The sequence below is a fragment of the Pseudomonas sp. MF09150 genome, from assembly GCF_059862355.1.
Window position 1 is genome coordinate 564,375 of sequence record NZ_JCBCUS010000003.1, and the last position, 56,354, is coordinate 620,728.

Genomic DNA, 56,354 nt, shown 5'->3' on the forward strand with positions numbered 1-56,354 from the left:
CGTACCTGGGTTATTGCTGATTGAATGGCAGCGCTTTTACAGCAGCCTCGACACTCGCCGCGATGGTTTGCTGGGCGCGGGCTGGAGTCTGCCGTACGAGGTCAGTGTCGACATTAACCTGGACCAGGAACTGCTTTACACCGACGAACAGGGCCGACAGCTGCATATCGGTTATGTCCCGCTGGCGGGTGGGGCCTTCAGCCCCGGCGAAGGATTGGCAGTACGCCGCAGCGCCGAAGGCGCCGTGCTGATCGAAAGTGCCGACGGAGTCTACCGCCTGTTTGCACCCCACCCTTTGAATGCCTCGCGACTGCGCCTGGTACAACTGGGCAACCGCAACGATGGACGCATCTACCTCGACTATGACGACCTTGGGCGCCTAGCACGCTTGCGCGATACCCATGACCTGATGCATCTGGAACTGGCCTACGACACCATCCATCCGAACCGAGTTGCCAGCGTCGAGCGCCGCTACCTGAACCCGCGACATTTTGCCGGGCGCTGCGATGTGCTAGTCAGCTACAGCTACGACACTAACGGTGACTTGAGTAGCGTCACCGATACCCAAGGCCAGACTCAACGGCGCTTCTGCTATGACGAAGGCCGGCGAATGATCGAACACCAGTTACCCTCGGGACTGCGCTGCTTTTACCAATGGTCAGCCCTGCAAGGGCCCGATGGCGAAGAGTGGCGAGTCACCCGGCACTGGACAGATACGGGAGAGCAATACGCTTTCGAGTACGACCTAGCGGCCGGGGTCACCCAGATCACTGATGGTCTGCACCGGGTCAGCCGCCGTGAGTGGAACGCTCAGTACCAGATCACGCGCTACACCAACAATCTGGGGCAGAGCTGGCAATTCGAATGGAACGATCAGCGCCAATTGCTCGGCGCCACCGATCCGCTCGGTGGACTGTGGCGCCTCAGCTACGACGAGTCCGGCAATCTAAGCAAGACCGTCGACCCCCTGGGTCATATGAGCAGCACTCTGTGGTTGGAGCATTGGTCACTACCAATCATGGAAACCGATCCGAACGGCAATAGCTGGCATTATCGCTACGATAGCCGGGGCAATCGCATAGAAAGCATCGACCCCCTAGGTCATCGCACACGCTACAGCTATAGCGATTTCGGACAGCCCGTCAAAATAGTCGATCCATTGGATAAGAGCCGCACTCTGAGGTGGAACGAATGGAATCTGCTGACCGAAGAGGTGGACTGTTCCGGCTACTCGACGCGTTACGAATACGACGCCTTTGGCAACCTGCAAAAAATGATCAACGCCGAAGGCGAGCCACTGATCTATCTACACGACCCTCAAGGTCGGCTGTTGCAGTACCAGCTACCGGATGGAAGGACTGAACAACTGCAGCGCAACGCCTCGGGACAGGTCACGGCCTTTACCGACAGTTCGGGCAACACCGTCAATTACATACGCGACCTGCGTGGCCTGGTTCGCCAGCGTAGCGATGCCTACAACCGTAGCGTGAACTTTACCTATGACACCTATGGACGTATTCACCAACTGACCAACGAGAACGGCGAAAGCTACAGCTTCAGCTGGGATGCGGGCGATCGACTGATAGTCCAGCAGAGCCTTGACCAGAGCGCGACACGCTACAGCTACGATGCCATGGACAACATCATCGCCATCGAGGACTTACCCAGTGCGCAAGGTGCACCCGTAAAGCCCATCAAACTCCTGATGGATAACGATGCCTTGGGTCGAATGCTGCGCAAGACCACCGAGGACGGCGAGACCCAATATTGCTATGACGCCAACGGCCAGCTCACGGCAATCAGTTTCTTCGGCGTTGATGGTGAACAACAGCACCTGAAATTCGACTATGACGCCTTCGGTCGTGTGCAGGAGGAGCAAAGCGCAGCAGGCTCTCTGCGCCATCATTACGATGAGTTGGGCAACCTTTTGCAGAGCCGGTTGCCCGATGGTCGCTGGCTGAACCAGTTGTACTACGGCAGCGGGCACCTGCATCAAATCAATCTTGATGGCCAGGTGATCAGCGATTTCGAGCGTGATCGACTGCACCGGGAGTTGCAGCGGACTCAGGGCCGTTTGGCAACCCGTACCGACTACGACCGCTGCGGGCATATTCGCTCACGGCAACGCCGCATGCTTGAACAGAGCTGGCAGCTACCGGCCTTGGCGGAGAAACAGTACTGGTTCGACGCCACCGACAATCTCACCCAGCGCCGGCGTATCAACGAGCAACAAGACCAACTGCAACAGCTGGGTTATGACGCCAGTGGCAGACTCATGACCTGCCAGGACACCCAGCACAGCGAAACCTATGCTTACGACGCCGCCGCCAACCTGCTCGACTCCACCCAGAGAGGCGGGCTGGTGCGCCATAACCGTCTGCTGACGTATCAAGACAAGCGATATCGCTACGACGGATTCGGCCGCATGGTGGAAAAACGCAGCGGTAGCCGGCGGGTTCAATACTTCAGCTATGACGCCGAGCATCGGCTGGTGGCGGTCCGTAACGACGACGGTATCAGCCAGACCCAGGTACGCATGTCCTACGACCCGATAGGGCGTCGTATTGCCAAGACCGAATATGACAGCCACGGGCAGGTACTGGGCCAGACTCGCTTCACCTGGGACGGGCTCCGCCTACTTCAGGAGCAACGGCACAGTCAGTGCAGCCTCTACATTTATGTCGAGGATGGCTATGAGCTCCTGGCACGTGTCGATGGCCGGGACGAACAGCAGGTCGTGCGCTACTACCATAACGACCTGAACGGGTTGCCCGAACAACTTACCGAAGCCGACGGCTCCTTAGCCTGGCAGGCGCAGTACCTCGCGTGGGGCCAGAGCCGAAAGGAGTTGCGCGAGCCCTACTTCATCGAGGAACAGAACTTAAGGTTCCAGGGCCAGTATCTGGATCGCGAAACCGGCCTGCACTACAACACCTTTCGCTTCTACGACCCTGATATCGGGCGTTATACCACCCCCGACCCAATCGGCCTGGCGGGAGGGCTGAACCTTTACAGCTATGGGCCGAACCCTGTCGGCTGGCTCGACCCACTTGGCTGGGCAACCCGCCCGAACAACGGGAAATACAAGATATTTTTCGACCACAGCATCAGCCCAGACAATCGCTACGCCAGTGACGCGGTCCAGTTCAGGCAAGCCAACAAGGAGTTCATCAAGCAACTCAACTCCGACCCATCCTTTAAAAAAACCATGCACGCGCGGTATCCAGGTTTGGGCGATTGGATTAAAAACGGAGATATGGGGAGCAGCCCATCAAAAATGCTGACCTGGCACCACCATGAAAAAGTCAATCGCCTGGTGTTGGTGGACTACAGAGACCACCGAAAAAATCACGGTCTTTATCATCCGACTGGCAAAGGTGGTCGAGATATATGGGGCGGTGGCCCTGCGGGTAGACACGGACAACTCAACGGCAAGACAGGAGCAAAAAGATGCTGATCAATAACCTGAACACCGAACAGAGCATGACAGTCGAACAACTGGTCGAAAGTCTGCTGAACAAGATCAAGGCCGAACACGGCAGCGATCAATGCGACGAACGTTTTTGCGTTTACGCGCGCAAGTTCGTATCGCAGTTGAGCCCCGAGCTGGAAGTATTCATTGATCGCTACCCTTCTGAAGGCAGCAAAGGTGAAGATCTCTATCCCGATTTTGTGCTGAACAATAAATTACAACTGATCTACTACGGCGAACACTTTGTGAGCGTTCTGGAACTGGCGGTGGAACAGCGCCCGCAAATAGACACGAAAGATGCGATCAAAGGCTTGAACTATTACAACGAGAACGATGACTTCCTCGATTTCTGAGAGAAAGGTAGAGAGCAAAGCACTGTCTGTCGCTCAAGCAACGAGGCCGCTTGGGATCAATGCCATGCCTGCTCGGCCGCCTAGCTCTGAATGCACGCCGCGTAGCGGGTGGCCCATTGCTTGTCGAACGTGAGGGCCTCGGGCTCTTCGGGATCGATGGTGATGTTCCACAGCTTCTGCTGTTCCACCTCGTATTTGACCCAGCCGATGATGCCGCTGCCGGACGTGTCGTAAAACAACTGGAGCGACAGTTCGTCGCCCTTGTCGGTGTCGATCAGCAGCTTGAGTTTGTCCGGGGTGGTGAAGTCGCGGTAGGGGTAGTTGCTGCTCCTGACCATCTCGGTGAGGTAGCCGTAGCAGCTGGCGACGCCTGTTGCCTCATCGGCCAGGGCCGGCATCGCCCCCAGGCTGCCCAGCAGGGCGAGGATGGCCAGATTCAGGTTCCGCATGATTGCCCCTTGAGCTTGAGAGTTTCGACTTGTCCGGCGATTTCGATGCGGGCCTCGACCTGGCGGTCGTGGGATTCCTGGTATTCGCTGAAGTTGTTGCGCTTGAGGATGTTCAGGGTCACGCGCATGTCTGCCGAAGCGTTCTGGTACTCGACCCGGTTGTTGCTCTGGGCGCCACTGGTCAATTCCACCAGTTGGCCGCCGGTCTTGAGGTAGAGGAAGTGTTCGTCGATCTCTACCAGCAGCCGTGGGGCCTTGGGCGCAACGCTGTAGTCGGGGCGTGCCAGCGAGTAACCGCACAGCCAGATCCCCGGGCTGTCGTACTTCTGGCTGTTGAACCACTTCAGGGCTTCGCGATAGCCCACTTGCGTCAGCGCCGACCCTGGCTCGGCCACGGCGAAGGCCGAGTTCATGCTCAACCCGAGAACGCACCCGCACACCATCCGCCAGGCACGGCCCATGGCCGCTGAGGGTACTTGTGTGGGGATCGGGAGCGGGAAAGGTGTCGAGCGGGTCATCCTTGGCCTTTGTTCGCAAGTAAAGCAGTGCGCATGCTAGCCATGCCCAAAGCCATGCGCAAGACGCTTTCAGTGACGCCATCGGCAAATACGCAGGCATAAAAAAATGAGCACCCGAACGGTTCGGCGTGCTCATTTTTTGTACTGCTCTCCCCGCTTCGGGGCGTGCAGTGCTTAAGGGTTGACGCTGTCCTTGAGGGACTTGCCTGGCTTGAAGGCAACGGTGTTGCTGGCCTTGATTTTTACCGGCTCGCCGGTTTGCGGGTTCTTGCCGGTACGGGCGCCACGGTGGCGCTGCAGGAAGGTGCCAAAACCAACCAGGGTCACGCTGTCTTTGCGATGCAGGGCACCGGTGATTTCTTCGAGAACGGCGTTGAGTACGCGGTTGGCCTGCTCTTTGGTCAGATCCGCTTTTTCAGCGATGGCGGCGGCGAGTTCTGGTTTACGCATAGTGAAGCCTCTTTGACGGTTTTTTGTTGTTATGTCCGTGCTGTTCTTCCGGAACAGCGCCCAAGGCGCCGCAGGCTCTACTCTGCGGCAGACGGGTGTGAGGATGGCACGCACTTGAGAGTGGCGCCAGTCTCCCCACGACCTTTGTAGGGGCAAAATCGGGGTTATTCCGACAGAACGACCGCTATTTATGCCAGCAACGGCGGAAGCTCTTTGTTCAGGGCCAGTTTCTCCATCACCGCGGTGCCGGTCAGGGCGTAGCCCAGCAGCTGGCCGCTGGCATCGCGGCACAGCACCTTGATGTCGGCGCCCTGCCCTTCAGCGCTCCACACCCCTTCGCGGCCGCGAGGTGGCGGCGACACCACCAGCGGGCAGACCGGGGTTTTCACGGTGATCGGCATCGGCCCGTAGCCGACGGTCGTCGGGTTGCCGGCCAGGGTCTGGGCCAGGGCGCGGGCGCAGCTCATCAGCGGCATCACGTACAGCAGGTTGAGGCCATCGACCTCAGCGCAGTCGCCCAGGGCGTAGATATTGGCGTGGGAGGTTTGTAGCTGCCGATCGACGGCAATGCCGCGGCCGACCACCAACCCGGCAGCCGCAGCCAGATCGGTGCGCGGACGCAGGCCGATGGCCGAGACCACCAGGTCGCAGGCGATCACCTGGCCGTCGGAGAGGTGCGCTTGCAGGCCGTCCTCGCTGCGCTGCAGGCGGTTGAGCACCGGCCCCAGGTGGAAGCGCGCGCCCAGGCTTTCAAGCCCGGCCTGCACCGCTGCAGCGGCGGCCGGGTGCAACAGGGTCGGCATCACTTGCTCGCACGGCGCCACCAACTCGACTTCATAGCCGCCGAGGATCAGGTCATTGGCGAATTCACAGCCGATCAGCCCGGCCCCCAGCAACAGCACCCGGCGCTTGCCGGCGGCGGCAGCCCGGAAGCGTGCGTAGTCTTCCAGGTCGTTGATCGGGAAGATCAGCTCGGACGCGTCGCCTTCCACCGGCACACGCACGGTTTGTGCGCCGCAGGCCAGGATCAGGTCGCGATACGCCACCGCTTCCTCACCGATCCACAGGCGCTTGTGGCCCGGGTCGATGCCGCTGATGCGGGTATGGGTGCGCACCTCGGCCTTAAGCTGCTCGGCCATGGCGCCCGGCTCGGCCATGCTCAGGCCGTCGGCGTCCTTGTTTTTGCCGAAGCCGGTGGACAGCATCGGCTTGGAGTAGGAGCGACCGTCATCCGCCGTAATCAGCAACAGCGGTGTTTCGCCGTCGAGTTTGCGAAACTCCCGGGCCAGGTTGTAACCCGCAAGCCCGGTGCCAACGATCACGACAGGTGCGCTCATCCCTTTCTCCTTGTTATGCAATTGATCAAAAAATCGCCATTAACCGATTTCGATCATCTCGAAATCCATTTTGCCCACGCCACAGTCCGGGCACAGCCAGTCCTGCGGCACATCTTCCCAGCGGGTACCGGGCAAGATACCGTCGTCCGGCCAGCCATCGGCTTCGTTATAGATCAGGCCGCAGACCACACATTGCCACTTTTTCATGTACGCATTTCCTCAGGTTCTCAGGCGTTGCCGGCGCGGCGGTCGATGGATCGACTCTGATTGCCGTCCGGCTCAGGGCGTTTTGTACTGATCGCTCAGCGCAGATGCAAGCATGTTCGCAGCGCCAAGCCACCCCGATCAATCAAAGTTCGCGGACGACATGTTAAGCTCGGCGCCTCATTTGCTGCCAATAATGACTCACTGTGCCGCACTCTAATCCCCCCGTTCCGACCCCGGCCTGGCTGCCACACAGCCAGTTGTCGCCCCTCCCCGATGCGCAGATTGTCGATTGGCTGTTCGATCAAGGGTCGCTGACCCGGCGCCTGACCCGGCTGTCGGACAACGGCTTCAGCGTGACCCCGCTGGTGGAAGGCTGGCAGCCCCTGCGCGCCGACGAGTGTGCAGCCCTGGACCTGCCCGCAGACAGCCAGGGCTGGGTGCGCGAGGTGTACCTGCGCGGCCATGGCGAGGCCTGGGTATTCGCCCGCAGCGTTGCCGCACGCACGGCCCTGGAGAATGGCGGGCTGAATATCGACGAACTGGGCAGCCGTTCCCTGGGTGAATTGCTGTTCTGCGACCAGGCATTCCAGCGCCGCGCCATTGAGGTCTGCCATTACCCGCGCCAATGGCTGCCCGCCGAGGTCCAGGCCGACGCGCTCTGGGGCCGCCGCTCGCGCTTCGACCGCGGCACGCTGAGTGTGCTGGTAGCGGAAATCTTTTTGCCGACCCTGTGGGACGCGGTACGCGCCCACCCGGAGAACTGCTGATGTACCAGAGCCTGCTCAAAACCCTGAATCGCCTCAACCCGCGGGCCTGGGACTTTATTCAACTGACCCGCATGGACAAGCCGATCGGCATCTACCTGCTGCTCTGGCCCACCCTCTGGGCCCTGTGGATTGCCGGCAAGGGCGCGCCATCCCTGGCCAATATCGTGATTTTCGTACTCGGTGTGACCCTGACCCGGGCGGGTGGCTGCGTGATCAATGACTGGGCCGACCGCAAGGTCGACGGCCACGTCAAACGCACCGAGCAACGGCCGCTGGTCAGCGGCAAGATCAGCTCAAAAGAGGCCCTGGTGTTCTTCGCGGTGCTGATGTTTATCAGCTTCCTGCTGGTGCTGTGCACCAACGCCACCACCATCTGGCTGTCCCTGGGCGGATTAGCGCTGGCGGCCAGCTACCCGTTCATGAAGCGTTACACCTACTACCCGCAGGTGGTGCTGGGCGCGGCGTTTTCCTGGGGCATTCCCATGGCCTTCACCGCCGAGACTGGCGAGCTGCCGGCCAGCGCCTGGCTGCTGTATATCGCCAACCTGTTGTGGACCGTGGGCTACGACACTTATTACGCCATGACCGACCGCGACGACGACCTGCGGATCGGGGTGAAATCCACCGCCATCCTGTTTGGCGAAGCGGACCGGGTGATCATCCTCAGCCTGCAGGGCCTGGCCCTGGGCTGCCTACTGCTGGCGGGCGCGCGGTTCGATCTGGGGGGCTGGTTCCACCTCGGGCTGCTGGTGGCGGCCGGGTGCTTTGTCTGGGAATTCTGGTACACCCGCGACAAGGACCGGATGAAATGCTTCCGGGCCTTCCTGCATAACCATTGGGCGGGGTTGGCGATTTTCCTGGGGATCGTTGCCGATTACGGCTTGCGCTGACACGAGGCGGGAGTACACCTGGAAGAATGCGGTGCCGCTGATGGCCGGCGCAGCGTGCCGCAGCGGCTACACCTGTAGCCGCTGCCGAGCCAGCGAGGCTGCGCTGGCCGGCATGGGCACAGAGGGGGTTAAGGTTTGGCCACCTTCCAGGCGCCGTCCATTTTGCCTTCGCCGGTCATGTCGCCGGCCTTTTTGTCCATGACGAAGGTGTACAGCGGCTTGCCATCGTAGGCCCACTGCATGGTGCCGTCATCGCGCTTGACCGTGGTCCACTTGCCCATGGCCTTGTCGCTGCCTTCGGCCATCAACGGCGGCCAATTGCCGGCGCATTTGTCGTTGCACATGGACTTGCCACCCGCGTCCTTGGCAAAGGTGTAGAGGGTCATGCCTTTGTGGTCGACCATCATCCCGTCTTTGCTCATGGCGGGGTCGGCGGCGAAAGCCAGTGTCGGCAGCGCCAGGGCAGCAGCGACCAGCAGGGCCTTCCAGGATTGCGTCAGTTGAGTCATGGAAACCTTCTCTTGTGGTTGTCAGGATTCGGACTCAAAGCTTAGTTCATGAATGCGCGGGCCGCCGTCGGCCTGAAATACTGTCACACGACTGCAATAATTCCGTTATCTAATGCGGCGCAAGACAGTTAAATGACAAGAGGTTCAAGCATGGTTGGCAGAAGCATTCTGATCGTTGACGACGAAGCGCCTATTCGCGAAATGATCGCCGTTGCGTTGGAAATGGCCGGCTATGACTGCCTGGAGGCTGAAAACTCCCAGCAGGCCCACGCCATTATCGTCGACCGCAAGCCCGACCTGATCCTGCTCGACTGGATGCTGCCCGGCACTTCGGGCATCGAACTGGCGCGGCGCCTCAAGCGCGACGAGCTGACCGGGGATATCCCGATCATCATGCTCACCGCCAAGGGCGAAGAGGACAACAAGATCCAGGGCCTGGAAGTCGGCGCCGACGACTACATCACCAAGCCGTTTTCACCTCGCGAGCTGGTGGCGCGCCTCAAGGCCGTGCTGCGCCGCGCGGGCCCGACCGATGGTGAAGCGCCGATTGAAGTCGGCGGCCTGCGGCTCGACCCGATCAGCCACCGCGTGACCATCGACGGCACCCCCGCCGAAATGGGCCCGACCGAATACCGCCTGCTGCAATTTTTCATGACCCACCAGGAACGCGCCTACACCCGTGGCCAGCTGCTGGACCAGGTCTGGGGTGGCAATGTCTATGTTGAAGAGCGCACCGTCGACGTGCACATTCGACGCCTGCGCAAAGCGCTGGGTGAAGCCTACGAGAACCTGGTACAAACCGTGCGCGGCACCGGCTATCGCTTTTCAACCAAGGCATGACATCAGCGCCAAGCTATGAGCTGCAAGCGGCAAGTTGACCGCTTCTGAACTTGTAGCTTGCAACTTGGAGCTGTCCCCTACGTGAACCAAAACTGGCATGGCACCCTGATTCGCCACATGCTGCTTCTGATCACCGGCTGCCTGCTGGTCGGCCTGATCAGCGGTTATTACGGCTGGAGCATGGCCATCGGCCTGGCGATCTACCTGGCCTGGACCCTCAAGCAACTGCTGCGCCTGCACGAATGGCTGCGCCTGCACCAGCCTGACCAGGCACCGCCCGATGGCTACGGCCTGTGGGGTGAAGTGTTCGACAGCATCTACCACCTGCAACGCCGCGACCAACGGGTGCGCGGGCGCCTGCAAGCGGTGATCGACCGGGTCCAGGAGTCCACCGCCGCCCTGAAGGACGCGGTGATCATGCTCGACAGCGACGGCAACCTGGAATGGTGGAACCGCGCCGCGGAAACCCTGCTGGGCCTCAAGACCCCGCAAGACAGCGGCCAGCCGGTGACCAACCTGGTGCGCCACCCGCGCTTCAAGGAGTACTTCGAGCAGGACAACTACGCCGAGCCGCTGGAAATCCCCTCGCCGATCAACGACCGCCTGCGTATCCAGCTCTACATCACCCGCTACGGCAACAACGAACACCTGATGCTGGTGCGCGATGTCACCCGCATTCATCAGCTGGAGCAGATGCGCAAAGACTTCATCGCCAACGTCTCCCATGAGCTGCGCACGCCGTTGACGGTGATCTGCGGCTACCTGGAAACCCTGCTCGACAACGTCGAAGAAGTGAACCCGCGCTGGAGCCGTGCCCTGCAGCAGATGCAGCAGCAAGGCGGGCGTATGCAGACCCTGCTCAACGACCTGCTGTTGCTGGCCAAGCTGGAAGCCACCGACTACCCCTCGGACAACCAGCCGGTGGCGATCGATACCTTGCTGCATTCGATCAAGAGCGACGCCCAGGCCCTGTCCGGCGAGCGCAACCAGGGCATCAGCCTGGAAGCGGATGCCAGGATCCAGCTCAAGGGCAGCGAGGCGGAACTGCGCAGCGCGTTCTCCAACCTGGTGTTCAACGCGGTGAAATACACCCCGGCCGAAGGCAATATCCGCATTCGCTGGTGGGGTGATGAGCAAGGCGCGCACCTGAGCGTGCAGGATTCGGGCATCGGCATCGACAGCAAACACCTGCCGCGCCTGACCGAGCGCTTCTACCGCGTGGACTCCAGCCGCAACTCCAATACCGGCGGCACCGGCCTGGGCCTGGCCATCGTCAAGCACGTGCTGCTGCGCCACCGTGCGCGCCTGGAGATCAGCAGCGTGCTGGGTCACGGCAGCACGTTCACCTGCCATTTCGCCCCCACCCAGGTCAAGAAAACCGCCCCCACGCCCTGACCGGCCAGCGCTGACAGCGACTCGCCACTAGGCAATCGTCCTGTCAGCCGCTACATTGGCGCACTTGTGCCTGCCTTTCAGGCACCGCATTTCCTTCTTTTTTCGCCTACACGGAACCCGCAAAACTCCATCATGGACCCATCCCCTGGTTTTACCCTCGCGACACTCTTCGCCGACTTCGGCATGATTCTTTTTGCTCTGATCCTGGTTCTGCTCAACGGCTTCTTCGTTGCCGCCGAGTTCGCCATGGTCAAATTGCGCTCCACCCGGGTCGAGGCCATCGCCCACAAGAACGGTTGGCGCGGACAGATCCTGCGCACCGTACACAGCCAGCTCGACGCCTATCTGTCGGCCTGCCAACTGGGTATCACCCTGGCCTCCCTGGGCCTGGGCTGGGTCGGTGAACCGGCCTTCGCACACATTCTGGAACCACTGCTGGGCGCCATCGGCGTCGAGTCGCCGGAGATCATCAAGGGCGTGTCGTTCTTTGCCGCCTTCTTCGTGATTTCCTACCTGCACATCGTGGTCGGCGAGCTGGCGCCCAAATCCTGGGCCATTCGCAAACCCGAGCTGCTGTCGCTGTGGACGGCGGTGCCGCTGTACCTGTTCTACTGGGCCATGTACCCGGCCATCTACCTGCTCAACGCCAGCGCCAACACCATCTTGCGCATCGCCGGCCAGGGCGAGCCCGGCCCGCACCATGAACACCACTACAGCCGCGAAGAACTGAAACTGATCCTGCACTCCAGCCGTGGCCAGGACCCCAGCGACCAAGGCATGCGCGTACTGGCCTCGGCCGTGGAAATGGGCGAACTGGAAGTGGTGGACTGGGCCAACTCCCGGGAAGACCTGATCAGCGTCGAATTCAACGCGCCACTCAAGGAAATCCTCGCCCTGTTCCGCCGCCACAAGTTCAGCCGCTACCCGGTGTACGACAGCGACCGCAACGAGTTCGTCGGCCTGCTGCACATCAAGGATCTGCTGTTGGAATTGGCGGCCCTGGACCACATTCCCGAGTCGTTCAACCTCGCCGAACTGACCCGCCCGCTGGAGCGCGTATCGCGGCACATGCCGCTGTCGCACCTGCTGGAACAGTTCCGCAAAGGCGGCTCGCACTTCGCCCTGGTGGAAGAGGCCGACGGCAAGATCATCGGCTACCTGACCATGGAAGACGTGCTCGAAGTGCTGGTCGGCGACATCCAGGACGAACACCGCAAGGCCGAACGCGGCATCCTCGCCTACCAGCCGGGCAAGTTGCTGGTGCGCGGCGATACGCCGTTGTTCAAAGTCGAACGCCTGCTGGGCATCGACCTTGACCACATCGAGGCTGAAACCTTGGCCGGCCTGGTCTACGAAACCCTGAAACGGGTTCCGGAAGAAGAGGAAGTCATGGAAGTCGAAGGGCTGCGCATCATCATCAAAAAGATGAAAGGCCCGAAAATCATTCTGGCCAAGGTCTTGATGCTCGACTGATAGCCCCCTTGGCCCCCGCCCCTCTCCAATGGCTGCAAAACCTTCCCTGCCGATAGATTGCGGGCATAGGGTTTGCGGCCGCTGCGCGGCCGAGCGGGAGCAAGCTCCCTCGCCACGGGGGGCTTATGCCGGGCGATGAACCTCGATGCGCTGCGTGCGCTTTTGTGGCGAGCGAGCTTGCTCGCGCTGGGGCGGCCGGGGCTCCGGGGTGCAGCTGCCCCGATGGCAGCAACCTAATTCCTCCTGATAAATCGCGGGCTCAGGGTTTGCGGCCGCTGCGCGGCCGAGCGGGAGCAAGCTCCCTCGCCACAGGGGGCTTATGCCGGGCGATGAACCTCGATGCGCTGCGTGCGCTTTTGTGGCGAGCGAGCTTGCTCGCGCTGGGGCGGCCGGGGCGGACGCTCTGATGGCAGCAACCTCATTTCTACAGGTAAGTTGCGGGCTCAGGGTTTGCCGAGGGCGAAGTTGGGCAGGCTGCTGACAGGCTGGTTGAACTGGTAGGGAATCGACACCAGCCCCAAGCCGGTGTTGCGCTGCACCACGAAGTGCAGGTGCGGGCCCGTGCTATTGCCGGTATTGCCCGACAGCCCGAGGGGGCTGCCCACGGCCACCCGCTGCCCTTCACGCACCCTCAGTGAGCCACGCTGCAAGTGCAGGTACACGCCCATGGTGCCGTCATCGTGCAGCACCCGGACAAAGTTGCCGGCCGGGTTGTTGCCGCGCCCGGTCTGGCTGTTCTCGGTCTTCACCACTACCCCGCCACGGGCGGCAATGATCGGCGTGCCCTCGGGCATGGCGATGTCCATGGCGTAGCGGCTTTTCGGACCGAAGTGGCTGTACTGCCCATCCGCACCCTGGGTCAGGCGAAACGGTCCTCCACGCCATGGCAGCGGATAGCGATAGGTCTGAGCCGCGCCTGAAGGGTCGCCCAGGGAATAACGGAACCTTGGGGTATACACCAGCGGCTGATCAAGCCGGCTCGCCGTGAGCAGCGCCAGGCGCGTCCTGCTGCGCGCCGGCAGCACTCGCCGAATCGGTGCTTTCGGTGCCGCGCTGACATTGCTCAAGCCGCCAAAGCTCAACTCGACCTCGACCGGCGCATACAGCTCGTTGCGCACAAACACACTGTCGACGCCCTTTTGCCGCTGAATATCCAGGTGCACCTGCCGCTCCAGGTGTTCGACCATGCGATCCCGGAACACGAATACCTGGGCACCCGGCGTCGCTCGATCGCTGTACGAAACCACTCCGTTGGCGTCGGTGGACTTGTAGATGGTCATGGCGACTGCCGAGGAGGCAGACAGCCACAGGCCACAAAAAAACAGCAGGCGCACGAGCATGGGCAACTATCTTGAAAAATCCAGCCGCGAGACTAACAGCAGCACATGGAGCTTGTGTGAATCAGACCGGAATCAGCGGCCCGGTGGGAGCGGCGCCGACACTGATATCGACCTCCAATTGCGCGGCGTCGGACAGGTTCACCAGCGCGTCGAGGGAGAATTTGTTGATCTTGCCGCTGAGCACGTCGTTGAGCCGTGGCTGAGTGATGTTGAGCCGCTGGGCCGCTGCCTTTTGCGAAAGTCCCCAGGTCTTGATGGTCTTGCTCAGTTCCAGCATCACCTTGGAGCGCAGGCGCATATTGGCCGCCTCCTGGGGCGAATCCTCCAGGGCATCCCAGACACTGTCGAAGCGTTGAATATGTTGATGTTCGTTCATGGTGTGAACCTATCTCCTGCAATCTGGCACGAGCCAGCTCGATATCCCGCGTTTCGGTACGGCGCGTGGTCTTGCGCATGGCATGCAGCACATAAATCGCCGACAGCCGGACCACCACATAAAACACCCGAAACGCGCCTGATTCCTCGTTGATCCTGATCTCGAATACCCCAGGCCCCACGGTCTTCATCGATCGGCAGTCATAGGGCTGCTCGCCCTGCTGCAACAGATCCAGCTGATAACCCGCGGCCCGCCGCGCCTCCAATGGAAACGCCTTGAGATCCCTGAGCGCGCTCCCGACAAACACCACATCCTTGTGCCTTGGCATCGAACCTCTCCCGTGACTGAGTGCCGAGAGATTAAACAACCCGCCCGCTAGAGCGCGCGCCTGGGTTGTTTCAAGGCATGGCCAAGAGCGAGAAAGACAAAAACACACCCCACAACCTATATCTAAACAGATATAAATCAACCTGAAAAACAGAAACCAGACGCACGGCATCGAACCACCGTCGCCGAGTTCCAAGCCTTGCACTGCAAGGCCTGCAACCCAGCGCAGAACTCTTCAGGCACTACCCACGACCGTTGAGGCAGACGCCTCAGGTCAGGGTCATTCGGATGAAACGCCGGGGACAGGAAAGTGGTTGCAGCAGGTTTCCGGCCGCATTCAGGCGCGGCGGTCGAGATCGATCAACGACCAGGCGGGGAAATTCAGGAGAGGGGAAATCAAATCTTTATGCGCAACAGCAGCGGCTGACTGCAACCGCTGCTTCCAGACTGCGCTGGGCCAATGGAACGACGGCGTGCATCGCAAGTAGCACGGCGCCTGGCAGGGCCAGCGTCTGAACGCGGCCCGAGCCCACGGCAGTGACTACCGGATGCCAGCCAGATCCTCGCTCAGGCCGGCAGCCTCAAGCCCCCGGCACAAAGTGCTTCTGCGCCGTCCCGCGGGCAATCAGCCGCGAAATGTAATCCAGCTTCTGCGCATCCTGATCCACAAAGCGGAAGGTCAGTTGCAGCCATTCGCTGTCCGGCTTCGGCTCGTAGGCCACCACCGCATGCAGGTACCCGTTGAGGCGCGCCACTTCCGCGTTGTCGCCCTGCTCCAGGTCCAGCACCGCGCTGTCCAGCACCTGAGGCAGTGTCTCGGTACGCTTCACCACCAACAGCGCTTCCTTGATGCTCAAGGCCTTGATCACGCATTGCTGGGTGCCGCTGGGCAGGCGCAACTGACCCTGGCCACGGCCGCCGGAGGCCGCTGCCGCCGGGGTGGGTGCCTTGACCGGCGGGCTGTTGAGCAGGCCACGGGACGGCGCCGCTGCGGCTGCGGCAGGCGCAACCACGGCCGGTTTGGCGAAGGGATTGACTGGGGCCGATGCCGCACCGCCACCCAGGACTTCAGCCTTGCCGCCGGTCAGGGCGCTCAGGGAGTCGTTGCCGAACGCCGAGTTCATCTTGGTCGGCGCGCTGTTCATCAAGGTGTCGAGCTTGCCGACCTTGTTCAGCGCCTGCTTGACCTTGGTCAGCAGCTGTTCGTTGGTAAAGGGTTTGCTGACGTAGCCGGAAACCCCGGCCTGGATCGCCTGGACCACGTTTTCCTTGTCGCCACGGCTGGTCACCATGACGAACGGCATGCTTTTCAGGGCCTCTTGCCCACGGCACCAGGTCAGCAGTTCGAGGCCGGACATTTCCGGCATCTCCCAGTCGCACAGGACCAGGTCGAACGCTTCGCGGGCCAGGATGGCCTGGGCCTTCTTGCCGTTGACCGCGTCTTCGATCTTGATGCCCGGGAAGTAGTTGCGCAGGCACTTCTTCACCAGGTCACGAATGAACGAAGCGTCGTCCACCACCAACACACTTACCTTACTCATCGACCGCCCCTTTAAAAATCCCGGCAAGCATAACGCTTGGCTGATGGCACTTTGCCAAAAACTTTCAGTCACGCCGGGACTTTTCGTTCGCGGGTGCTGCTGTCAGATTCAAAAAACCCAAACAAAAACGCCCGGCCAAAAGACCGGGCGCTTTTCTCGGGCAATCTTACTTATCGTCAGCTTCGTCCGGAACATTAGCGGTTTCGGCACTGGTGCCTTCAACTTCCTGCTTCATGCGCTTGAGGCCCAAATGGCGCACGTCGGTCCCGCGCACCAGGTAAATCACCAGCTCGGAAATATTGCGCGCGTGGTCGCCGATACGCTCCAGGGAGCGCAGGACCCAGATGATGCTCAAGACCCGCGAGATAGAGCGCGGGTCTTCCATCATGTAGGTGGCCAGCTCACGCAGCGCGGTCTTGTATTCGCGGTCGATGATCTTGTCGTACTGGGCCACCGACAACGCCAGGTCGGCGTCGAAACGGGCAAAGGCGTCCAGCGCATCGCGAACCATGTTGCGCACCTGGTCGCCAATGTGGCGGACCTCGACGTAGCCACGCGGCGCCTCGCCTTCTTCGCACAACTGGATGGCACGTCGCGCGATCTTGGTCGCTTCGTCGCCGATCCGCTCGAGGTCGATCACCGACTTGGAGATGCTGATGATCAGCCGCAGGTCCGACGCGGCCGGCTGTCGACGGGCCAGGATGCGCAGGCATTCTTCGTCGATGTTGCGTTCCATCTGGTTGATCTGGTCATCGATCTCGCGCACCTGTTGGGCCAGGCCCGAATCGGCCTCGATCAGCGCAGTCACCGCGTCGTTGACTTGCTTCTCCACCAGCCCGCCCATCGCCAGGAGGTGGCTGCGCACCTCCTCAAGCTCGGCGTTGAACTGCGCGGAGATGTGGTGGGTAAGGCCTTCCTTCGAAATCATGGTTTTGCTCCGCAAAAGCTGTAAGCCACAAGCTACAAGCTGCAAGTTGATAGGTGTCGTTGCCTTGAACTGCTTTTACTTGCCGCTTGATGCTTGCGGCTTGCAGCTCATCACTAGCCGTAGCGCCCTGTAATGTAGTCTTCGGTCTGCTTTTTCGCCGGGTTGGTGAACAGGGTGTCGGTGTCGCCGAACTCCACCAGTTTGCCCATGTACATGAAGGCGGTGTAGTCGGAAACCCGCGCGGCCTGCTGCATGTTGTGGGTCACGATCACAATGGTGAACTTGGATTTCAGTTCGTAGATCAGCTCTTCGACTTTCAGGGTCGAGATCGGATCGAGGGCCGAGCACGGTTCGTCGAGCAGCAGCACTTCCGGCTCCACGGCGATGGTCCGGGCAATCACCAGACGCTGTTGCTGGCCGCCGGACAGGCCCAGGGCGGACTCGTGCAGGCGGTCCTTGACCTCATCCCACAGGGCCGCGCCCTTGAGCGCCCACTCCACGGCTTCGTCGAGGACGCGCTTTTTGTTGATGCCCTGGATGCGCAAGCCGTAGACCACGTTTTCGTAGATGGTCTTGGGGAACGGGTTGGGCTTCTGGAACACCATGCCGACCCGGCGGCGCAGCTCGGCCACGTCCTCGCCCTTGCGGTAGATGTTGTTGCCATAGAGGTTGATGGCGCCTTCCACACGGCACCCGTCCACCAGGTCGTTCATGCGGTTGAAGGTGCGCAGCAGGGTCGACTTGCCGCAGCCGGACGGGCCGATAAAGGCGGTCACGCGCTGCTTGGGGATGTTCATGCTGACGTCGAACAACGCTTGTTTGTCGCCGTAGAACAGGCTCAGGCCGGGGACTTCGATGGCCACGGTTTCCTGGGCCAGGCTCAGGCTCTGCTTGTCGCGACCCAGGGCCGACATATTGATGCCGTGGGAATGGGTTTCGTGTTGCATGGTCGCACTCCGTTCGTAGCTGCAAGCTTTTAGCTGCAAGCCGCAATTTAGGGCAAAGCGGCAATCTGCATGGAGCTTGCCGCTTGTGGCTTAAAGCTTTGGTTAACTGTCCAGCGCCTTGTACTTCTCGCGCAGGTGGTTACGGATCCACACCGCCGACAGGTTGAGCGTGGCGATCACCAGCACCAGCAGCAGCGCCGTGGCGTACACCAGCGGCCGCGCGGCTTCGACGTTGGGGCTCTGGAAGCCGACGTCATAAATATGGAAGCCCAGGTGCATGATCTTCTGGTCCAGGTGCAGGTACGGGTAGTTGCCATCCAGCGGCAACGACGGTGCCAGCTTGACCACACCCACCAGCATCAGCGGCGCCACTTCACCCGCAGCGCGGGCCACGGCGAGGATCATGCCGGTCATCATCGCCGGGCTGGCCATGGGCAGCACGATCTTCCACAAGGTTTCAGCCTTGGTTGCACCCAGGGCCAACGAGCCCTCGCGTACGGTGCGGGGGATCCGCGCCAGGCCTTCTTCAGTGGCCACGATCACCACTGGCACCGCCAGCAGGGCCAGGGTCAGGGAGGCCCAGAGCAGGCCCGGGGTGCCGAAGGTCGGCGCCGGCAGGGCTTCGGGGAAGAACAGGCGGTCAACCGAACCACCAAGCACATAGACAAAGAAGCCGAGGCCGAACACGCCGTAGACGATGGCCGGGACACCGGCGAGGTTGTTCACGGCAATGCGGATGACCCGGGTCAGGGTGTTCTGCTTGGCGTATTCACGCAGGTAGACCGCGGCCAGCACACCAAACGGGGTAACGATCATGGCCATGATCAGGGTCATCATCACGGTGCCGAAAATCGCCGGGAAGATCCCGCCTTCGGTGTTGGCTTCCCGCGGGTCGTCGCTGAGGAATTCCCAGACCTTGCTGAAGTAGAAGCCGATCTTGGTCAGGGTGCCCATGGCGTTCGGCTGATAGGCGTGCACCACCTTGCCCAGGCTGATTTCCAGCTCTTTGCCGTTGGCATCGCGGGCGGTCAGGCTGTCGCGGTTGAACTGTGCGTGCAGGTCACCCAGGCGCGCCTCGATGTCCTGATAACGGGCGTTGAGTTCGGCGCGCTCGGCGTCCATGTCGGCCTGGGCGGCGGCGTCCATCTTGCCGTCCAGCTCCAGTTTGCGACCGTGCAGGCGGATGCGTTCGAGGCCGGCGTTGATCGCGCCAATGTCGGTTTTTTCCAGGCTCTTGAGCTGGGCTGCCAGCTTGTTCACCCGCTCGATCCGCGCTTGCAGCTCGGGCCAGGCCGCTTCGCCCTCGGCGATCACCTTGCCGTCCTGTTTGACGTTGACCAGGTAGCCGTAGAAATTGCCCCACTCGCGGCGCTCGATGGCCATCAGCTCTGGCGGCGTGGTCTGGTTGGTCAGCCAATCGCCGACGATCCACGTGAAGTCGTTACCGTTCAAGTCACGGTTGCCGACCTTGATCAGCTCGCGGGTCATGAACTCCGGGCCCTGATCGGGCACCGGCAGGCCGGCGCTTTTCAGGCGCGCACGGGGCACTTCTTCTTTCTGCACCACTTCACCGATGACCAGGTGGTTAGCCTGGCCCGGCACATCGTAATTGGCATGGATCAGGTCCGCCGGCCAGAAATGGCCCAGCCCGCGCACCGCGATCACCGCCAGCAAACCGATGGTCATGATGACCGCGATGGACACCGCACCACCGCTGATCCAGACGCCTGGGGCGCCGCTCTTGAACCAGCCTTTTAGGGAGTTCTGTTTCACAGACTTCTACCTTTCTTAAAGCGACGAGTATTTCTTGCGCAGACGCTGACGGATCAGCTCGGCGAGGGTGTTCATGACGAAGGTGAACAACAGCAGCACCAGCGCCGAGAGGAAGAGCACGCGGTAGTGGCTGCCGCCGACTTCCGACTCGGGCATTTCCACCGCGACGTTGGCTGCGAGCGTTCGCAGGCCTTCGAACAGGTTCATTTCCATGACCGGGGTGTTGCCGGTGGCCATCAGCACGATCATGGTTTCACCGACCGCACGGCCCATGCCGATCATCAACGCCGAGAAAATGCCCGGGCTGGCGGTCAGGATCACCACGCGGGTCATGGTCTGCCACGGCGTGGCGCCCAGGGCCAGGGAGCCCAGGGTCAGGCCGCGCGGCACGCTGAACACGGCGTCTTCGGCGATGGAGTAGATGTTCGGGATCACCGCGAACCCCATGGCCAGACCGACCACCAGGGCGTTGCGCTGGTCGTAGGTGATGCCCAGGTCGTGGGAGATCCACATGCGCATGTCACCGCCGAAGAACCAGTTCTCCATGAACGGGCTCATGTACAGCGAGAGCCAGCCCACAAACAGGATCACCGGAATCAGAATCGCGCTTTCCCAGCCATCCGGCACTTTCAGGCGGATCGATTCAGGCAGGCGGTTGAAGACAAAACCGGCCACCAGGATGCCAATCGGCAGCAGCATCAGCAGGCTGAAGATGCCCGGCAGGTGGCCTTCGACGTAGGGCGCGAGGAACAGGCCAGCGAAGAATCCGAGAATCACCGTCGGCATCGCCTCCATCAGCTCGATCACCGGCTTGACCTTGCGGCGCAGGCTCGGGGCCATGAAGTAAGCGGTGTAGATGGCGGCGGCAACCGCCAGCGGCGCGGCCAGGAGCATGGCGTAGAACGCGGCCTTCAAGGTACCGAAGGTCAGGGGCGCAAGGCTCATCTTGGGTTCGAAATCGGTGTTGGCCGCAGTCGATTGCCAGACGTATTTAGGCTCGTCGTAGTTTTCGTACCAGACCTTGCTCCACAGCGCGCTCCAGGACACTTCCGGGTGCGGGTTATCAAGCAGCAGCGGTTGCAGCTTGCCGCCGGCTTCGACGATGACCCGGTTGGCCCGTGGCGACAGGCCGAAAATGCCCTGGCCATCGACCACCTGGTCCACCAGCAGGGTGCGGTGCGCGGTGCTGTGGAACACGCCGAGCTTGCCCGAGGCATCCAGGGCCACGAAGCCTTTGCGGCGTTCTTCAGCGGTGATTTCAACGATCGGCGCAGTGCCCATCTCGAAGGTGCGGATCTGCTTCAGGCGCAGCTCGCCATCGGGGTCGCGGGCCATGAACCACTGGGCCAGGCCGCCTTTGGAGGTCCCGATAATCAGCGAGATGCCGCCCACCAGCTGGGTGCTGGCAGTCACTTCGGCGGTGCCGTCTTCCAGCAGTTTGTAGCGGCCGTTGAGGCTCTTGTCGCGCAGGCTGAAGACATCGGCCTGGGCGCGACCATTGATCACATACAGCCACTGCTGACGCGGGTCGATGTACATCGCCTTGACCGCCTCGGTCATCTGCGGCAGCTCGATGCGCTTCTGCTCGCTGGTGACTTCCCCGGTCATCATGTTTTCTTCGCGGGTCAGTTGCAGCACGTGCAGCTGCGAACCGCTGGAGCCGGCAACGACCAACGCCGAATCAGTGGCATTGAGGTTGACGTGATCCAGCGCCCCACCCTGCTCGTTGAGCACGATCGGGGTTTCACCGTAAGGGAACTCGACAGCCGGCGAGATGGTTTTCTTGCCGTCCGGGTAGGTGACCTTATAGGTATGGCGGAACACCAGCGCCTGGCCATTGGACAGGCCGACCACCACCAGCGGGCTGCCGGGTTGGTCCTTGCCGATGGAGCTCACGTTGACGCCGGCCGGGATCGGCAGATCGACTCGGCGCAGTTCGGCACCGCTGTCGATGTCGAAGAACAGCGCCTGGCCCTTGTCGGAAACCCGCATGCCGACCTGGTTCTGCTCTTCCAGGGCGAACAGCAGCGGCTTGCCGGCATCCTGCATCCAGGCTGGAGCCAGGGGCTCCTTGGCGGTCAGGTCGGCGCCCTGGAACAGCGGCATCACCACGTAAGCCAGGAAGAAGAAGATCAGGGTAATCGCCCCCAGCACAGCCAGGCCGCCAATAAGGACGTACCAGCGGGTCAGGCGGTCTTTGAGCGCGCGGATGCGGCGCTTGCGTTGCAACTCAGGCGTATTGAAGTCAATGCGCTTGGGGGGAGAAGTCGTAGTCATGGGGGAATTGGCCAGATCATTCATGCGCACACCCTAGCGATCCTGTATGACAGAAAGATGACAATGCAGTGACGCAACAAATCCGCCGCCGAGCAGGGCTGGCAGCAGACAAAAAATTGGGGGGTGCAGGAGCCGCTTTCCGGGAGGGCCAGACGCCCTCCTTCGGCTCCTGCACAAGGCCTGGGCCTTGGGTGTTACTTCTTGGCGACCGAGCCGCCTTCCTGCAGACCCAGGTCAGCCAGGGCCTTGGCGGCTACTTTGGCTGGCAGTGGGATGTAACCGTCTTTCACGACCACTTCCTGACCCTGTTTGGACAGGACCAGTTTCACGAACTCGGCTTCCAGCGGGGCCAGAGGCTTGTTCGGGGCCTTGTTGACGTAGACGTAGAGGAAGCGCGACAGCGGGTACTTGCCGTTCAGGGCGTTTTCTTCGGTGTCTTCGATGAAGTCGGTGCTGCCTTTCTTGGCCAGGGCCACGGTCTTCACGCTGGCGGTCTTGTAGCCGATGCCCGAGTAACCGATGCCGTTCAGCGAAGAGCTGATGGACTGCACGACCGAAGCCGAGCCTGGTTGTTCGTTGACGTTAGGCTTGTAGTCGCCTTTGCACAGGGCTTCTTCCTTGAAGTAGCCGTAGGTGCCGGAAACCGAGTTGCGGCCGAACAGTTGCACTGGCTTGTTGGCCAGGTCGCCCTTCACGCCCAGGTCACCCCAGGTCTTGACGTCTTCCTTGGCACCGCACAGGCGAGTCGAGGAGAAAATCGCGTCAACCTGTTCCATGGTCAGGTGCTGGATCGGGTTGTCCTTGTGCACGAACACGGCCAGGGCATCCACGGCAACCGGGATGGCGGTTGGCTTGTAGCCGTACTTCTGCTCGAAGGCAGCCAGTTCGGTGTCCTTCATCTTGCGGCTCATCGGGCCCAGGTTGGAGGTGCCTTCAGTCAGCGCAGGAGGCGCAGTGGCGGAGCCGGCGGCTTGAATCTGGATGTTGACGTTCGGGTATTCTTTTTTGTAGTTCTCGGCCCACAGGGTCATCAGGTTCGCCAAAGTATCGGAACCGACGCTGGACAGGTTGCCCGACACACCAGTGGTCTTGGTGTAGCTCGGGATAGCAGGGTCAACAGCGGCAACCGCGTGGGCAGTGGCAACGCCAGCAGCGACAAAAGTCATTGCCGCCATCAAACGCTTCAGTTTCATGCCTTACTCCTAGCAGATAGGGGGTGTTAAGTCGGGGCCAAGTATCTGTAGGCCGTGTGAACACTCTATGACTGGAATATGACAATTAGATGAAAGGCCAGCATTCCGGAGAGGAAGGCTGGCCTTTGTTTGTGCGAGGTGAAAACGTGAAATGGCTCACGGCATGCCGGCCGTGAGCGACACGGCCGGCGCCAGGCGGGGCGCAAGGAACCCCGCCGGGAAGACACCATCAGCGGCCTTTTTTCCACAGGTACAGGCCCACCACCATCCCCAGGCTGCAAAGAATTGCAACATAGTAGGCCGGGCCCATCGGGCTGCTCTTGAGCAACCAGGTCACCGCCATCGGCGTCAGGCCACCGAAGATCGCGTAGGCCAGGTTGTAGGAAAACGACAAGCCGCTGAAACGCACCACGGCCGGGAACGCCTTGACCATCACATACGGCACCGCGCCGATGGTGCCGACAAACAGGCCGGTCAACGCGTACAGCGGGAACAGCCATTGCGGGTGGTCCATCAGGCTGTGATAGAAGGTCCAGGAGCTGACCAACAACAGGCCGCTGCCCACCACAAATACCCGCCCGGCACCGAAACGATCGGCCAGGGCGCCCGAGGCGATGCAGCCCAGGCTCAGGAACACGATGGCCAGGCTGTTGGCCTGAAGCGCAGTGGTCGGCGAGAAGTGATAGATGGTCTGCAGGAAGGTCGGGGTCATCAGGATCACCACGATGATCCCGGCCGAGAGCAGCCAGGTCAGCAGCATGGAGATCAGGATCGCCCCACGGTGATCACGCAATACCGCGCGCAGCGGCACTTCCGCCGCCAGCGCCTTGCGCTCCTGCAGCTCGGCGAACACCGGCGTCTCGTGCAACCAACGGCGCAGGTACACCGAGAACAAACCGAAAACCCCACCCAGCAGGAACGGAATCCGCCAGGCGTAATCGGCCACTTCGACCGGGGTGTAGATACTGTTGATTGCGGTGGCGACCAGCGAGCCCAGCAGGATACCGGCCGTCAGGCCCGAGGTCAGGGTGCCGCAGGCATAACCCATGTGCCGCTGGGGCACATGCTCGGAAACGAACACCCAGGCGCCCGGCACTTCACCGCCGATAGCCGCGCCCTGGATCACGCGCATCACCAGCAACAGGATCGGTGCCCACATGCCGATCTGCGCGTAGGTCGGCAGCAGGCCCATGATCAGGGTCGGCACGGCCATCATGAAAATGCTCAGGGTGAACATCTTCTTGCGCCCCAGCAGGTCGCCGAAGTGCGCCATCACGATCCCGCCCAGGGGCCGCGCCAGGTAACCGGCGGCAAAAATGCCGAAGGTCTGCATCAGGCGCAGCCATTCAGGCATGTCGGGCGGGAAGAACAACTTGCCCACCACCGTGGCGAAGAACACGAAAATGATGAAATCGTAGAACTCCAGCGCGCCGCCCAAAGCGGACAGCGACAGGGTCTTGTAGTCGTTGCGGGTCAACGGGCGGGCGGGTTGCGCTGGCTGCGCAATGCTCGAGGGCACAGTGGTCATGGCAAGGGCTTCTCTTATAGGCGGTTCTGAAGCCTCAACAGCGCTGGTTGGGGCCTGGCAGGTGGGGCACGATAGCAAATTGTTCGAAAATGCACATTCTGAACGCCACATCCGGCGCTTGAGGGTGCCCTGCGGACAACGCGTCGCGCCTGGCCAGAATTCCTCATGATGTTATTAGGGGCTTTTGACGTTGGTGACAGGCCGCGACAGTGGCCCTTCGGGTTGCGTGCCAAACGACGCGGCTCGTCACCAAACGTCAATAGACCCCAGTATCGGGAACCACAGGAAAGCCACGAAATACTGGGGTTGCCGGGTGAACAGGCACAATGGCCAAAACCCTCAATCTGGATGACTGGTTTGACCAAGATTCAGGCTCTTGAGCCTGCCTGCCAGGGCGTGATCAAAAAACTTTCAGGAAGATGCCGCCATTGGGCGGCAAAATGAGAACCTGACGGTCGTCGCGGAGTCTATCGACCGATATACTCGCGGACCTCGGAGCCAAAACCCGCTCCTGGCAAGGGTTGCTGTGCGAAAACGTCGTTGGCCCTTCAAGCGGCAGCAGAATCAGCCGATTTCGCAGAGTATCCCTTTAGCACGCCTTACGAAGAACGTGACGAACGTAGTATGTTCGGGCTGAATCGTTTTTCCTCAAGACGGCTATTCACCTGCAGCAAACACGAAGAGTCATGGGTCAGAGGCACCCCCGAGATGATAGAACTCGAACAAGAAGATCCGATCCCGCAAGGCGACCTGGCCCTGCAAATCACCGCACTCCCCCGCGAAACCAACGGCTTTGGCGATATTTTCGGCGGCTGGCTGGTGGCGCAGATGGACCTCGCCGGCACGGCCATGGCCAGCCGCGTAGCCGGTGGACGGGTGGCGACGGTGGCCATTGATCGCATGGCGTTCCTGGTGCCGGTCGCGGTCGGCGCGCAGTTGTCCTTCTATACCCAGACCCTGGAAATCGGCCGCAGCTCGATCCAGATGATGGTCGAAGTGTGGAGCGATGACCCGCTGTCCAGCGAATGGCGCAAGGTCACCGAGGCGGTGTTCGTATTCGTCGCTATCGACGGCAGCGGCCGCACCCGCTCGGTTCCACCCAGAGCCCGCTGATAGCCCGCGTTAAACCCGAGGGGCGTCGCGCGGTCCAAAGCAGCCCCACTCCTGAACGAGAACCGTCGCATGCCAAGCCCTCACGTCGAGACCGTCAAACTGGATGAGCTGAACTGCTGGCGCATCCGCCACGGTCAGGCCGAATTGCTGGTGGCCCAACAAGGCGCGCACATCCTCAGCTATCAACTGGCCGGGCAACCGCCGCTGATCTGGCTCAACGACGAGGCCGTGTTCAAGGCCGGCAAAAGCATTCGTGCCGGGGTTCCGGTGTGCTGGCCGTGGTTCGGCAACCTGGCGCGCAACCCGCAAAGCGTTCAAGACATGCGCCAGAGCAACGACCCCGCCCCGGCCCACGGCCTGGTACGGGCCACCGACTGGGAACTGCTGGGGATCGAAACCCAGGGCCAGAGCCTGGTGCTGGAGTTGGTGCTGCCAGTCCCCCAGGGCGGGCTGCCGGGCTGGCCGCACCAGGTCGACCTGAAGCTGTCGATTCGCCTGGACGAGCAACTGCACATCAGCTTGACCAGCCATAACCGCGGCACCGAGAGCGTCAGCATCAGCCAGGCGCTGCACAGCTACTTTGCAGTCAGCGATGTGCGCCAGGTGCATGTCGAGGGGCTGGACGGGCTGGACTACATCGAGACCCTGGATGACTGGAAGACCGTGCCCCAGGCCGGCGACCTGCACTTTACCGGCGAGACCGATCGCATCTACCTCAACACCCCGCCGCAGCTGAGCATCGTCGATCCGGCCTGGCAGCGACGCATCCAACTGACCAGCAGCGGCTCACGCTCGGCAGTGATCTGGAACCCCTGGATCGACCGCGCCGCCCAGTTCAGCGACATGGCCGCCGATGGCTGGCAACGCATGCTGTGCATCGAAACCGCCAACGTGATGAATGACGTGGTGACCCTGGCACCCGGTGCCAGCCACACCCTGGGTGTGAGCATCAGCAGCGCTGCGCTCTGATCGAGCGGCAGTCAGCTCCCTCTTCAAGTGAGGGAGCTGGCAGATCAGCTGAACGCCCCGCAGCCTACAAATCCGATTCCTTGACCACCCGCACCTTCGCCGCATCCAGGGCATAGGCGGCGTCGGCCAGGTCGTTGTTGACCTTCTCCACCTTCAGCGTGCCGGTGACCCACAGCGGGGTGTAGATATCGTCCAGCTTCAAGCCCTTGGGAAAGCGCACCAGCACCAGTTGGTTCGGCGGCGGTGGCGGTACGTGGATACATGCACCCGGGTACGGCACCAGGAAAAACAGCGTGCTGCGCCCCTTGGCATCGGCCTCCAGCGGTACCGGGTAACCACCGATGCGGATGTCCTTGCCGTTCATCGCGGCCACGGTCTTGGTCGAATACATCACCGCCGGCAAGCCCTTGCTCTGCTTCAGGCCACCCTTGTCGGTGAAGGTGCCATTGGCTTCGGGGGAGTTGTGGTCGATTTCCGGCATCTGTTCGAGGGCTTTCTGGTCCGACTTGGGCATCAGTTCGAGCCAGTCGGTTTCCGGCAGTTCAGCAGCATTAGCCAGGCCGCTGCCCAGCAAAACAAGAGTCAATAAAAGACGGCGCATGGAGGGGCTCGATCAGGGAGGGACGTTGCGTCGCCGAGCATTCTAGCCCTCCCGGCCTGCGCAGCAGAGAGGGTTTCGTCGCAGAATCAGTTCTTTTTGATCAGGCCGTAGATCACCAGCAACACGATCGCACCGACCAGTGCACCGATGAAGCCCGCACCTTGACCGGCCTGGTAGATACCCAGTGCCTGACCACCGTAGGTGGCTGCCAGCGAGCCGCCGATGCCCAGCAGGATGGTCATGATCCAGCCCATGCTGTCATCGCCAGGCTTGAGGAAGCGTGCCAGCAGGCCGACGATCAAGCCGATAAAAATGGTTCCGATAATTCCCATGGCATTTCCTCTGTGTGGGTAGGTACGCCAAAGCCTAGTCAGCGCTTTGGCATCCTGCCATCAGAGAACGGCGGCGAACGAAGGTTCCCGCCGGCACTCGGGTTTTGTTACTCGGCGATCAGCGCCTGGACCTTGAGGATCTGCGCTTGAAGGGTCGCCAGGTCCTTGCAACGCAAGTTGGCATGACCCACTTTGCGCCCGATCTTGAAGGCCTTGCCGTAGTGATGCAGGTGGCAGTCGTCGATGGCGATGACCTTGTCCACTGGCGGCACTTCACCGATGAAGTTGAGCATGGCGCTCTCGCCAACCTTGGCGGTCGAACCCAGTGGCAAGCCAGCCACAGCCCGCAGGTGGTTTTCGAACTGGCTGCACTCGGCGCCTTCGGTGGTCCAGTGCCCGGAGTTGTGCACCCGCGGGGCGATTTCGTTGGCCTTGAGGCCACCGTCGACTTCAAAGAACTCGAACGCCATCACGCCGACGTAATCCAGTTGCTTGAGCACGCGGCTCGAGTAGTCCTCGGCCAGGGCCTGCAATGGATGGTCGGTACTGGCCACGGACAGCTTGAGAATGCCGCTGTCATGGGTGTTGTGCACCAGCGGATAGAACCTGGTTTCACCATCGCGGGCACGCACGGCGATCAGCGAGACTTCACCGGTGAACGGCACGAAGCCTTCCAGCAGGCAGGCAACGCTGCCCAGTTCGGCAAAGGTGCCGACCACGTCTTCAGGTTTGCGCAGGACTTTCTGGCCCTTGCCGTCGTAACCCAGGGTGCGGGTTTTCAATACGGCCGGCAGGCCGATGGCGGCTACCGCGGCGTCCAGGTCGGCTTGTGACTGGATGTCGGCGAACGCCGGGGTGGGAATCCCCAGGTCCTTGAACATGCTCTTTTCGAACCAGCGATCGCGGGCGATGCGCAGGGCTTCGGCGCTCGGGTAGACCGGAACGAATTGCGAAAGGAAGGCTACGGTCTCGGCCGGCACGCTTTCGAACTCAAAGGTCACCAGGTCCACTTCATCGGCCAATTGGCGCAGGTGGTCCTGATCGCCGTAATCGGCCCGCAGGTGTTCGCCCAATGCCGCGGCACAGGCGTCTGGCGCCGGGTCCAGGAAAGCGAAGTTCATCCCCAGCGGCGTACCCGCCAGGGCCAACATGCGGCCCAATTGGCCGCCACCGATTACACCGATCTTCATCGTCAAAAACCTCAGGCGACGCGTGGGTCTGGATTGTCCAGGACGCTGTCTGTCTGTTCAGCGCGGAATTTTTTCAGCACGGTATGAAACTGCGGGTGCTTGGCGCCCAGGATGCTCGCCGACAGCAGCGCGGCGTTGATCGCGCCAGCCTTGCCGATGGCCAGGGTGGCAACCGGAATGCCGGCCGGCATCTGCACGATCGACAGCAGGGAGTCGACGCCCGAGAGCATCGACGACTGCACCGGCACGCCCAGGACCGGCAGGTGGGTCTTGGCCGCACACATGCCTGGCAAGTGGGCCGCGCCGCCGGCACCGGCGATGATCACCTCGATGCCACGCGCCTCAGCCTCTTCGGCGTACTGGAACAGCAGGTCCGGGGTGCGGTGGGCAGAGACCACTTTCACCTCGTAAGGGATGCCGAGCTTTTCCAGCATATCGGCGGTGTGGCTAAGGGTGGACCAATCGGACTTGGAGCCCATGATCACGCCAACCAGTGCACTCATCGTCGTGCCTCTTCTCTCTGGGCGCCCGCAGGCGCGTCAAAAAACAACAAGCCACGCAAAATGCGTGGCTTGAATGTACGAATTATGGCCAGGCGAACCGGCCGAAGGCCGCGCAGTATACCGAAAAAGCCGCACTAAACGCACTTTCGCCGACCACCTGTCGAACAAAGTATTTGCGACGCAAAACCCCGGTTTTATTGACTTTGGAGTCAATCCACCAGCCTCCCGCCGTACCCGTAGGAGCTGGCCTGCCAGCGAAGAGGCCCTCAGGACCGTCTGCGTACTTGAGGCCGCTTTCGCCGGCAAGCCGGCTCCTACAAAGCAGCTTGCGCCGCGCCGCCTTCGAGTTTGCGCCACAGCAAGCGCACGTTGGCCTTGCGCACCAGGGCGCAGCGGTACAGGCGAATCTCCAGCGGCACATGCCATTGCGGGCCGCCGCAGACCACCAGCTCGCCGCGCGCCAGTTCGGCCCGCACGCTCAATTGGGGCACCCAGGCGATGCCCAGGCCTTCGAGGGCCATGCTTTTCAGGCTGTCGGCCATGGCGGTTTCGTACACCGTGGTAAAACGCAGCGCGCGCTGGCGCAACAGCATGTTCACCGAGCGCCCGAGAAAGGCCCCGGCGCTGTAGGCCAGCAGCGGCACGCTGGCTTCGCCCTCAAGGTCGAACAGCGGCTGGCCATCCGGCCCGGCGGCGCACACCGGGAGCATTTCGGTGTGGCCCAGGTGCAGCGACGGGAAGATTTCCGAGTCCATCTGCATGGCGGCGTCCGGGTCATAGAAGGCCAGCATCAGGTCGCAACCGCCTTCACGCAGGGCATGCACCGCGTCGCCGACGTTGGTCGCCACTAGCCGCGTGGCGATGTTCAGGCCTTCGTTGCGCAGTTGCGCGATCCAGCGCGGGAAGAACCCCAGCGCCAGGGAGTGCGCGGCCGCGACCTGCATCACCTCGCCCTGGCCGCCTTCCAGGTGATGCAAATGCCGCAGCACTTCACCCAGTTGTTCGACCACGGTGCGCGCGGTCACCAGGAACAGCTGCCCGGCTGCCGTCAGCTCGATGGGCGTGCGGGAACGGTTGACCAGGGTCAGGCCCAGCGCCGACTCCAGGCTGCGGATCCGCCGGCTGAAGGCGGGCTGGGTCACGAAGCGCCGTTCGGCGGCCTGCGAGAAGCTGCGGGTGGCGGCCAGGGCACTGAAGTCCTCGAGCCATTTGCTTTCCAGATTCATCACGTCCTCCCGGATACGCACCATTTTAGGTCACACGCTCGCCGTACACGCGGCGTCACATGGGCATTATGCCGTTTATGCATAGGGCAGTGTTTAACAGCATTGGCCCTAAATTGCCTGTAGGCCTAGCATTCGAAGCGTTCCGGCACAGACCGGGTCCATATTGAGATGATTTCTATCATGTCCTCCGCTGCATCATTCCGCACAGAAAAAGACCTGCTTGGCGTACTCGAAGTACCGGCTCAAGCGTATTACGGCATCCAGACCCTGCGAGCGGTGAATAACTTCCGTCTCTCCGGCGTTCCGATTTCGCACTACCCCAAGCTGGTTGTCGGCCTGGCGATGGTCAAGCAGGCCGCCGCTGACGCTAACCGCGAGCTGGGTCATCTGAGTGAAGCCAAGCACGCTGCCATCAGCGAAGCCTGTGCCCGTCTGATCCGCGGCGATTTCCACGAAGAGTTCGTGGTGGACATGATTCAAGGCGGCGCTGGCACTTCGACCAACATGAATGCCAACGAAGTCATCGCCAACATCGCGCTGGAGGCCATGGGCCACAGCAAGGGCGAGTACCAGTACCTGCACCCGAACAACGACGTGAACATGGCGCAGTCGACCAACGACGCCTACCCGACCGCGATCCGCCTGGGTCTGCTGCTGGGCCACGACGCCATGCTCGCCAGCCTCGACAGCCTGATCCAGGCGTTCGCAGCCAAGGGTCAAGAATTCAACCACGTCCTGAAGATGGGCCGCACCCAGCTGCAAGACGCCGTGCCGATGACACTCGGCCAGGAATTCCGTGCCTTCGCCACCACTCTGGGCGAAGACCTGGCACGCCTGAAGACCCTGGCTCCGGAGCTGCTGACCGAAGTCAACCTGGGCGGCACCGCCATCGGTACCGGCATCAACGCCGACCCGCGTTACCAGCACCTGGCCGTGCAACGCCTGGCGACCATCAGCGGTCACCCGCTGGTACCGGCAGCCGACCTGATCGAAGCCACCTCCGACATGGGCGCCTTCGTGCTGTTCTCGGGCATGCTCAAGCGCACCGCAGTCAAGCTGTCGAAGATCTGCAACGACCTGCGCCTGCTGTCCAGCGGCCCACGTACCGGGATCAACGAGATCAACCTGCCAGCGCGTCAGCCTGGCAGCTCGATCATGCCCGGCAAGGTCAACCCGGTTATCCCGGAAGCGGTCAACCAGGTGGCGTTCCAGATCATCGGCAACGACCTGGCCCTGACCATCGCGGCCGAAGGCGGCCAGCTGCAACTGAACGTGATGGAGCCGCTGATCGCCTTCAAGATCTTCGACTCGATCCGCCTGCTGCAACGGGCCATGGACATGCTGCGCGAGCACTGCATCGTCGGCATCACCGCCAACGAAGAGCGCTGCCGTGAACTGGTCGAGCACTCGATCGGCCTGGTCACCGCGCTGAACCCATACATCGGCTACGAAAACGCCACCCGCATCGCCCGTATCGCCCTTGAAAGCGGCCGCGGCGTACTGGAACTGGTGCGCGAAGAAGGCCTGCTCGACGAAGCCATGCTCGCCGACATCCTGCGCCCGGAAAACATGATTGCTCCACGTCTGGTGCCGCTGAAGGCGTAACCGACGCGACACTGAACACGCAACACCGCTCACCAGGTCGAGGGACTAGACACCTCTCACCTTTTGAGGGCTTGGAGATCACTCTCCAGGCCCTTTTTTTTGCCTGGAGAAAAGCAGTGTTTGTAAGGGGATGCCGCCCGGCATCGAAGCGGATTCGCGTTGTTTTGTAGGGCAAATACGAGAGAATCCCCCACGCCTTTGAGCGCCTTGTACCCCCTTCGAACGATCAGGCAGTCTCCCTGAGCCGCTGCAAAATCAGCGGCCCGGATGTGGAAGTCTGGGATAAAGGACGTGCAGTCGTCTCATACGCACACCCTTGCTGATGCGGCTCGGGTGAGCTCGATTTATGGCGGCTGTGCGTAGGGCACCTTCGGGTGCGCCGCGACCCGGAGCTGGACCGCGCCAACGCCAACCTGCTGGCCGCCTTGCACGGCACCCGCCATCGCCCCTTCGGCCTGCGCGACGCCCAGGGCCACCCGCTGTTCGCCGTGCAACCCCAAGTCAATGCCGAAGACGCCCTGATGCACGTCTCCTTGCTGCTCAAATGCGCCGAAGAGGTATCCGATGAAATCACCGAACGGGCCAGCGGCATCGAACGTGGGCTGATCTGGTCCATGGTGCACTCCGTGGAAATGGCCCGCGCCGTGGTGGACGCCCTGCTCGACGGTGCACGCCCAGGCCCTGCTGGAACGCTGCGCAGGCGATCCGCAGCAAGCCGCCGAGCTCTACAAATCCGAACTGCTGCAGGTGCTGGTGGAAAAGTCCGGCCTGACCGCCGAGCAAGCCCGGGAACACTTGCACAGCGCCGGCTACGACCTGAACCGCGCCCTGCACGCCATAGAAGAAGCGCGTTTCACCCTGACCCAGCGCATGCTGCGCAAGCATCACCGGGACAAAGGCCAGGCCCTGGACCTGATCGCCCAGGCCATCGAAACCGCCGAGCAACTGCCGCGCCAGTATTGGCTGGATTTCGAACGCCTGGAACAACTGCCCCCGGCACCGCGTTGCTTCATGGTGCTCCACGAGCGGCTGGCCTTCGAGGACTGGGAGGGTTTCGACAGCGCCCTGCACTTCCACCTGCCCCAGGCCATCGCTCAGCTCAGGCTCCTGCAACTGGACGCCCTGGCGCGCACCCTGGAACAGGCCGATCAGCGCCAGCAGCAACTGCGGGCCGCGCATGGCGCAAGCGACAGCGCGACCGAGCTGGCGGCCCGAGTCAATCAGGACCCGCTCTTCAACCGTTGCCAGGACAGCTACCGTCAACATCGAGCGCAGCTCGACGAGCGTCTGTTCGAGTGGGTGAAACAGCATCAGGAAGCCTTTCCCGCCTGAGCGGTACTGTCGCTGCTCACGCCACTCCTCGTCACGCCCCAGAAGCCGGTAAACTGCCGCCCTCCCCGAACACGGACCTCGGATTCAGCCCCATGGAATTGCACTACAGCATCACCCCCGCCCACACCGACGCCTGGATTGCCGAACCGCTGAAGCAGGAACTGCTCAAGGATGATCAGCAGCATGTCCGGGCCATGACCACATTTGCCCGGTGGCAAAGCCGTTTTATCGGTCCCGTGATGTTCACCCTGTGCCTGGTCGGCGGCTGCCTGTCGATCTATTTCCCCGAGCGGACCTTCACCCCGGAGAAGGTCATCGCCATGGTGGCGTTCGCATTGATCTTCATCCCCCTGTGGTGGCGCTTTTCCGGACGCTGGATCAAGCACCTGCAAGCCCGTATTGCCGCCACCCCGATCAAACCCCAGGCGCCGTTGCGCGGGTTGAGTCAGCGCCTGATCGAAACCCGGTTGCGGGCCGTCGAAGGCACCTATTACCTGCACTTCGACGACCAGGGCTTCACCCTGCTCAACGCCCGCGGAGGTCAGAGCAGCCTGGCCTGGAAGCAGATTGTGCATGTGCAGGAAATAACGGATTTCTACCTCGTGGCTGACGCCGATATGGCCCGCGAGGGCATGGCCTACGTCATCGCCAAACACAGTGACCTGATGCCGGTCGAGGAATACCAGCAAAAGCTGCAGGGGTTTCTGAGCAAATGCCCAATGGCACCGTCAGCCCACTGAGCACACCTCGCAACGCCCCCTCGACGCCCCACAAACGGAATTTGCATGCACACATCAGCGTCCTCCCCCTGCCCTGTCCGCACACTGGCCATCCTCGGCACTGGCCATGCCCTGCCGCAGCGGGTGGTCACCAGTGCCGAACTGGATAGCCAGCTGGGCCTGGAAACCGGCAGCGTGGCGCGCATCAGCGGTGTGCAGCAGCGCCACGTCGCCGGCCCCGCGGACAACGCCGCCAGCCTAGGCGCCAGCGCCGCGCGCCAGGCCCTGCACGCGGCGGGCCTGGCGCTTGAACAGTTGGACCTGATCGTCTGCGCCAGCGGCACCATGGACCAGGGCATGCCCTGCAACGCGGCGCTGCTGCAGCGGGAGCTGGGCCTGGGGCAGTCGGGTATCCCGGCCATGGACATCAACGCCAGCTGCCTGGGTTTTATCGCCGCCCTGGACACCCTGTCCTGGCCGATCCAGGCCGGGCATTACCGGCGCGTGCTGCTGGTGTGCGCGGATATCGCCTCCTGCGGCCTGGACTGGCAGCAGGTGGAGGTCAGCGGCATCTTCGGCGACGGCGCGGCGGCGGTGGTGCTGGGGGCGGTCGACGGCGGGCCGAAGATCCTCGCCTCGCGCCTCAAGACCTTTTCCGAAGGCGCCGAGCTGTGCCAGATCCGCGCCGGCGGTTCGCGTTATCACCCGCGACGCATCAATGAACCGTTCGAGCCCCTGACCAGTTTTTCGATGCAGGGCAAAGGCGTGTTCCGCCTCGCCGCCAAACACCTGCCGAACCTGTTGGCAGAACTGCTGAGCCAGGCCGGCCTGCAGCAAGGGCAGATCGACTGGGTGATTCCGCACCAGGCCAGCCAGCAGGCGATGCAGCACGCGACCAGGCGCCTGGGGTTCGGCTCGCAGCAGGTGGTCGACATCTTTGCCCGGCACGGCAATCAGGTCGCGGCCTCCCTGCCCACGGCCCTCGACATTGCGGTACGCGACGGGCGCATCCAGCGCGGGCAACGGCTGCTGCTGATCGGCACCGGCGCGGGCCTGTCCCTCGGCGGCATGATCCTGGAGTACTGATGAAAGTCCTGGTCACTGGCGGCAGCGGGTTTATCGGCAGGCATCTGGTGTGGCGGCTGGCGGCCGAAGGTTGCGAAGTGTTGTTCAGCGGACGCAATGCCCAGGCCGCCGCCGAAGTCATCGCCCTGAGCCCGGCGCCTGTGCGCTGGCTGTCCCTGGACCATGGCAGCCCCCAGGCCGAGGCGCTGCTGGCCGATGCCAGCCAGGGTTGCGATGCTATGGTGCATTGCGCGGCGCTGTCTTCGCCCTGGGGTTCGCCCCAGGCCTTTGCCCAGGCCAACCTCGACTCCACCGCCGAGGTGATCAACGCCTGCCGTGTCAATCAGGTGCGGCGCCTGGTGCACCTGTCGACACCAAGCCTGTATTTCGATTTCCGCGACCGCCTGGGCATCCGCGAGGACCAGCCGCTGCCGCACCCGGTGAATGACTACGCCCGCAGCAAGGCCCAGGCCGAAGTGCTGCTGGGTCAGGCCGGGCTTGGCGAATGCGTGATCCTGCGACCACGGGCGGTGTTCGGCCCCTGGGACGCGACCCTGATGCCGCGTCTGCTGCGGGTGATGCAGCGCGGGGCGATTCCGCTGATGCGCGGCGGCCGGGCGCAACTGGACCTGACCTGCATCGACAACCTGGTGCAGGCGGTGTGGCTGGCCCTGACCCGGCCGCTGCCGCGTGCGCTGTGCGTGTACAACCTGAGCAACGGCACGCCGCTGAGTTTCAAGGAACTGCTGGAGAAAATGGCCCGCCAATTCGACCTGCCCCTGCGCACCCGACGCCTGCCCTGGCGCCTGGTGGACCGGGTGGCATACCTGCTGGAGTTGCGCGCGCGCCTGGGCAACGGCGCCGAACCCTTGATCACCCGTTACGGCGCCGGGGTCCTGGCCTTCAGCCAGACCCTGGACATCAGTGCGATCGAGCGCGAGCTGGGCTACCGCCCGGTCATCAGCCAGGAACAGGGCATCGCCCAGCACGCCCAATGGTGGCTGGCACAACAGAGGCAACAACCATGAGCCGCCGCGTGAGCTTGAAGATCCTGCGGGCCGGCTGGTGCCAGCACCTGGAATGCATGGCCGACCGTGGCGGGCGCCTGGCGCCGGTGCAGTTTCCGGCCTTGTGCGGGCTGATCCAGCACCCGGACCACGGCTGGATTCTGTACGACACCGGCTACGCCGAGCACTTCTTCCAGGCCACCCGGGCCCTGCCCGAGCGCCTGTACCGCAGCGCGGTGCCGGTGCAGTTGCCGGTGGCGGAACAGCTGGGGGCCCAGTTGCATGAGCTGGGCATCGGCCCGGCGGATATCCGCTACGTGATCATTTCCCACTTCCACGCCGACCATATCGCCGGCCTGCGGGACTTCAGCAATGCGCGTTTCATTGCCCTGGAAGCCGATTACCGGCATATCGACAGCCTGCGCGGCCAGCGTTGGCGCGCCACCCTCGGCGGCCATCTGCCGAGGTTGCTGCCGGACGACTTCAACGCCCGCCTGAACCTGGCCGAAGCCAGCCCCAGCTGCGCGCTGCCGGGCTGGATGGCGCCCTTCGAGCAGGGCCTGGACCTGTTCGGCGATGGCAGCCTGATCGGCGTACCGCTGCCGGGGCATAGTGCCGGCCAGTTGGGGCTGTTTATTCCCGATGCCCAGGGGCGGCCGGTGTTCCTGGTGGCCGACGCCTGCTGGTCGGTGCCGGCCTGCCGCGCCAATCGCCTGCCGGCGGCACCGGCGCTGTGGTTTTCCAGCACCGATCAAGGGCAATACCGGCGCACCTACAGCGGCCTTGGCCAGTTGCTCCGGCGCGAACCGGCGGTGGCGGTGCTGCCGTCCCATTGCACCCGGGCCTGGGAGGCGTTCGTCGATGAACAGTGAGCGCCTGTTGAGTACGTTGCGCAGCGTGGGTTCCTTCATCCTCAGCCGCTATGGCCTGCAATTTCGCCGGCGCGACCGGCTGGAAGCCTGGCAGGCCAGGCGCCTGGCGCACTTCATGACCCGGGTCATGCCCCAGGCCCGACGCTTCAGCCCCCCGCCGGGGCAAACCCTCGACAGCCTGCCACTGATGGACAAGGCCGCACTGATGGGCGACTTCGCGGCCTACAACACCCGCGACCTGAGCCTGGAGCAGGTGCTGCCGCTGGCGGTCCAGGCCGAGCAGTCCCGGGATTTCAGCCCAACGCTGGGGGATATCACGGTCGGTCTGTCCAGCGGTACGTCGGGGGCCCAGGGGGTGTTTCTGGTGAGCAGCGTCGAGCGCCAGCGCTGGGCCGGCATTCTGCTGGCGCGGACCCTGCCCCGGGCGCTGTTGCCACGGCTGCTGTGCCCGTGGCTGGCACCGCTGCGAATTGCCTTCTTCCTGCGGGCCAACAGCCGCCTGTACACCACCCTGGCCAGCCGCCGTATCGACTTTGCCTTTCACGACCTGACCCTGGGCCTGGCACCGTCCTTCGAACGGTTGAACCAGCAGGATCCGGATGTGCTGGTGGCCCCGGCCACCGTGCTGCGCGGCTTGGCCCAGGCGGCCCTGGCCGGGCAGCTGCGGATTCGCCCGCGGCACATTTTGTCGGTGGCCGAGGTGCTGGAAAGCGCCGACGCCGAGGCGGTATTCGCCGCGTTCGGGCGCCAGCCGCAGCAGATCTATCAGGCCAGCGAAGGCTTCCTCGGCTACACCTGCGAGGCCGGGACCCTGCACCTCAACGAGAGCCACCTGCATATAGAGCCGCAATGGCTGGATGCCGCGCAGACGCGTTTTCAGCCGATCATCACGGACTTTTCCCGGCGCACGCAGATGATCGTGCGCTACCGCCTCAACGATATTCTGCGGGTCGCTGCGGCGCCCTGCCCCTGTGGCCGCGCCGAGCGCGCCATCGCGGCGGTGGAAGGTCGGGCCGATGAAATCCTCTGGCTGCCGAGCCTCGATGGCCGGCAGTTGCGAGCCCTGTATCCCGACGTGCTGCGCCGTGGCCTGCTGATGCTCGGCCCGGCCCTGGAAGAATATGAAATTCGCCAGCAGGGCCTGACCTGGCACATCAACCTGCGCACCTGGGAGCCTTACCCTGACGTCTGCCAACGCCTGGCCGAGGCCCTGCATCTGCTTTGCGCCGAGCACGACCTGAGCCCGCCCGGCCTGAGCTTCGGCCACTGGCTGGCGCCGCCGCCCCAGGCCAAACGGCGACGGATCCAGATGCTGCAACAACCCGAGGGCTTGCCATGCATGTACTGATTCTCGGCGCCCGCGCCCCGGCGTGCCTGGAGTGGGCCCGGGCGTTCCAGCACGCCGGCTGGAAGGTCACGGTGGCCGACTCCCTGGCCCAGCCCTTGAGCCGCTTCAGCCGTGCGGCTGAACACTTCGTGCGCCTGCCGGAACCCAAAGCCAACCCCCAGGCCTGGATCGACGCCCTGGCCACGGTCATCCGCCAGCAATCGGTGGACCTGCTGCTGCCGACCTGCGAAGAGGTGTTCTACCTGGCTCACGGCCTGGAGCGCCTGCGGCCGCTGTGCCGGGTGTTCACCAGCGACTTCGACCTGCTGCACCGTCTGCATCACAAGGGCGATTTCGCCGCCATGACCCAGGGCTGGGCCGTGGCAGCACCGCCGACCCAGGTGCTGCACGACCTGGCGGCGTTGCAGGCCTTGGCCGCCGAGGGCGAAAGCCTGGTGCTCAAGCCGGCGTATTCGCGCTTCGCCTCCCAAACCCTGATCCGCCCGAGCGCGGCGCAACTGGCGAAGATCCAGCCCAGCGTCGATGCGCCCTGGGTCGCCCAGGACTTTGTCGCCGGCCAGGAATATTGCAGCTTCAGCGTGCTGGTGGACGGCCAGTTGCGCGCTCACAGCTGCTATCAGCCGAAGTACCGGGTTGGGCGCGGGTCCGGGATCTATTTCCAGGCCTGCGCGCCGCTACCAATTCGCGCCTTCCTTGAGCAATTCGGTCGCGAAACCGGCTACACCGGCCAGGTGGGCTTCGACTTTATCGAGGATGCCCAGGGCCGTTTCCATGTCCTGGAGTGCAACCCCAGGGCCACCAGCGGTGTGCACCTGTTCGACGACCAGCGCTCGCAACTGGTGGCGGCGTTGAGCGAGAACGCCGGCGCAAACCCGCCACTCGAAGCCACCCTGGAGCCGCGCATGATCGCCCTGGCCATGCTGCTGTTGGCCGCCCCGCAACGGGCCTTCAGCCGCCCCTTCTGGAAGGACTACCAGCACGCGCGGGACGTGATCGTGCAGGATGGCGATCGCGGTCCACTGCTGGCCCAACTGCTGAGCCTCGGCGAAATCATCGGCCGCGCCCTGACCCGACGCTGCGGTTTGCTGGCCGCCTCCACCGCCGATATCGAGTGGAACGGCCAAACCCTGGACGCCCCCCGGCCATGAAGCTGCTGCTGCCCGAACAACTGGCCACTCTGGCGCCCGGGGCTGACGACAGCCAGGCCCTGCGCTACGTGCGCACCTGCGCCGGCGGTGCGCTGATCGGCAATGTCAGCTGCACCCTGGCCCTGCTCGACACCGGCCAGCAGCAGTTTCCGGTGAGCATCACCCACGGCACCGAACCGCCGGACAACTGCTACGTGGTCTCGCCGCAAACCGCCTACAGCGGCTACGCCCGGGAAGAACTCAAGCGCCTGAACCGCCCCTGGCTGGCCTGGCCCTTGAAGCTGCTGACCCAGGGTGTCGACCGCCTGCTGCGCGCGGCCCAGGTCGACCGCCTGGTGCAGGTCAACAACTGGCTGCTGTCGACCAACCTCTACCCCGCCGACTGGGATGGCGCCGACCTGCCGGCGATCACCGACCTGCTGCGGCGGCAGTTTCCCGAGCATGGCTTCGGTTTCCGCTCGCTCAACGATTTCAGCAACCTGGAGCTGCGCCAGCGCCTGCAAGCCCTGGGCTACCTGGCGATCCCCAGCCGCCAGGTGTACCTGTTCGACGGTCGCGAGGGCGAACGCTCAGCCTTCCTGCGTCATCACAACACCCGCCTCGATGCCACGCTGCTGCGCCGCAGCCCTTACACCGTGGTGCATGGTGCGCAGTTGCAGGCCGCCGACTTCGAGCGCATCGAGCAGTTGTACAACCTGCTGTACCTGGACAAGTACTGCACCCTGAACCCGCACTACAGCGCCCAATGGCTGCAACGCGGCCACGCCGAGGGCTGGCTTGAGCTACGGGCCCTGCGCAATCCCGAGGGGCGGATCGATGGCGCCCTTGGCTGGTTCGCCAACAGCAGCCTGATCAGTGCCCCCATCGTCGGCTACGACACCGCATTGCCCCAGCGCACCGGGCTCTATCGACAACTGACCCGGCTGTGCCTGCAGGAAGCCGTGGAGCGGCGCCTGGTACTCAACTTCAGCTCCGGCGCCGCGGCGTTCAAACGCCTGCGCGGCGGCCAGCCACAGATCGAGTACAGCCTGATCCAGGTCGCGCACCTGCCCCTGGGCCGACGCCTGGTGTGGCAACTGTTGAGCCTGCTGCTGACGCGCATCGGCGTGCCCCTGATGAGGAAACTCAAACTGTGAAGCCTGATAACGCCTGGTGGCCCGTGGCCCTGAGCCACACGCTGCGAAAACAGCCGTTGGGCTGCACCCTGCACGGCGTGCCGCTGGTGGTGTTTCGCGATGCCCAGGGACTGCCGGCGGTGCTGCCCGACCGCTGCCCCCATCGCTTCGCGCCGCTGAGCGCCGGCCGGGTGCACAACGGGCAGATCCAATGCCCGTATCACGGCTGGCGCCTCGACGCCCAAGGCCGCTGTACCCATCTGCCCGGCCAGCAACAACAGCGATGCAGCCAGCCGCTGCTGCAACCGCTGCCCAGCTGCGAAGCCCATGGGCTGGTGTGGGCCAGCCTGGCGCCAGAACGTCCGGCCAGCCCCCCGGTCGCCCCTGCCGAACAGCAACAGGCGCTGGACACCTTCTGGATCACCGACCAGGTGCGCTGTTCGTTGCAGGATGCGGCAGAGAATTTTCTCGACGGGTTCCATACCCATTTCGTGCATGCCGGCTGGATTCGCCATGACCAGCAACGCCAGCACATCACGGCCTGGGTCCAGGCGCTGAGCGACGGGGTGCAGGCGCAGTACAGCGAGGAAGGCACCCAGTCGGGACTGATTTCACGGCTGTTCGAGGGTGAACGAGGGGTCAGCATGGGACGCTTTCGTCTGCCCGGGCTGGCGGAAATCGAATACCGCGATCGGCAGGGACGCCTCAACCTGTTGGTCAGTGCCTGGCTGATGCCAGCCGCCGACGGCCAACTGCGCCTGTTCGCCCGCATCGCCACCGCCCGCGGCCGGACCCCGGCCTGGCTCAAGCGCAGCGTGCTGCACCCTTTGTTCAAGGTGATCCTGCGCCAGGACCGGCAGATCCTGGAAAAACTCAGCGCCAACCAGCAGCGCTTTGCCGCCGTCCCCCTGCGCTGGCGTCGGGAAAACCCGCTGGACAGCTCCCAGGACCTGTTGGGGCCGTGGATCAGGCAGCTGTTGCAACAGGGGGAGATGCAGGGGTTTCAAGAGCGGCGGGAGGAATTTTGGATCTAAGCGGCAAGCTGCAAGTTAAAAGGCTACGGGGCTCCAGTGAGCCTTGTGGCGAGCGAGCTTGCTCGCGCTGGCCAGCGCAGCTGGCCTAAACCCTGTACGCACCGTTTGTCAGGTATACCGCGCAAACTTTCTTTGCGGCCGCTGCGCGGCCGAACGGGAGCAAGCTCCCTCGCCACAGAAGCTCCAGGCTTGCGGCTTGACGCTTGCATCTGCCTCTCGATGCTGGAGCGTTTCAGCTCCAGCGGGGCTGCCGTTCCTCGGTCAAATGCGCAACATGCAGACGGCAGGCGTGCGCACCGGTATAGTGCGGCCCCTCTTCGCATGAGCGGCCGTCGGTAACGAGGCCTGACCCCATGCGAAACCCGAACTAATAACAACCCGCGATATGGACCCGGGACGAAGCTCGCCCCACCCGTTGTGCTGTCTGCGCGACGAGGTGTAACGAAATGTTTCGTTCCATCCAGCATTTGCCTCTACAAAAAAACAGCGAGGAATACTCCATGCTCGAAGTCATCAACGACTTCCTCTCAGGGAAAGTACTGATCGTGCTCATTGTCGGGCTCGGTAGCTACTTCACGATCCGCTCGCGTTTCGTTCAATTGCGCCACTTTTTCCACATGTTCGCGGTATTTCGCGACAGCCTGAAAAGCAGCGCCGGCCAACTCAGCTCATTCCAGGCGCTGATGCTCAGCCTCGCCGGCCGTGTCGGCGCAGGCAATATCGCCGGGGTCGGCATCGCCGTGACCCTGGGTGGCCCCGGTGCCGTGTTCTGGATGTGGGTGACCGCGCTGGTCGGCATGTCCAGCAGCTTCTTCGAGTGCTCCCTCGGCCAGCTCTACAAGCGTTGCGACGCCGAAGGCCAGTACCGTGGCGGCCCGGCCTATTACATCCAGCACGGCCTGCAGAAACGCTGGCTGGGCATGGTCATGGCCTTTTTGCTGCTGGTGACCTTCGGTTTCGCCTTCAACGGCTTGCAAGCCCACGCCGTGACCCACTCGCTTCAGGACGCCTTCAACTTCGACACCACCTACTCCGGCCTGGCCCTGGCCGTGCTGCTGGGCCTGGTGTTCGTCGGGGGCATCAAGCGCATCGCCAAGGTCGCCGACCTGCTGGTGCCGGTGAAAACCCTGGCCTACATCGGCGTGACCCTGTACGTGATCGTGCTGCAGATCGACCACGTGCCGGGGATGCTGATGACCATCGTCAAAAGCGCCTTCGGCCTGGACCAGGCGTTCGGCGGCCTGATCGGCAGCGCCATCATCATGGGCGTGAAACGCGGCGTATTCGCCAACGAAGCCGGCCTGGGCAGTGCGCCTAACGTGGCTGCCGTAGCCTCGGTCGAACACCCGGTGGCGCAAGGCGTGGTCCAGGCGTTCAGCGTATTCCTCGACACCTTCATCATCTGCACCTGCACCGCGCTGCTGATTCTGCTGTCGGGCTTCTACACCCCGGGCTTCGAAGGTGACGGCATTGCCCTGACCCAGAACTCCCTGGCCGCGGTCGTCGGCGAATGGGGCCGGGTCTTCATCTCGGTGGCCCTGTCGTTGTTCGTGTTCACCTCGATCCTCTACAACTACTACCTGGGCGAGAGCAACCTGCGCTTCCTGCTCGGCGAGAACCGCGACGCGCTGATCGCCTACCGGGTGCTGGTGCTGGTGCTGATTTTCTGGGGCGCGATCGAGAACCTGGGCACGGTGTTCGCCTTTGCCGACATCACCATGACCATGCTCGCGTTCGTCAACCTGATCGCGCTGTTCCTGCTGTTCAAGATCGCCCTGCGCGTGCTGCGCGACTACGACGACCAGCGCGCCGCCGGGATCAAGACCCCGGTGTTCGACTCCAGCAAGTTCCCCGACCTGGACCTGGATCTGAAAGCCTGGCCGGCCAACCCGCCAGCCGCGCCTGCCGCGCCACAGACCCAAGCTGAAGGCGTGCCCGCAGCGCAACGCTGATCGGCCAGTAACCGGGCGCACCCCCTGCGCCCGGCGTGACACAGCGCGTGGCCGGCGTCATGCTCGGCCACCGCTGTCATCGTCCTCGGAGACCCTCCATGAATGCCCCGACCTATCCTGCCGCCCAGCACGTCATGGTGCTTTACACCGGTGGCACCATCGGTATGCAGGCCAGCGCCAACGGCCTGGCGCCGGCTGCCGGATTCGAAGCGCGGATGCGCGACCACCTCAACAGCCAGCCGACGCTGACCGTGCCAGCCTGGCGCTTTCGCGAGATGGCGCCGCTGATCGACAGCGCCAACATGACCCCCGCCTACTGGCAGAACCTGCGTGAAGCGGTGGTCGATGCCATCGACCAGGGCTGCGACAGCGTGCTGATCCTGCATGGCACCGACACCCTGGCCTACAGCGCCGCCGCCATGAGCTTCCAGTTGCTGGGCCTGCGCGCACCGGTGGTGTTTACCGGTTCGATGCTGCCGGCCGGCGTGCCCGATAGCGATGCCTGGGAAAACCTCGGCGACTCGCTGGTCGCCCTGGGTCAGGGCCTGGCCCCGGGGGTGCACCTGTACTTCCACGGCGAGCTGCTGGCGCCGACCCGCTGCGCGAAAATCCGCAGCTTCGGCCGCCACCCGTTCGCCGCACTCAAGCGCCAGGGCGGCGCGGCCAGGGCCGAAACGCTGCCGGCGCAACTGGACTATCGCCAGGCCAGGCAACTGGCCAAGGTCGGCGTGCTGCCGCTGTTCCCCGGCATCGGTGCCGAGCTGCTGGACGGCGTGCTCGCCAGCGGCATCCAGGCCCTGGTGCTGGAGTGCTTTGGCAGCGGCACCGGGCCGAGCGATAACCCGCAGTTCCTGGCCAGCCTGCAACGGGCGCATGAGCAAGGGATTGTGCTGGTGGCGATCACCCAGTGCCATGAAGGCGGGGTCGAGCTGGACGTCTACGAAGCCGGCAGCCGCCTGCGGGGCGTGGGCGTGCTGTCCGGTGGTGGCATGACCCGCGAAGCGGCGTTCGGCAAGCTCAATGCGCTGCTCGGCGCGGGCCTGGACGGAGCCGAAGTGCGGCGCCTGGTTGAGCTTGATCTGTGTGGCGAATTGAGCTGAAGCCCGTGCCAAAGAGCCGGTGGCTACTGCGGTAGCCACCGGCTCGAGCACGAGCACAGGGCGGGTGCCAGGTTACTTTTTGACCGAGTAATCCTGGCCCCAGACCCGTACCGAACTCGACTGCTCGATCGGTCCTTCAAACACGAACTTCTGCCGTACCGCCGCCTTGGGCGGGATGGTGACTTCGTCCGGGTTGTCGAGGCTGGCGGTCAGGCCGTTGGCATAACCATCCTGGTCGATGGCCAGCAATGCCCCGGTCTGCTTGAGGTTGATCAGCCGCAACTGGCTGTCGCTGCTGTTCTTGAACCCCAGGGTGACGTTGAAGCTGTCGCCGCTGGCTTCGGTCTTCAAGACCTGGACATCGACGCGGTCTTTCATTTGTTCACGGGAGGAAATGATCGAGGCACCGTCGACGCCTTGCGCCGATTGGCGACCGTCGAGCACGCCTTCGCTGACGCCACCCAGCAGGTTCTTGCCCGCCGAAATGGCCGACGAGACCGCAGACTTGGCGGAATCCTTGAGGGTGCTCTCGCTGGCCGGCTCGCCTTCGGCCAGGCACAGCGAACTGAGCAGCAGGCTGGAAACCAGGAGCAGGGAACGCGCGGGAATAGGGGTCATACATAGTCCTTTATCGGGTTGCAACACCGCCACCGGGGGGTGATTGGCAGGCAGGTTGCACCAATCAATGCGCCAAGTCACTAGCCACATGTCCCCCAAAACGCCCCACGCGGCTGGCCGGCGAACCGCAGGTTTTACCGCGAGCGGCATGCAACTTGCTCGGCTTAGCGGTTCATCATGGCTGGAGACGAGCATGTTGCACTCTCACCTCACGACCCTGAACGCGGTGTCGCTGATCCTCAATGCCTTCAAGGACCAGGGTTTGTCCAGCGACGCCCTGCTTGCCGGCAGCGGCATCAGCCCCGCCGACCTGAGCCGGGCCGACACCCGCATCACCACCAATCAGGAGATGCTGGTCTGCGCCAACGCCGTTGCGCTGCGCCGCGATATCGGCCTGGAACTGGGGCGGCGCATGCATGTTTCGTCCTACGGCATGCTCGGCTACGCCCTGCTCACCAGTGCCACCTTCGGTGACGCTTTGCGTCTGGCGCTGCGTTATCCGGCGCTGCTGGGAACACTTTTCGAACTGAGCCTGGAGCAGGACGGCGAGCGCGTCTGGTTCGCCGCCAGCGATTACCGGGAAAACCCGGCGATGGCCGTGTTCAATATCGAGTTCTGCCTGGTGTCACTCAAGGTCATCTGCGACGACCTGCTGGGCCGGCCGCTGCCGCTGCTGGGGGCCCGCTTCGAATACCCGGCCCCCGACTATCAGGCGCGCTACAGCGAACGCTTCGAATGCCCGCTGCAATTTGCCGCCACGACCAACGCCTTTGCCTTCGACCGGCGCTGGCTCGACCAACCGCTGCCACTGGCGGACGCCATCACCCACCAGGCCATGGCCGAGCGCTGCCGCAAACAGAACCTGGAGTTCACCGGGCGCCAGGCCTGGCTCGGGCGTATCCGCCAGTTGCTCACTGCGCAGCTCGACGCCGCCCCGGGGCTTGAGGGCCTGGCGGAACAGATGAACTGCTCGGCGCGGACCTTGCGCCGTCACCTCAAGGACCTCGGTTGCAGCTATCAGGAATTGCTCGACGAGCTGCGTTTCGAACGCGCCAAGCAGATGCTCTGCGAAGACCAGGTGCCGATCTACCAGATTGCCGAGGCCCTGGGCTTCAGCGAAACCGCGAGCTTTCGCCATGCCTTTATCCGCTGGAGCGGCGTGGCGCCCAGCCAGTTCCGGCCCTGAGCACCTGCTCACGACCTGGCGAGCAACCCTCAGCCCCGTTTAACGCCCCAGGACCAGGCGCAGCGGATCGGCAACAGGTTCTGCGAGAAAGCCCGGCATAAATGCGTTGCTTGCATTACATTGCCGCCTTTCGAGACCGCCAAGGACTGCACCTTTGAAACACTCCACCGGCTCGCGTCGCCTGCGCGCGGCATTGATCGCGTTGCTGTGCCTGGGCGCCGTGCCCACCGTTCAGGCCTTCGACCTCGACCTGGGCAAGATCAAGTGGTCGCAACTGCAGCGCGACATGCGGCTCGACGCTCCCGAAAGCGCCACCCTGCAAATCAAGGCGTTCCCCGTACCCGGCCAGCCGCAGACGCCAGCGCGGGTGGTGCTCAGCCAGTACCGCGGGCTGTTCTACCTCAACGCCTATGCCGATCCCAAGTACCAGCAGCGGGTCTACAAATCCCCTGCCTTGCAGCTGTTCACCGCCCAGGAACTGCGTGACTGCGTGCCGCAACACGAGCCGATCCCGGTCGCCGACAACTGGCCGGTCAGCAATGACCTGGAGCCCGGGCTGAGCCTGACCCAGCTCAGTTTCAACTGCCGCAACAGCGACTGGCAGCTCAGCAGCCGCTACCTGTTGATCGACATCCGTGATCCCCAGCAGCCGCTGCTGGCCTTCAGCCGCCGCAAAGACCTGTCGCAGATGGACTTCACCCCGCTGCAACCGATCGACGCCGAGGTGCAGGAGCAGTGGCTGCAAGCCTTGCAGCGCTTCCCGAGGTGGTTTCAGCCCTTCAGCAGCGGCGCCGGCACGCTGACGATCAACCCTTACCCGCCGGCTCCGGCGGCAGACCGCGTGTGGGACGAATTCCGCCAGTTGCACGGCCAACTGCGCAGCGCCAAGGACAAAGGGCCAGGCATCGCTCGGGTCAAAGACTTTTTCGCCAGCCATGACTTTCGCACCCTCGCCCCCGGGGAAAGTACCTACCCCGGCCTGCTCAACGACATCGCCTACTGGACCAGCGAAGCCGGCCAGCTGCAAACCGCACGTCCGTGGCTGGCCGAGGTACTGCGCCGCGACCCGGCGCGGGTGCCGAGCTACCTCAACCTGGCGGACCTGGATTGGGCGCTGTTTGAACAGCAGCCCTTGAACAACGAGCATCAGGGGCGAGCCGTGGAACGCTATCGGGTGTACTGCGGCCTGCGCCTGCAACGCCAACAGACCGTGCCGGCCCGCGTGCTGCAACGTCTCGATGTGAAGGCCGCCACCCCTCAGGCGTGCCAGGGGTTCTGGCCTCTGGTCAGCGCCGTGGATGCCGGCGATGCCGCCGAGGTCCAGCGCCTGCTGGAGCAAGGGATCAGCGGCGAAGTCATGGCTGACGACGGGCGCAGCGCCTTGCTGCACGCCCTGGATGCGCCGAACCTGGACATCGCCCGCCAGTTGCTGGCCCATGGCGCCCACACTCGCGGCCCCTACAACGGGAGCACCCTGGCCCTGTTGGCCATGCGCAACGATCTCAGGGACAGCCCGGACCTGAACCAGGCCCGGCGCCTGAAGTTCCTCCTAGACGCCGGGGTCGCCATCGACGAGCAAAGCAGCAGAGGCGCCACCCCGTTGCTGGAGATGGCCCGCAGCCGTCGGGATATCGAGGGTTTCACCTGGCTGATGCAGTACCCGCAAAACCTCGACCTGCGCACCCCGGACGAAGGCGAAACCGCGCTCTGGCGCGCGCTCGACGGCAACAACTACGCCGCGGCCCGGCAACTGATCGCTGCCGGCGCCAACCTCGACCTGAGCTACGGACGCGGCACCTGCCATAACCAGCCGATCGGCAAGAGCCTGCTGATGCGGGTGGCCGAGCAGACCGCCGCCGACAGCAAGGAGCCTGCGATCAGCGTGCAGGACAGCCTGGACATGTTCACCCTGCTGCTGGAGCACGGCGCCAACCCCAACGTCGGCCAATACTGCGAAAAGAAAGGTTATGCACTATTGCTGGAAACCCTGACCCGGCAAAAACGCCAGGATATGCTCCAGGTCCTGCAACGCCTGAGCCCGCCCCCCGCCGGCAAAAGCTGAAGCCGCGCGCCCCGCAATGGGGCGCAACGCCTCGTTAAGGGGCGAAATTCGGACAAAGACTTTGGCCATATCGATCCCTTTTTGGCCGCTACCGACGTTCTCCGAAAGCCTCGGCGCCGCAAGACTGTGGAACACCGAATCAGCCTGCGGAGAACAAGAAAATGCTGACGATCTACTCGGATGACCACCACCTGCACCACGGCCGCTGCGAACTCATCGACGGCCGCCTGATGCCCTGTTTTGAAATGCCGTCCCGCGCCGACCATGTCCTGGCGCGCGTGCAGTACCGCAACCTGGGCCCGGTCGAGGCCCCCAAGGACTTTGGCCTGGCACCCATCGAACGCATCCACAGCCGCGCCTACCTGGACTTTTTCAAGGGGGCCTGGGATCGCTGGGCCGCCACCGGCACCGACGGCGACCTGCTGCCCTACACCTGGCCCGCGCGCACCCTGCGCAGCGTGATACCCACCAGCCTGCACGGCCAGTTGGGCTACTACAGCTTTGACGGCGGCGCGCCGATCACCGCCGGTACCTGGCAAGCCGCCTACAGTGCAGCCCAGGTGGCACTGACGGCCCAGGCGGTGATCCAGCGTGGCGCACGCAGCGCCTTCGCCCTGTGCCGGCCGCCGGGACACCACGCCGCCAGCGACCTGATGGGCGGCTACTGCTACCTGAACAACGCTGCCATCGCCGGCCAGGCCTTCCTCGACCAGGGTCACAAAAAAGTCGCGATTCTCGACGTCGACTACCACCACGGCAACGGCACGCAGTCGATCTTCTACGCGCGCAACGATGTGCTGTTCACCTCGATCCACGGCCACCCGGAAGCCGAGTTCCCGTTTTTCCTGGGCTACGACGACGAACTGGGCGAAGGCCCGGGCGCTGGCTGCAACTTCAACTACCCTCTGCCGGCGGGCAGCGGCTGGGACAGCTGGAGCGCGGCGCTGGAACAGGCCTGTGGGGAAATCACCCGCTACGGCGCCGACATCGTGGTCGTGTCGTTGGGCGTGGACACCTTCAAGGATGATCCGATCTCGCAATTCAAGCTCGACAGCCCGGACTACCTGAGCATGGGCCAGCGCATCGCCGCCCTGGGCAAGCCGACGCTGTTCGTGATGGAAGGCGGTTATGCGGTGGAAGAAATCGGCATCAACGCCGTGAACGTTCTCGAAGGTTTTCAAAGCGCCCAGTGAGGGATCCGCACCATGAACAGTCTCAAACGCTTTATCGCCCCAGCCCTCTGCGCGGCCCTGCTTAGCGGCGCGGTGCAGGCTGAAGAACGCACCCTGCGGGTCTACAACTGGTTCGACTACATCACCCCCAAGGCCCTGGAGGATTTCAAGGCGCAGAACACCCAGATCAAGCTGGTGTACGACATCTTCGACACCAACGAAGCCCTGGAAGCCAAGCTGCTGACCGGCAACTCCGGGTACGACGTGGTGGTGCCGTCCAACGTGTTCCTGGCCAAGCAGATCGAGGCCGGGGTGTTCCAACCCCTGGATCGCAGCAAGCTGCCCAACTGGAACCACCTCGATCCCAAGCTGATGAAGCTGATCGAGGCCAACGACCCGGGCAACAAATTCGCCGTGCCCTACATGTACGGCACCATCCTGATCGGCTTCAACCCGGCCAAAGTCAAAGCAGCTCTGGGAGACAACGCACCGGTGGACAGCTGGGACCTGATCTTCAAGGAAGAGAACATCAGCAAGCTCAAGCAGTGCGGCGTGGCGCTGCTGGATTCACCGTCGGAGATCCTGCCCCTGGCCCTGCAACACCTGGGCCTGGACCCCAACAGCAAGAAGCCGGCGGATTACGCCAAGGCTGAAGCGCTGCTGATGAAGATCCGCCCGTACATCACCTATTTCCATTCATCCAAGTACATGGCCGACATCGCCAATGGCGATATCTGCGTCGCGGTCGGTTACTCGGGCAGCTTCTCCCAGGCCGCCAACCGCGCCAAGGAGGCCAAGAACGGGGTGACCGTGGACATGCGCCTGCCCAAGGAAGGCGCGCCGATCTGGTTCGACATGCTGGCGGTGCCCAAAGGCGCGAAAAACCCGGAAGACGCCTACACCTTTATCAACTACCTGCTGCAACCCCAGGTGATTGCGCCGGTCAGCGACTTCGTCGGCTACCCCAACCCGAACAAGGACGCCACCGAACGGGTCGACCCGGCGATCCGCAACAACCCCAACCTGTACCCGACCGAAGCGGCGATGGGCACCCTCTACACCCTGCAACCGCTACCGCGTGACGCGGAACGCGCCCGGACCCGGGCCTGGACCAAGATCAAGTCGGGGACCTAGCAGCAGCGGCAAGCTTCCAGCGACAAGCCATAGGGGATCACCCTCCCCCTGTGGCGAGCGCGCTTGCTCGCGCTGGCTTGCGAAGCAAGCCCAAATCCTGCCGCCGCAGTACACCTGATGCACCGCGATTACCGCCTTTGCGACCGCTTCGCGCTCGAGCGGGAGCAAGCTCCCTCGCCACAAAAGAGCCAAGCTTGCGGCTTAGGGCTTGGAGCTCGCTGCGCTCAGCAGCCCGTCAGGCCTTGAGGCGTCCGGTCTTCGGCGAAGAACCAGGGGCGCAGGCGTACGCCCACGCCGTTGCCGATAAAGGCGGCTACCAGCCACAGCCAGCCATGCAGGCTGCCGGAGGCGATGCCGCTGAAATAGGCGCCGATGTTACAGCCATACGCCAGCCGCGAGCCGTAGCCCAGCAGCAATCCACCGAGCACCGCCGCCACCAGGGAACGCCGGGGGATTTTCAGGCTGGGGGCAAAACGCCCGGCCAGCCCGGCCGCCAGCAAGGCCCCAAAGACGATGCCGATGTCCATCACGCTGGTGATGTCCTCCCACACCGGTGCCGCCAGGGCCTTGGCGTTCCCCGGGCTCTGCCAGAACACCCAGCTGCCGACATCCACCCCCAGCCCGCTGGCCACCTTGGCGCCCCACAAGGCAAACGCCGAGGTGATGCCCCAAGGCCGACCCGCCAGGGCCAGGGTGGCGTAATTGAGCAACGCCAGGGCAACCGCGCCCCACACCAGCGGCCAGGGCCCGCGCAGCAGGCGGCGCCAGCCATAGTGATCACTGCTGACAGGGGCTTCCAGGGCGCCGTGTCGGCGTTTTTCCAGGCTCACCGTCAGCCATGCAATCGAGGCGAACACCACCAGGCTCAGCACCAGCGCCGGCAACACGCCCAGGCTCTTGACGATGGAAATCGGCGGCAGCGATGGCAAGGCGAACCACCAGTCCACATGCTGGGTGGCGATCAGTGAGCCACAGATGAAAAACAGCAAGGTCACCAGCATCCGCGCATTGCCACCGCCCACGGTAAACAGGGTGCCGGAGGCGCAACCGCCGCCCAACTGCATGCCGATGCCGAAGATAAACGCCCCGAAAATCACCGAGACCCCGGCCGGCGCCACCAGCCCGGTCACCGGCTGGCCGAACAGGGTGCCGGCGCCCAATGCCGGGAAGAACAGCAGCACCGCCAGCGCCAGCATCACCATCTGTGCCCGCAGGCCCGCGCCCCGGCGGTCACGGATAAATACGCGCCAGGCAGAGGTGAAACCAAAGGCGGCGTGATACAGGGTCAGCCCCAGCGCGGCGCCCAGCACCAGCAACAGCACCTGCTGCGCACCGACCCGCGCTTGCAGGAACAAGGCAGCAGCGCTCAGTACCAGCAATGCGCACAAAGGCGCGCCGAACGTGCGTTCGGGCGCCGCAGAAAGAGTCTGACTCATGGGCGTTCTCGGCGAAGGAAATGGCCGCGAGTATAAACCCTCAGGCCCGCCAGGCTTTTCGCAAACGCTGCAGGGCGGCTTCGATCTCCGCTTCCGGCACCGCGGCAAACCCCAGCACCAGCCCGGCGCGCTGGTCCGGCGGTTGTGCGGACTCGGGCAACCAGTAGTTGCTCAGCCCGCTGATCTCGACGTCGGCACCGGCCGCCTGGGCGAGCAGCTCACGCTCGCGTGCCAGGCTGTCCACCGCCAGCGTCAGGTGCAGCCCCGCCGCCACATTCGGCAACGGCCCGACACCCTGGATATCCACAGGCCAGTGGGCGAGCAAAGTATTGCGCCGACTCAACGCCGCGCGCCGCATGCGCCGGATATGCCGCTGAAAGTGCCCGGCCGCCATGAACTCGGCCATCACCGCCTGGGTGCTGACCTCCGAATGCCGCACATCCACGGCCCGGCGCCGGGCAAAGGCCTGCACCAGCGTCGGCGGCAGCACCAGGTAGCCCAGGCGCAAGGCCGGAAACGCGACCTTGCCGAAGGTGCCGACGTACAGCACCCGACCCTGGCGATCCAGGGCGGCCAGAGGCGCCAGGGGCGCGCCGCTGTAGCGGTACTCGCCGTCGTAGTCGTCTTCGATGATCCAGCCCTGGGTCCGCTCGGCCCAGGCCAGCAATTCCAGGCGCCGGGCCAGGCTCATGATGACCCCGGTCGGGTACTGGTGGGACGGCGTCACATAGGCCAGCCGGCAATCCTCCAGAGCCGCCAGTTGCCGGCAGTCGATCCCCTCCTGGTCCACCGCCACGCCGTGCAGGCGCCCGCCCGCCACCGCGAAGGCGTGACCGGCGGCGCGGTAGCCGGGGTTTTCCACAGCCACGCCGGCTCCCGGCTCCACCAGCAGCTGTGCACAAAGGCTTATTCCCTGCTGCGCGCCACTGGTGATCACTATTTGCTCAGCCGTGCACTGCAAGCCACGGGAACTGCGCAAATAGGCGGCGATCAGCCCACGCAGGCGCGCGTCGCCCGCCGAGTCGCCATAACACAGATGGCGCAGGTCCGGCTTGCGCCAGAAAGCCGCATTCAGCTTGGCCCAGACCTCGAATGGAAACAGATCGAAGGCCGGCACGCCCACCCGAAATGCCCGTGGCGGACCACTGGGCGGGGTCGACAAATGATGCTTTTGCAGCAGCTCCAGCGCCTCGTTGTGGATAACTTTAGCTGGATGTAAATCCAGTGAAATGGCCGATTTTGTGGATAACCCTGTGGGTAAGCCTGTTGATATCCCTGTGGACAGTTTTGTGGATAATTTTTTGATCGGCAACTGCGCTTCAGGCAACAACGCCACGTAAGTGCCATCGCCGACCCGCCCTTCGATAAACCCTTCGGCATACAACTGGTCGTAGGCGCGCACCACGCTGTTCCTGGAAATCCCCAGGGCCTGCGCCAAGTCGCGACTGGCGGGCAACCGGGTGCCACCGGCCAGGCGACCGTCCAGCACGCGCAGGCGCAGGGCCTGGTACAGCTGGCGGCTGAGGCCCTGGCGGCGGTCGAGCTCGATACCCGCCGGGTTGAAGGAAAGCGGTAGCGCTGGGCTGTTCATCGGTATGCACCCGGGTAATTGGACCTATGAAATAGACCCAAGATGGCTCTTACAACAGACCATTAGCCTGCCTAGGATGCAGGCATTCGCCAAGGAATTTTTCCATGTACCTACCTCGCGCCTTCGTCGACGACAACCTGGCCAGCCTGCAGCAGCAGATTGCCCAGAGCCGCCTCGCCACCCTGGTCACCCACGGCAAGCTGGGCCTGCAAGCGAGCCATTTGCCGCTGTTGCTGGACCCCGCACAAGGCGCCAATGGCACCCTGTTCGGGCACCTGGCCAAGGCCAATCCGCAATGGCAGGAGCTGGCCGACGGAGCCGAGGCGCTGGTGATTTTCAGTGGCGAAGACGCTTACGTCAGCCCGGGCTTTTATCCGAGCAAGGCCGAGCATGGAAAAGTGGTTCCCACCTGGAACTACCTGGCCGTGCATGCCTACGGCAGGGCCGAAGTGTTCAGCGACGGACCACGCCTGCTGGAGCTGGTCAGCGCCCTCACCGAGCGCCACGAGAGCACGCGCAGCGAGCCGTGGAAGGTCACGGACGCCCCTGCCGACTACATCGAGGGCATGCTCAAGGCGATCGTCGGTTTTGCCCTGCCGATCCAGCGCCTGGAGGGCAAGCGCAAGCTCAGCCAGAACCGCAGCCCGGCTGACATTGCCGGCGTGCGCGACGGCTTGGCGGCCAGTGCCGACGTCCGCGATCAACAGCTTTCCCACCTGATGCGCCAAGGAGACTTATGAGCCAGATTCAGATTCGCCCCGTGACCGCCGCCGACCACGCCGCCTGGCTGCCGCTATGGCAGGCCTACCTGCGGTTCTACAACACCGAACTGGCCGATGAAGTGAGCCACAGCACCTGGCAACGCTTTCTCGACCCGAACGAGCCGACCAACGCGGCCCTGGCCTGGGATGGCGAGCATGCGGTGGGCATGGTGCATTTCATTTACCACCGCTCCAACTGGAGTATCGAGAACTCCTGCTACCTGCAAGACTTGCTGGTCAGCCCGGAGCAGCGTGGCACCGGCGTCGGTCGCCTGTTGATCGAGTTTGTCTACGCGCAGGCCAAGCACGATGGTGCCTGCAAGGTTCACTGGCTGACCCACGAAACCAACGCCACAGCGATCCAGCTCTACGAGCGCATCGCCGAACGGCCGGGTTTCATTCAGTTTCGCAAAGCCCTTTGAGGTTCAAGGAGAACAGCATGCCGATTTCACCCGCTGACTGGACAGGCGCCCCGGCCCCCTCGGCGACCCTGATCGAAGGGCGCTTCATCCGCCTGGAACGCCTCGACCCGGCGCGCCATGCCGAGCAACTGTGGCAGGCCTTCCAGGGCCCCGGCGCAGACCCCAAGTTGTGGGACTACCTGCCGTACGGGCCTTTTGCGCACGACGCGTTCAATGAATGGCTGAGCAATCACGCGGCCAGCAGCGACCCCTATTTCTTCACCGTGATCGACCGTGCCAGCGGCCAGGCCCAGGGCATGCTGAGCCTGATGTCGATCGTCCCGGCCCAGGGCCGCATCGAGATCGGCCACGTGAGTTTCGGCGCGCCGATGCAACGCTCGCCCAAAAGCACCGAGGCGGTCTACCTGCTGGCCAAGGAAGCGTTCGACCTGGGCTACCGGCGCCTGGAATGGAAGTGCAACAACGACAACGCCCGCTCGCGCCAGGCTGCCGAACGCCTGGGCTTCAGCTTCGAAGGGGTGTTCCGTCAGCACATGGTCGCCAAGGGCAAGAACCGCGACACCGCGTGGTTTTCGATCCTCGACTCGGAATGGCCGACGATTGGCGCAGGGTTCGAGCGCTGGCTGAGCGAAGACAATCAGAGCGGCGCAGGCCAGCGTAAAACCCTGGCCGAATGCCGAGCCTGATACACGGCGCCCGATAGCCAAACCGACGCTGTCCAGCAGGGCCAAGTGCAGCCTCGTACCTCGGCAGCAGCTACACCCTGTAGCCGCTGCCGAAGGCCGCGCTGGCCTTGATGGACGCCGAGACCCGTCAGCCCAATTGGGCTTTGTTTTTCGCAGTCAGCGCAG

The 56,354-nt window shown here is 63.4% G+C and carries 52 protein-coding genes and 2 pseudogenes (2 of these 54 cut by a window edge); 29 read left to right on the top strand and 25 right to left on the bottom strand.

What is annotated here, in order from left to right:
• Together AC19YX_RS15500 and AC19YX_RS15505 are read left to right on the top strand one after the other, a co-directional pair.
• Nucleotides 1-3,457, top strand: the 3' portion of a protein-coding gene (locus tag AC19YX_RS15500; protein WP_500606552.1) for an RHS repeat-associated core domain-containing protein. Its footprint begins 956 nt before the window's first position; the window shows 3,457 of its 4,413 coding nt (coding positions 957-4,413); its start codon lies off the left edge, out of view; it ends in the stop codon at nucleotides 3,455-3,457.
• Nucleotides 3,451-3,825, top strand: coding sequence for a DUF7716 domain-containing protein (locus AC19YX_RS15505; RefSeq protein ID WP_421548205.1), 375 nt, complete (start codon nucleotides 3,451-3,453; stop codon nucleotides 3,823-3,825). The genes AC19YX_RS15500 and AC19YX_RS15505 overlap by 7 nt, the downstream gene beginning before the upstream one ends.
• Before the next feature lie 80 nt (nucleotides 3,826-3,905).
• On the opposite strand, the gene AC19YX_RS15510 is transcribed toward AC19YX_RS15505, so the two are convergent.
• The 5 genes from AC19YX_RS15510 to AC19YX_RS15530 form a co-directional block, all read right to left on the bottom strand.
• Nucleotides 3,906-4,274: a hypothetical protein gene (locus tag AC19YX_RS15510; protein WP_078470422.1), complete on the bottom strand. Its 369-nt coding sequence runs from the start codon at nucleotides 4,272-4,274 to the stop codon at nucleotides 3,906-3,908.
• The gene (locus AC19YX_RS15515) at nucleotides 4,262-4,687 is read right to left on the bottom strand and encodes a hypothetical protein (protein WP_238596142.1); all 426 of its coding nucleotides are present in this window, start codon (nucleotides 4,685-4,687) and stop codon (nucleotides 4,262-4,264) included. Before AC19YX_RS15515 ends, AC19YX_RS15510 begins: the two co-directional genes overlap by 13 nt.
• A gap of 279 nt (nucleotides 4,688-4,966) precedes the next feature.
• Complete coding sequence (locus tag AC19YX_RS15520) at nucleotides 4,967-5,242, bottom strand: HU family DNA-binding protein (protein WP_003213368.1); 276 nt, start codon at nucleotides 5,240-5,242, stop codon at nucleotides 4,967-4,969.
• A 188-nt stretch (nucleotides 5,243-5,430) separates the two neighbouring features.
• Entirely contained in the window at nucleotides 5,431-6,579 is a 1,149-nt protein-coding gene (locus AC19YX_RS15525) for an NAD(P)/FAD-dependent oxidoreductase (protein ID WP_500606553.1), read from the bottom strand.
• Nucleotides 6,580-6,618: 39 nt separating this feature from the next.
• Entirely contained in the window at nucleotides 6,619-6,786 is a 168-nt protein-coding gene (locus AC19YX_RS15530) for a rubredoxin (RefSeq protein WP_020298281.1), read from the bottom strand.
• Nucleotides 6,787-6,989: 203 nt separating this feature from the next.
• On the opposite strand from AC19YX_RS15530, the gene AC19YX_RS15535 reads away from it, so the two are divergent.
• On the top strand, nucleotides 6,990-7,553 hold the full coding sequence (locus AC19YX_RS15535) for a chorismate--pyruvate lyase family protein (protein WP_043229853.1): 564 nt from the start codon (nucleotides 6,990-6,992) through the stop codon (nucleotides 7,551-7,553).
• The gene (gene ubiA / locus AC19YX_RS15540) at nucleotides 7,553-8,443 is read left to right on the top strand and encodes a 4-hydroxybenzoate octaprenyltransferase (RefSeq protein ID WP_500606554.1); all 891 of its coding nucleotides are present in this window, start codon (nucleotides 7,553-7,555) and stop codon (nucleotides 8,441-8,443) included. The genes AC19YX_RS15535 and ubiA overlap by 1 nt, the downstream gene beginning before the upstream one ends.
• 128 nt (nucleotides 8,444-8,571) lie before the next feature.
• On the opposite strand, the gene AC19YX_RS15545 is transcribed toward ubiA, so the two are convergent.
• Entirely contained in the window at nucleotides 8,572-8,952 is a 381-nt protein-coding gene (locus tag AC19YX_RS15545) for a COG4315 family predicted lipoprotein (RefSeq protein ID WP_020298278.1), read from the bottom strand.
• Nucleotides 8,953-9,102: 150 nt separating this feature from the next.
• Here AC19YX_RS15545 and phoB point away from each other — a divergent pair, with 150 nt between their 5' ends.
• The 3 genes from phoB (at nucleotide 9,103) to AC19YX_RS15560 (ending at nucleotide 12,660) form a co-directional block, all read left to right on the top strand.
• Nucleotides 9,103-9,792 (top strand): phosphate regulon transcriptional regulator PhoB, encoded by a 690-nt coding sequence (gene phoB / locus AC19YX_RS15550; RefSeq protein ID WP_020298277.1) that lies wholly within the window; start codon nucleotides 9,103-9,105, stop codon nucleotides 9,790-9,792.
• 117 nt (nucleotides 9,793-9,909) lie between these two features.
• The gene (gene phoR / locus AC19YX_RS15555) at nucleotides 9,910-11,187 is read left to right on the top strand and encodes a phosphate regulon sensor histidine kinase PhoR (protein WP_421548332.1); all 1,278 of its coding nucleotides are present in this window, start codon (nucleotides 9,910-9,912) and stop codon (nucleotides 11,185-11,187) included.
• Between the two features lie 132 nt (nucleotides 11,188-11,319).
• Nucleotides 11,320-12,660, top strand: coding sequence for a hemolysin family protein (locus tag AC19YX_RS15560; RefSeq protein WP_020298275.1), 1,341 nt, complete (start codon nucleotides 11,320-11,322; stop codon nucleotides 12,658-12,660).
• A 443-nt stretch (nucleotides 12,661-13,103) separates the two neighbouring features.
• Here the strand turns inward: AC19YX_RS15560 and AC19YX_RS15565 are convergent, their stop codons facing one another.
• The 10 genes and pseudogenes from AC19YX_RS15565 to AC19YX_RS15610 all read right to left on the bottom strand — a co-directional run bounded on the left by AC19YX_RS15565 (nucleotide 13,104) and on the right by AC19YX_RS15610 (nucleotide 24,890).
• A complete protein-coding gene (locus tag AC19YX_RS15565; RefSeq protein ID WP_078470417.1) occupies nucleotides 13,104-14,000 on the bottom strand; it encodes a peptidoglycan DD-metalloendopeptidase family protein in 897 nt (298 codons plus the stop codon).
• 61 nt (nucleotides 14,001-14,061) lie between these two features.
• Complete coding sequence (locus AC19YX_RS15570) at nucleotides 14,062-14,376, bottom strand: helix-turn-helix domain-containing protein (RefSeq protein ID WP_421548202.1); 315 nt, start codon at nucleotides 14,374-14,376, stop codon at nucleotides 14,062-14,064.
• Between the two features lie 7 nt (nucleotides 14,377-14,383).
• Nucleotides 14,384-14,704 (bottom strand): annotated as a pseudogene (locus AC19YX_RS15575) (type II toxin-antitoxin system RelE/ParE family toxin); the annotation flags it as partial.
• 580 nt (nucleotides 14,705-15,284) lie between these two features.
• Nucleotides 15,285-16,244, bottom strand: coding sequence for a response regulator (locus AC19YX_RS15580; protein ID WP_078470416.1), 960 nt, complete (start codon nucleotides 16,242-16,244; stop codon nucleotides 15,285-15,287).
• A gap of 166 nt (nucleotides 16,245-16,410) precedes the next feature.
• On the bottom strand, nucleotides 16,411-17,172 hold the full coding sequence (phoU, locus tag AC19YX_RS15585; protein WP_020298271.1) for a phosphate signaling complex protein PhoU: 762 nt from the start codon (nucleotides 17,170-17,172) through the stop codon (nucleotides 16,411-16,413).
• Between the two features lie 113 nt (nucleotides 17,173-17,285).
• A complete protein-coding gene (pstB, locus tag AC19YX_RS15590) occupies nucleotides 17,286-18,119 on the bottom strand; it encodes a phosphate ABC transporter ATP-binding protein PstB (protein WP_020298270.1) in 834 nt (277 codons plus the stop codon).
• Between the two features lie 102 nt (nucleotides 18,120-18,221).
• Entirely contained in the window at nucleotides 18,222-19,892 is a 1,671-nt protein-coding gene (pstA, locus tag AC19YX_RS15595) for a phosphate ABC transporter permease PstA (RefSeq protein WP_078470415.1), read from the bottom strand.
• A gap of 15 nt (nucleotides 19,893-19,907) precedes the next feature.
• Nucleotides 19,908-22,193, bottom strand: a complete 2,286-nt coding sequence (locus AC19YX_RS15600; protein WP_421548201.1) for an ABC transporter permease subunit — start codon at nucleotides 22,191-22,193, stop codon at nucleotides 19,908-19,910.
• Between the two features lie 170 nt (nucleotides 22,194-22,363).
• Nucleotides 22,364-23,362 (bottom strand): phosphate ABC transporter substrate-binding protein PstS, encoded by a 999-nt coding sequence (locus AC19YX_RS15605; RefSeq protein ID WP_078470413.1) that lies wholly within the window; start codon nucleotides 23,360-23,362, stop codon nucleotides 22,364-22,366.
• Between the two features lie 229 nt (nucleotides 23,363-23,591).
• Entirely contained in the window at nucleotides 23,592-24,890 is a 1,299-nt protein-coding gene (locus AC19YX_RS15610) for an MFS transporter (RefSeq protein WP_421548200.1), read from the bottom strand.
• A gap of 708 nt (nucleotides 24,891-25,598) precedes the next feature.
• On the opposite strand from AC19YX_RS15610, the gene AC19YX_RS15615 reads away from it, so the two are divergent.
• Nucleotides 25,599-26,003: an acyl-CoA thioesterase gene (locus AC19YX_RS15615; RefSeq protein ID WP_003229628.1), complete on the top strand. Its 405-nt coding sequence runs from the start codon at nucleotides 25,599-25,601 to the stop codon at nucleotides 26,001-26,003.
• A gap of 69 nt (nucleotides 26,004-26,072) precedes the next feature.
• The gene (locus AC19YX_RS15620) at nucleotides 26,073-26,972 is read left to right on the top strand and encodes a D-hexose-6-phosphate mutarotase (RefSeq protein WP_500606555.1); all 900 of its coding nucleotides are present in this window, start codon (nucleotides 26,073-26,075) and stop codon (nucleotides 26,970-26,972) included.
• 64 nt (nucleotides 26,973-27,036) lie between these two features.
• Here AC19YX_RS15620 and AC19YX_RS15625 read toward each other — a convergent pair whose 3' ends face one another.
• The 5 genes from AC19YX_RS15625 to AC19YX_RS15645 form a co-directional block, all read right to left on the bottom strand.
• The gene (locus AC19YX_RS15625; protein ID WP_078470410.1) at nucleotides 27,037-27,573 is read right to left on the bottom strand and encodes a DUF3299 domain-containing protein; all 537 of its coding nucleotides are present in this window, start codon (nucleotides 27,571-27,573) and stop codon (nucleotides 27,037-27,039) included.
• 86 nt (nucleotides 27,574-27,659) lie between these two features.
• On the bottom strand, nucleotides 27,660-27,905 hold the full coding sequence (locus tag AC19YX_RS15630; RefSeq protein WP_003229635.1) for a GlsB/YeaQ/YmgE family stress response membrane protein: 246 nt from the start codon (nucleotides 27,903-27,905) through the stop codon (nucleotides 27,660-27,662).
• Nucleotides 27,906-28,012: 107 nt separating this feature from the next.
• Nucleotides 28,013-29,095, bottom strand: coding sequence for a 5-(carboxyamino)imidazole ribonucleotide synthase (locus AC19YX_RS15635; protein ID WP_201128618.1), 1,083 nt, complete (start codon nucleotides 29,093-29,095; stop codon nucleotides 28,013-28,015).
• An 11-nt stretch (nucleotides 29,096-29,106) separates the two neighbouring features.
• Entirely contained in the window at nucleotides 29,107-29,598 is a 492-nt protein-coding gene (gene purE, locus AC19YX_RS15640; RefSeq protein WP_020298262.1) for a 5-(carboxyamino)imidazole ribonucleotide mutase, read from the bottom strand.
• Nucleotides 29,599-29,912: 314 nt separating this feature from the next.
• Complete coding sequence (locus AC19YX_RS15645; RefSeq protein ID WP_500606556.1) at nucleotides 29,913-30,824, bottom strand: LysR substrate-binding domain-containing protein; 912 nt, start codon at nucleotides 30,822-30,824, stop codon at nucleotides 29,913-29,915.
• Between the two features lie 180 nt (nucleotides 30,825-31,004).
• Here AC19YX_RS15645 and aspA point away from each other — a divergent pair, with 180 nt between their 5' ends.
• The 13 genes and pseudogenes from aspA to AC19YX_RS15710 all read left to right on the top strand — a co-directional run bounded on the left by aspA (nucleotide 31,005) and on the right by AC19YX_RS15710 (nucleotide 45,121).
• Nucleotides 31,005-32,429 (top strand): aspartate ammonia-lyase, encoded by a 1,425-nt coding sequence (gene aspA / locus AC19YX_RS15650; RefSeq protein WP_020298261.1) that lies wholly within the window; start codon nucleotides 31,005-31,007, stop codon nucleotides 32,427-32,429.
• 353 nt (nucleotides 32,430-32,782) lie between these two features.
• Nucleotides 32,783-33,106 (top strand): annotated as a pseudogene (locus AC19YX_RS15655) (DUF6124 family protein); the annotation flags it as partial.
• Nucleotides 33,096-33,761 (top strand): hypothetical protein, encoded by a 666-nt coding sequence (locus AC19YX_RS15660; RefSeq protein ID WP_500606557.1) that lies wholly within the window; start codon nucleotides 33,096-33,098, stop codon nucleotides 33,759-33,761. The pseudogene AC19YX_RS15655 and the gene AC19YX_RS15660, both read left to right, overlap by 11 nt.
• Before the next feature lie 92 nt (nucleotides 33,762-33,853).
• Nucleotides 33,854-34,501 (top strand): hypothetical protein, encoded by a 648-nt coding sequence (locus tag AC19YX_RS15665; RefSeq protein ID WP_500606558.1) that lies wholly within the window; start codon nucleotides 33,854-33,856, stop codon nucleotides 34,499-34,501.
• Between the two features lie 45 nt (nucleotides 34,502-34,546).
• Nucleotides 34,547-35,566 (top strand): beta-ketoacyl-ACP synthase 3, encoded by a 1,020-nt coding sequence (locus AC19YX_RS15670; protein WP_500606559.1) that lies wholly within the window; start codon nucleotides 34,547-34,549, stop codon nucleotides 35,564-35,566.
• Nucleotides 35,566-36,573, top strand: a complete 1,008-nt coding sequence (locus AC19YX_RS15675; protein WP_500606560.1) for an NAD-dependent epimerase/dehydratase family protein — start codon at nucleotides 35,566-35,568, stop codon at nucleotides 36,571-36,573. The genes AC19YX_RS15670 and AC19YX_RS15675 overlap by 1 nt, the downstream gene beginning before the upstream one ends.
• Nucleotides 36,570-37,424: an MBL fold metallo-hydrolase gene (locus tag AC19YX_RS15680; protein WP_500606561.1), complete on the top strand. Its 855-nt coding sequence runs from the start codon at nucleotides 36,570-36,572 to the stop codon at nucleotides 37,422-37,424. The genes AC19YX_RS15675 and AC19YX_RS15680 overlap by 4 nt, the downstream gene beginning before the upstream one ends.
• Entirely contained in the window at nucleotides 37,414-38,772 is a 1,359-nt protein-coding gene (locus tag AC19YX_RS15685; protein WP_500606562.1) for a F390 synthetase-related protein, read from the top strand. The genes AC19YX_RS15680 and AC19YX_RS15685 overlap by 11 nt, the downstream gene beginning before the upstream one ends.
• Nucleotides 38,760-39,920: an ATP-grasp domain-containing protein gene (locus tag AC19YX_RS15690; protein ID WP_500606563.1), complete on the top strand. Its 1,161-nt coding sequence runs from the start codon at nucleotides 38,760-38,762 to the stop codon at nucleotides 39,918-39,920. The genes AC19YX_RS15685 and AC19YX_RS15690 overlap by 13 nt, the downstream gene beginning before the upstream one ends.
• The gene (locus AC19YX_RS15695; protein WP_500606564.1) at nucleotides 39,917-41,056 is read left to right on the top strand and encodes a hypothetical protein; all 1,140 of its coding nucleotides are present in this window, start codon (nucleotides 39,917-39,919) and stop codon (nucleotides 41,054-41,056) included. The genes AC19YX_RS15690 and AC19YX_RS15695 overlap by 4 nt, the downstream gene beginning before the upstream one ends.
• Complete coding sequence (locus tag AC19YX_RS15700; protein ID WP_500606565.1) at nucleotides 41,053-42,069, top strand: Rieske 2Fe-2S domain-containing protein; 1,017 nt, start codon at nucleotides 41,053-41,055, stop codon at nucleotides 42,067-42,069. Before AC19YX_RS15695 ends, AC19YX_RS15700 begins: the two co-directional genes overlap by 4 nt.
• Nucleotides 42,070-42,569: 500 nt before the next feature.
• Nucleotides 42,570-44,021 (top strand): alanine/glycine:cation symporter family protein, encoded by a 1,452-nt coding sequence (locus AC19YX_RS15705; protein ID WP_078470400.1) that lies wholly within the window; start codon nucleotides 42,570-42,572, stop codon nucleotides 44,019-44,021.
• 98 nt (nucleotides 44,022-44,119) lie between these two features.
• Complete coding sequence (locus AC19YX_RS15710) at nucleotides 44,120-45,121, top strand: asparaginase (RefSeq protein WP_500606566.1); 1,002 nt, start codon at nucleotides 44,120-44,122, stop codon at nucleotides 45,119-45,121.
• Nucleotides 45,122-45,193: 72 nt separating this feature from the next.
• Here AC19YX_RS15710 and AC19YX_RS15715 read toward each other — a convergent pair whose 3' ends face one another.
• A complete protein-coding gene (locus AC19YX_RS15715) occupies nucleotides 45,194-45,739 on the bottom strand; it encodes a hypothetical protein (RefSeq protein WP_238596141.1) in 546 nt (181 codons plus the stop codon).
• A gap of 193 nt (nucleotides 45,740-45,932) precedes the next feature.
• On the opposite strand from AC19YX_RS15715, the gene AC19YX_RS15720 reads away from it, so the two are divergent.
• The 4 genes from AC19YX_RS15720 (at nucleotide 45,933) to AC19YX_RS15735 (ending at nucleotide 51,293) form a co-directional block, all read left to right on the top strand.
• Complete coding sequence (locus tag AC19YX_RS15720; RefSeq protein ID WP_421548191.1) at nucleotides 45,933-46,925, top strand: AraC family transcriptional regulator; 993 nt, start codon at nucleotides 45,933-45,935, stop codon at nucleotides 46,923-46,925.
• 154 nt (nucleotides 46,926-47,079) lie between these two features.
• A complete protein-coding gene (locus AC19YX_RS15725; RefSeq protein WP_500606567.1) occupies nucleotides 47,080-48,987 on the top strand; it encodes an ankyrin repeat domain-containing protein in 1,908 nt (635 codons plus the stop codon).
• 161 nt (nucleotides 48,988-49,148) lie between these two features.
• Entirely contained in the window at nucleotides 49,149-50,180 is a 1,032-nt protein-coding gene (locus tag AC19YX_RS15730) for a histone deacetylase family protein (protein ID WP_500606568.1), read from the top strand.
• A gap of 12 nt (nucleotides 50,181-50,192) precedes the next feature.
• A complete protein-coding gene (locus AC19YX_RS15735; protein ID WP_078470394.1) occupies nucleotides 50,193-51,293 on the top strand; it encodes a polyamine ABC transporter substrate-binding protein in 1,101 nt (366 codons plus the stop codon).
• A 224-nt stretch (nucleotides 51,294-51,517) separates the two neighbouring features.
• Here the strand turns inward: AC19YX_RS15735 and AC19YX_RS15740 are convergent, their stop codons facing one another.
• On the bottom strand, nucleotides 51,518-52,729 hold the full coding sequence (locus AC19YX_RS15740; RefSeq protein WP_500606569.1) for a YeeE/YedE family protein: 1,212 nt from the start codon (nucleotides 52,727-52,729) through the stop codon (nucleotides 51,518-51,520).
• A 40-nt stretch (nucleotides 52,730-52,769) separates the two neighbouring features.
• Complete coding sequence (pdxR, locus tag AC19YX_RS15745; protein WP_500606570.1) at nucleotides 52,770-54,320, bottom strand: MocR-like pyridoxine biosynthesis transcription factor PdxR; 1,551 nt, start codon at nucleotides 54,318-54,320, stop codon at nucleotides 52,770-52,772.
• Nucleotides 54,321-54,424: 104 nt separating this feature from the next.
• Between pdxR and AC19YX_RS15750 the strand changes: the two genes are divergently transcribed.
• The 3 genes from AC19YX_RS15750 to AC19YX_RS15760 are packed head-to-tail and all read left to right on the top strand — an operon-like array spanning nucleotide 54,425 to nucleotide 56,189.
• Nucleotides 54,425-55,060, top strand: coding sequence for an FMN-binding negative transcriptional regulator (locus tag AC19YX_RS15750; protein WP_078470391.1), 636 nt, complete (start codon nucleotides 54,425-54,427; stop codon nucleotides 55,058-55,060).
• The gene (locus AC19YX_RS15755; protein ID WP_500606571.1) at nucleotides 55,057-55,503 is read left to right on the top strand and encodes a GNAT family N-acetyltransferase; all 447 of its coding nucleotides are present in this window, start codon (nucleotides 55,057-55,059) and stop codon (nucleotides 55,501-55,503) included. The genes AC19YX_RS15750 and AC19YX_RS15755 overlap by 4 nt, the downstream gene beginning before the upstream one ends.
• Before the next feature lie 17 nt (nucleotides 55,504-55,520).
• Nucleotides 55,521-56,189, top strand: coding sequence for a GNAT family N-acetyltransferase (locus AC19YX_RS15760; protein ID WP_078470389.1), 669 nt, complete (start codon nucleotides 55,521-55,523; stop codon nucleotides 56,187-56,189).
• Nucleotides 56,190-56,345: 156 nt separating this feature from the next.
• On the opposite strand, the gene AC19YX_RS15765 is transcribed toward AC19YX_RS15760, so the two are convergent.
• Nucleotides 56,346-56,354, bottom strand: the 3' end of a protein-coding gene (locus AC19YX_RS15765; RefSeq protein WP_500606572.1) for a homocysteine S-methyltransferase family protein. It continues 900 nt past the right edge of the window; the window shows 9 of its 909 coding nt (coding positions 901-909); its start codon lies off the right edge, out of view — the gene reads right to left on this strand; it ends in the stop codon at nucleotides 56,346-56,348.

Bases quoted from the DNA above. Each gene is read 5' to 3' on its own strand.
- AC19YX_RS15525 (WP_500606553.1), bottom strand. From the start codon at position 6,579: ATGAGCGCACCTGTCGTGATCGTTGGCACCGGGCTTGCGGGTTACAAC.
- pstB (WP_020298270.1), bottom strand. From the start codon at position 18,119: ATGCAACACGAAACCCATTCCCACGGCATCAATATGTCGGCCCTGGGT.
- AC19YX_RS15545 (WP_020298278.1), bottom strand. From the start codon at position 8,952: ATGACTCAACTGACGCAATCCTGGAAGGCCCTGCTGGTCGCTGCTGCC.
- AC19YX_RS15510 (WP_078470422.1), bottom strand. From the start codon at position 4,274: ATGCGGAACCTGAATCTGGCCATCCTCGCCCTGCTGGGCAGCCTGGGG.
- AC19YX_RS15610 (WP_421548200.1), bottom strand. From the start codon at position 24,890: ATGACCACTGTGCCCTCGAGCATTGCGCAGCCAGCGCAACCCGCCCGC.
- AC19YX_RS15520 (WP_003213368.1), bottom strand. From the start codon at position 5,242: ATGCGTAAACCAGAACTCGCCGCCGCCATCGCTGAAAAAGCGGATCTG.
- AC19YX_RS15560 (WP_020298275.1), top strand. From the start codon at position 11,320: ATGGACCCATCCCCTGGTTTTACCCTCGCGACACTCTTCGCCGACTTC.
- AC19YX_RS15615 (WP_003229628.1), top strand. From the start codon at position 25,599: ATGATAGAACTCGAACAAGAAGATCCGATCCCGCAAGGCGACCTGGCC.
- phoR (WP_421548332.1), top strand. From the start codon at position 9,910: ATGCTGCTTCTGATCACCGGCTGCCTGCTGGTCGGCCTGATCAGCGGT.
- AC19YX_RS15685 (WP_500606562.1), top strand. From the start codon at position 37,414: ATGAACAGTGAGCGCCTGTTGAGTACGTTGCGCAGCGTGGGTTCCTTC.
- AC19YX_RS15755 (WP_500606571.1), top strand. From the start codon at position 55,057: ATGAGCCAGATTCAGATTCGCCCCGTGACCGCCGCCGACCACGCCGCC.
- AC19YX_RS15735 (WP_078470394.1), top strand. From the start codon at position 50,193: ATGAACAGTCTCAAACGCTTTATCGCCCCAGCCCTCTGCGCGGCCCTG.
- purE (WP_020298262.1), bottom strand. From the start codon at position 29,598: ATGAGTGCACTGGTTGGCGTGATCATGGGCTCCAAGTCCGATTGGTCC.
- AC19YX_RS15600 (WP_421548201.1), bottom strand. From the start codon at position 22,193: ATGAATGATCTGGCCAATTCCCCCATGACTACGACTTCTCCCCCCAAG.
- phoU (WP_020298271.1), bottom strand. From the start codon at position 17,172: ATGATTTCGAAGGAAGGCCTTACCCACCACATCTCCGCGCAGTTCAAC.
- AC19YX_RS15565 (WP_078470417.1), bottom strand. From the start codon at position 14,000: ATGCTCGTGCGCCTGCTGTTTTTTTGTGGCCTGTGGCTGTCTGCCTCC.
- AC19YX_RS15570 (WP_421548202.1), bottom strand. From the start codon at position 14,376: ATGAACGAACATCAACATATTCAACGCTTCGACAGTGTCTGGGATGCC.
- AC19YX_RS15505 (WP_421548205.1), top strand. From the start codon at position 3,451: ATGCTGATCAATAACCTGAACACCGAACAGAGCATGACAGTCGAACAA.
- AC19YX_RS15715 (WP_238596141.1), bottom strand. From the start codon at position 45,739: ATGACCCCTATTCCCGCGCGTTCCCTGCTCCTGGTTTCCAGCCTGCTG.
- AC19YX_RS15515 (WP_238596142.1), bottom strand. From the start codon at position 4,687: ATGAACTCGGCCTTCGCCGTGGCCGAGCCAGGGTCGGCGCTGACGCAA.
- AC19YX_RS15760 (WP_078470389.1), top strand. From the start codon at position 55,521: ATGCCGATTTCACCCGCTGACTGGACAGGCGCCCCGGCCCCCTCGGCG.
- AC19YX_RS15530 (WP_020298281.1), bottom strand. From the start codon at position 6,786: ATGAAAAAGTGGCAATGTGTGGTCTGCGGCCTGATCTATAACGAAGCC.
- AC19YX_RS15695 (WP_500606564.1), top strand. From the start codon at position 39,917: ATGAAGCTGCTGCTGCCCGAACAACTGGCCACTCTGGCGCCCGGGGCT.
- AC19YX_RS15740 (WP_500606569.1), bottom strand. From the start codon at position 52,729: ATGAGTCAGACTCTTTCTGCGGCGCCCGAACGCACGTTCGGCGCGCCT.
- AC19YX_RS15675 (WP_500606560.1), top strand. From the start codon at position 35,566: ATGAAAGTCCTGGTCACTGGCGGCAGCGGGTTTATCGGCAGGCATCTG.
- AC19YX_RS15680 (WP_500606561.1), top strand. From the start codon at position 36,570: ATGAGCCGCCGCGTGAGCTTGAAGATCCTGCGGGCCGGCTGGTGCCAG.
- AC19YX_RS15705 (WP_078470400.1), top strand. From the start codon at position 42,570: ATGCTCGAAGTCATCAACGACTTCCTCTCAGGGAAAGTACTGATCGTG.
- AC19YX_RS15645 (WP_500606556.1), bottom strand. From the start codon at position 30,824: ATGAATCTGGAAAGCAAATGGCTCGAGGACTTCAGTGCCCTGGCCGCC.
- AC19YX_RS15750 (WP_078470391.1), top strand. From the start codon at position 54,425: ATGTACCTACCTCGCGCCTTCGTCGACGACAACCTGGCCAGCCTGCAG.
- AC19YX_RS15730 (WP_500606568.1), top strand. From the start codon at position 49,149: ATGCTGACGATCTACTCGGATGACCACCACCTGCACCACGGCCGCTGC.
- aspA (WP_020298261.1), top strand. From the start codon at position 31,005: ATGTCCTCCGCTGCATCATTCCGCACAGAAAAAGACCTGCTTGGCGTA.
- AC19YX_RS15670 (WP_500606559.1), top strand. From the start codon at position 34,547: ATGCACACATCAGCGTCCTCCCCCTGCCCTGTCCGCACACTGGCCATC.
- AC19YX_RS15620 (WP_500606555.1), top strand. From the start codon at position 26,073: ATGCCAAGCCCTCACGTCGAGACCGTCAAACTGGATGAGCTGAACTGC.
- AC19YX_RS15720 (WP_421548191.1), top strand. From the start codon at position 45,933: ATGTTGCACTCTCACCTCACGACCCTGAACGCGGTGTCGCTGATCCTC.
- AC19YX_RS15635 (WP_201128618.1), bottom strand. From the start codon at position 29,095: ATGAAGATCGGTGTAATCGGTGGCGGCCAATTGGGCCGCATGTTGGCC.
- pdxR (WP_500606570.1), bottom strand. From the start codon at position 54,320: ATGAACAGCCCAGCGCTACCGCTTTCCTTCAACCCGGCGGGTATCGAG.
- AC19YX_RS15690 (WP_500606563.1), top strand. From the start codon at position 38,760: ATGCATGTACTGATTCTCGGCGCCCGCGCCCCGGCGTGCCTGGAGTGG.
- AC19YX_RS15665 (WP_500606558.1), top strand. From the start codon at position 33,854: ATGGAATTGCACTACAGCATCACCCCCGCCCACACCGACGCCTGGATT.
- AC19YX_RS15580 (WP_078470416.1), bottom strand. From the start codon at position 16,244: ATGAGTAAGGTAAGTGTGTTGGTGGTGGACGACGCTTCGTTCATTCGT.
- phoB (WP_020298277.1), top strand. From the start codon at position 9,103: ATGGTTGGCAGAAGCATTCTGATCGTTGACGACGAAGCGCCTATTCGC.
- AC19YX_RS15710 (WP_500606566.1), top strand. From the start codon at position 44,120: ATGAATGCCCCGACCTATCCTGCCGCCCAGCACGTCATGGTGCTTTAC.
- AC19YX_RS15605 (WP_078470413.1), bottom strand. From the start codon at position 23,362: ATGAAACTGAAGCGTTTGATGGCGGCAATGACTTTTGTCGCTGCTGGC.
- ubiA (WP_500606554.1), top strand. From the start codon at position 7,553: ATGTACCAGAGCCTGCTCAAAACCCTGAATCGCCTCAACCCGCGGGCC.
- AC19YX_RS15625 (WP_078470410.1), bottom strand. From the start codon at position 27,573: ATGCGCCGTCTTTTATTGACTCTTGTTTTGCTGGGCAGCGGCCTGGCT.
- AC19YX_RS15630 (WP_003229635.1), bottom strand. From the start codon at position 27,905: ATGGGAATTATCGGAACCATTTTTATCGGCTTGATCGTCGGCCTGCTG.